This window comes from Roseomonas sp. KE2513 (genome assembly GCF_016107305.1).
Taxonomy (GTDB): domain Bacteria; phylum Pseudomonadota; class Alphaproteobacteria; order Acetobacterales; family Acetobacteraceae; genus Roseomonas.
Genome location: NZ_RCVR01000026.1, coordinates 1 through 57,671 on the forward strand (window position 1 = coordinate 1; position 57,671 = coordinate 57,671).

The window sequence follows — 57,671 nt, forward strand, 5'->3', positions numbered from 1 at the left end:
CTCTCGCCGCGCCAGGCTGGTCATTGCTAAGGACGGTCTGCGCCTTCTTGGGCACTGGTCTGGTGCAGAACCTTGCAGTGTCCACCATGGCGGCCTTGGTCGGCACTACCATGATGGCTGCCGATGCGGAGGCCAGCGGCGCCATGCCGAAGGGCGGCCATTGAGCCGTGAAGATCTCCGCCATGTCATTATGGAGGCCGCCGTCGAGCGGGTGAGGTCCAAAATGATGACGGTGACCGCCATCATGGCGGGTTTGATGCCAATCCTACGGAGCACCGGGACAGGGTCGGAACTCATGGAGCGATTGCCGTCCCCATGGTGGGGCGGCATGGTGTCATCGACGATGCTGACCCTTCTGGTGATCCCGGCGATCTATGCCTTGCTCAACGGTTGGAATCTACTCGCAGCATGGAACAGGCCACCGCACGCGATGGGTTGGTGGTCTGCTCCCAGACGACGGACCAGTCAGGCCTCGCTCAGCTCGTGAACGGTTGTTGTCGCAGGACGTCCCTGCACGCGCCGAACAGTAGTCTCGACGTCCCGGCCGAGAGCGTCGAGAAAGCTGATAGGGCGATGCTTGGAAAATCCGATAGGATTGAGGTTGGCTAGGCGCGAGAGGCGGACAGGGAATGATCGCGCATCGTGGAACCACCTGTTGTTTGACAACGTTCTCGACATGATCGGCCGCTTCCGTAGTATCGCACCGATCACTGGGCACCCCGCCCTTCACGGCTCACGCCGAGGTCACCCTGCCACGTCACCGTTCCGGCAAGCCACAGGATGTCCTCCTGCTCCCTCAACCGCACCAGGAGACGGAGGCCTTCCTCCACGGCCGCCTCCTTGGTCGCGAGCCCGAACGCCTTTTGAGCTCGCTCCAGCAAATCATCGTCGATCTCGATGTTCATGCGCAGGGCCCGCCTCGCGGCATTTGCATCGACGCATCATACAGAATTGGCGTGCAGTTTAACGCATCGAAGGAGGCGGTACCGGGGTACCCCTCAGATGAGCTGCCGGACGACGGCCGAGCGAGCGTCCCTGCTGGAGTGGTCTTCGCCCTGGAAGGACAAGACCGAGCCAGCGTTCGGACAAATCGGCCACGCTGAGCCCAGGTTTGCGTCAGCGCATCCTGAAGGATTGATGCCTCGGCCCGAAGGAAGAAAGCTGATGGGCCTCCCCCGGGTTTGCCGGGAGAGGCCCATCCACGAGACCGCTTGATGTGGGCCAGGCTCAGCCGCCAGAACCGCCCAGCTGAGACGGATCCTGAGTGCCAGGCGTCCCAGCCTGGGGGTCGACCGGGCCATGCGGATGCGGCGTGCTCGGGTGCGGAGCGAGCGGAGACGCCGCCGCACCAGGAACTCCGGCGCCCTGGTCGATCGTCACGCCGGTCGGAGCGCGCGACGTCGGTGCAGTGCTGATACCTCCGGACTGCGGCCCGGAGGTGCCCCCAGCCTGCTGCGCAAATGCGGCACCGGACGCCAGAACCATCGAGAGAGCCAGAGTGGCGAGTATCTTCATGTGCTGTGCTCCTGGTCTTGTTTGAGTGGGGAGTTTGCACGCGTCTCTTCGGCGCGAGCTGGCGTCCCTTGGCTCTAGATTTCGGATCCGAGCAGCCCGAGAGCAGTGGTGCAGGGGAGCATCGGATCACTATCCACTTGCCGTCAGCCTTGCTTGCCGACCTGACCAAGATAGAGTTCGCACGTTGCGTAGGCTTTGCGATCGAGCGACAAGATATTTCAGGTGCTTTGGCCCCCTTGTGGAGGCTTTCTCCTGCGAGTCCCCAGTTTGCCGCCGCGAACCTGCAGAGCCGGAACCGGAGGCCTCTTAGGCGACCTTTTCGATCAGCTTGTGGGACTATGAGTAGGCGATGACGAAAACCGGCTGCGTCTCCAGCCAGGCTGGCGCGAGATGGGAAACGTCGACGGCGGTCTTGGCATCCGCTTTCTCGAAACCGCGTCGGACTGCATAGAGAACCTCGCGCTCCTGGCCTGCGCTGCCTCCCCTTCCCTGCCTCGAGCGACCAACTCGCAGACGACTAAGTTGGCGTCCGCCAGCGATCCATTCAGCTCCAAGCGTGGGACATCGTGCTCCCTTAACATCTCTCAGATACACGGCGCGTTTACGCTATCTCCGCATGGTCGCTTCTGAGCGACGGAAGAAAGTATCGTTGTCGGCCGCGCGGCCGCTGAAACATCCTGATTGGCGCGTCCAGCCGCTCGAAGTCCGACTCTGCTGAAAGTGCCGCCACAAAGCTGCGCCAACCTGCTGGCCTCAATCCTTCGTGCGTTTCGGTCGGCGGCTCGCGCCTGTTCTCAGACACGCCGTCCCGCATCCGCAGCTTCGAGCGTGCCAGCCCTCGATGCTGTGAACCGATACGCTGGCGCTGCTGCGGGCCGGCTTCCGGCGACCCTGCCACACTTGTTGTCGGTGGGGGATCTGACTCATTACGGCGTAGGCGCCGATCATCGTCGTTGGTCATTCTCCAAGCTCCTTCCATGGCGTCCGTGGGCTCAACGGCGGAAGTCCTCGCCGGCGGTGTTCGAGGTAGTCTGCGCCGTACGTCGAAAACCATTCATCTACCCGAGCAGAAATCCTCGGCGGAGGCAGAGTACCGAGCCATCGGGCAGCTTTCTGGGTTTGAAGCCAGCGCACGTCCGATGCTCGATCAGTGGAGCGCCAGGGCAACTCATTGAGATCGGCAAGGTCACCCGAAAGGAGAACCGCGGCTGCAAGCCAGGCCTCATCCCCGAACTGCGGCAGTATACGGAGCTCGGTACGACGTCCTAGATGGTAAAGCGTGCCCGTCCTGGAAATCGCCTGCTTGTGGCGCACGTCAAGCAGCGCAATAGAGCCCGACCTCGTCCACGAGAGGCCACCGTGCCGATGGTGGTCCAGTGCGTAGCCGAATACCAGTTGGTCGCCGTCATGCAGGCAAATGGGGCACCACGGGTCCAGCACTGCCTCCGCCAGGGCGATCATGGTTATGATCCAAGGCTTTGAAGAACGCGCTCGAAAGGGGCGTCGACGACGGCAAGCCGCCCCCCGGGCAACAGCACGCACGTCGATGACTGAGAGTCGTCTCCGTCCATCACCGCAAGGACAGCGCCTGGTCGAACACCATAACGGCGGCCCTCATTATCCCGGAAGACGAAGAACCCAGCGACGCGGTCAATTTCGCCATGTAAAATCTCCATCGCCGCTGCCTCCGCCGGGTGCCGTCGACGTCAAGGATGGCCTTCCTGTAACCGAATGAGGTCCGCCAAGCCGTCACGGACTACGTCAATGGCAACGGGATCCACCCACAACCGCCTGCAGGTGCGAAATTAGCGCAGGAGCGAGGGTGTTAGTTCGTGCAATGTTCGAGTTCACCCATCACACGTGAGGGAGTCCGAATGCAAGATATCTCCTAAAGATCAATGGGCTATTGCTTTCTCAGACATTTCCGATGGTTGTGCGATATCGCCAGACCGGCGTTCTTTGCAGCTGACGGAGCCCGTCGCCTCACCAAGCAGTCCCGTGAACCCTGTCGTTCGTTGAGCAAGTCGGGCGACAGCCTCGGCTGCGAGTTCGCGGGGTCCGACCAACACGGCTTGGTGCCGCGCCCGCGTGACCGCGGTGTAGAGCCATTGCCGGGTCAACATGGCCTTCGAGTCCAGACCGATGACTACTCTCGCCGCCTCTGATCCTTGGCTCTTGTGGCCGGTGATGCTCCAGGCAGACGCAATATCGACGGCATACTCCCCCAACACCTCCTGATCCCAATCCTCACCCTCCCAGGCGATCTTCAGCGGTTCCAGGGAGGTGACCCGCCCCAGCTGCCCATTTGCCAGGCCGAACCTATAATGGTTCGTGGTCATGATTACTGGATCGCCTACCGCAGCCCATGCACAGAGCGGGCCGATCCGCACACCCGCAGCCCCCTCCTCTTGGCGCCGACTCATTTCGCCGAAGCAAACCGCGCGCACCGTGTTCTGGAGTGCCGCAAGGGTTAGGACTTCGCTTCCGTCCGCGGAAAGCTCTCTTCGGACCGCTCCGAGCCGTGCCGGAACCTCCTCGACGCGGCACTCCGCGATTTGGACGCCGGCCTCGGCGCCTTTGTAGCACGGGAGGTCTGGCGAACGCCCTGCCCGGATCTCCGCCGCGACTTCGAGCAAGGGGTTGCCGCCAGCTTGCCGGAGAACGCGTGTGAGTTCGACGAGGCCAACACCTGAATGGACGAGGTCATGGAAGACTTGCCCAAGGCCTACCGGCGGAAGCTGAGCAACATCTCCGACCAGAAGCAGACTGGCTCCGGTAGGCATCTTCAGGAGGAGCCGCCGCAAGTTAGGGAGGTCCACCATGGAGGCCTCGTCCAGCAGCAGGAGTGTGTCCCCTGTGAACTCTGGCAGGCGGCTGTTTTGGTTGTCATCACCGCGCGTCACGCCACCGCCGTGAGGGCGATGGACTCCGAAATCTTCGCTCGTCTCCAGCCGCTTCAGAAGCCGGGCGATCGTCATGACATTCAGGCCGGTCGACAGACGCAATTTCAGGGCCGCTTTTCCGGCCAAGGCAGCGGCCTCCACACGACCGCCCAGGCGCTCCCAGGCGGCAACGAGCACCCTCATGGAGGTTGTCTTTCCCGTCCCCGCCCCGCCTTGCAGCAGCGCTACCGGCTGCTGCAGCAGGACGCAGATCGCGAGCCTTTGTTCATCGGTGAGATCTAGTCCGGTTTCGCACTCGGCATTGTTAACGGCCGCGCGGAGCCGGTCCTCGCGCGCCATGCTCCAGCCAGGCGATGCCGACCGCAGGCGTTGAAGGTGAGCGTGTAGATCCCGTTCCAGATATGCGGCGCCAGGTGCGTGGAGGATACCCCGTCCCTGGACAACCCGACGCCGCTCCAGCCCGATCTGCAAGGCCTCTCCGGCAGGAACGCGCTTTCGCCCCAAGCGCGCCAGTAAATCATCACGTGTGGCTGCCGTGCTGCCTGTTCGCAGAATATCTCGGACGACGCTGTCGACCGCGCCAGCAAGCCGGTCAGGATGGCGCAGCACATCCTTCCTTCCCTCAGCTGCAGAAAGGAGCCGCTGGCCGAGATGATCGGCATGCGCCCACGGCAGCACCGAGGCGGCACAGTAGGGCCGTTGGCTCAGGCGCTCCCACGCGCGGTTTCCGAGCAACCGCCAGAGCGACCGCGCCGCGCTGCGTTCCTCGACGCCTAGTCCTTCGAGTTGTTGGTAAAAGGCTGCCTCCGAGATCCCATCCCGCTCGCGTGCGGCGTACTCGCGGAACGCTGCCTGGACGGATGCACTAAGGCGGGTGGCCAGTGCGGACCTTTCCGGCTCGAGAGCCCTGGCGACATCCGGTAGCCGAGCTGGGTCGTCGAGTACGTCAAGGAGGTCCTGGCCAAAGGCGCGCATGAGGCGATGTGCCCTGGTCTCTCCGACGCCCGGCAGTTGACGTAGCCACGGACCTAGCAAGCGCCCAGACGTCCGTACCCGGACCAGGCGTGCCTGGTCGATCTGCAGATGGTTCTTGCCCCAGCGGTCGCGATAGGTCGTGGACGTGCCCTCGACGTCGTAGACTTCGCCCGGGCTGGGCCAAACCGGCTCGTAGCTCCGTACCCGTACCCGATCCCCTGTCTCGCCCACTCCAGCGAAGATGGAGCCGAAGTCACGCGACGCGATGACGGAAGTCACTGCCAAGCGCCTCATGCGGAGCCGCCCGCGTCCCAGAGAATGCCCTGCTCCTCAATCAACTGAAGGCGCTCCAACAGGGCGCGGTTTTCGACCCGCAGAACCGTGATTTCCGCCTGAGCGGAACGCAGTTCATCCACCAGCACCTGCATGGCAGCTGAGGCCTCGCTTGCTGCCATCGCGTCATCGCGTGCTTGCCCTCGCGCCAGTTTGAGGCGCTGCTCCAGAACCGCCTCTTGCGGGTCTAGTCCCGTCCGGGAGCCAATCGCAGCCAAGCCTTGCTCTGCGCCAATGACGGAGACGGCGGTCTTGATGCTCTCCTTCCGGTGGAAATGCTGTGCATCCGCGGCGGGAAGGCCCAGAGCTCGGCAGAGGGCCAGAACGTTCACCTTCCCATCCGGGGTTCCCGGAATGGCGCAGCCCTCTTCGATAAACCGGTTGAAGCGGCTGAGAATGTCGGCTTCCACGTCCCGCTTGCCCATCATTCTCCTCCGGACTTCTGGCCTTTCTGGCGACGGAGCAGGCCTAGGTCGGTCACTTTCGCTCCGCCGCGCGCTTCGACGAGAGCAAGTGTTAGTGCCTGAACCCGCTGAACGAGCACCGCCTGGATTTGAACGAGCCTCTGTCGCTCCTCAGAACGTTCCTCACCGACCTTGCGGAGCTGCGCTTTAAGCGAGCGGATCTGCTCCCGCAGTGCCGCCGGACTATCTGGCGCGACGGCATTTTGCGCCGCTTTCCAATCATCCATGACCGACCGGATCCGGTACATTGTGGCCCGGGCGACTCTCGCCTCCGCGTAAAGGTTCTCCCCCGTCAGGGCCCCGTCCGTGTGAAGAGGAACGCCATTGACCAGCCGGATCAACGCCCTCCGCAACGCCAGCTCATGACGCTCTTCCGAGCGCAGCTGGGGCTTCGCCTCAAGCTCGCTGATCCGGGCGCATACCCGATCGAGCAGTGCCTGCCTTTCGGCGCTCGCCATGGTTAGGACGCGGCCGTGCCGACGATGGCTTCATATTCCGCGATCTGCACGTCCAGACTGGCGCGCTGAAGCGGCGTCCTCGCCCCTCTCCTCAACTCGACAGCGTCGTCCCGTAGCTGCTTCCACCGGTCTAAATGGCACTGCCCGATGATCGAGTTAGGGCACTTACCCGGAGAGCAGAGATTCATCTGCGGTCCCCTGGCGTTCTCACGCTCCTTCTCGCTCAAGCAGAGCGCTTTTCCTGGGTTTGACGGATCAAACGCGCACAAATTAAGAACCCCCACGTGGAGGTTCACCGCGACGGAGCGGAGCGCCTGCATCTCAGCAACCTGCCTATCGCTGCGGTCAACCAGCGCCTTGCTTCGAGCCACTTCTTTGGTCGCGGCGACCTTCTCCAAAAGGTTCTTGGCGCCTCGCCCGAAGATCATGCCCGCCGCGGCGTCCTCCTCGAGCTCCTCCAACATGTCAATGCCCGCCATGACCGCTTCCTCCGCAACAACGGTGCGGAAGCCCGCATCTTCAGAGCCGGCATAGCCCTCGAACACGATCGTGCTGACATGCTTGTACTGCAGTTTGCCCGCGATAATGCCGAAGGGCTGACGCGCAATGTGGCGCGCCAGTGTCCGACGGAACTGCATCGGGTAGACGCGCCCTTCTGCAGGGAGGTCGCCCCACGGGGCTCCCTTGAAGCGGTCCCGAACCATCTCCTGGAACGTGTCCAGTAGCGTCCGGATCGTGCGCTCAGAGGCGGCGAACCCGTTCTGATCAGTTCGGCCAGGTTGTAGAGCATCCAGGTTCATCAGCAGACGCGGTGAGCCATGGTGCTCGCGAAATGGCTCCAGAAGCCGCCGCAGCAGCTGCACGGCGCGTGCGACAATTTCCGGCACAACCCACTCGACCGCGCGTGGCTTAACTTGCTTAACGCGCCCCTTGCTGCGCTTCTTTTCCGGAGTGCCGATAATCGTCCATCGAATCGCCTGCCCTTCGGTATCCCGCTCTTCCTGCAGGCAATCCCGGCTCAGCATCGACAGCTCACCAGGACGCATCCCGCTCAGATAGAGGATAATGGTTGTACAGGCGGCCATGACATGGCCCGTTTCAGTCCGGTACTCGTCCCCGGCATCCACAAGTGTCCCGAAAGGAGGGCGCCAAGCACGGCCGAGGAATGGGCAAACAGTCACAGGGGCCTGCCATTTGAAGCCGGAGAGGGAGGCGGCCTGCGCCGGCTGGCCGGCTTCCGGCCAGCATAGGATCTCGCGATCGCCCGACTGCCACGCCCTCAGCAGACGCCTACCCGTCGCCTTGTAGGCCTGTGCGGTCGAGGCGGAGAGGTCCATCCCATCCACATAGCTGAGGTAGGCGGCAAGGACGGCCTCATCAAACGGGCGCGTACCACCCACCGTTGACTCAGGATCAGCTACCGCTAGCCACCTCAAGAACGGCCCAGCATTCCGGTCGACCTTCCTACTCTTCCTGTCCGAATCAAGAGGTCGGAAGGTGAGAAATTCCCCGAGCATTTGCTCGACGTCCGCGGCGTAGCTTTCCACGTAGCGAACGGCAGCGGTAAGAACTGGCGTCAGCACCTCATCTTCGATGACCGGAGTCGAGTTCTCCCCGCGTGTAGGGTTCCAACCGACCAGCCGCGCCTCTAGCGCGCCTCCGTAGGGCTTGAAGTCCATGGGGACGCTGAGGAACGAGCTGTAAAGCTCTAAGAATTTGATCGGCTCGAGGTACTTCCAAACGTTTGGCGGCTCGCTCTCCGCTTCAAGATGGACTCGATAAGCGTGGATCATGGCCTGGGAGAGATCGGCCAGAGAATCCACGGCAGGGTAGTGTTCCGCGAGCCAACGGCAAAAGCGTGCCGCTCTGACCTGTTCACGAGCGCAGGTATAAACCCCGACCTCGCGCACCAGGGAGGACAGCCTTGTGTTTAGCCGATGAAAGGCAAGCTCCTTCAGCGCCGTCTTCAGGCCTGCCTGGACGATGCCATTAAAGCTGATGGACGTATACTGGCCCTGCCGTGCGCCGTGATAGTCAGCCGCGCTAAGATCCCATCCGTCATCCCCGAAGAACGCCGAAGTGCCAGGCAGAACCTCCGATCTGTGGTCGATTGGATGAGGCTTGCGCCTGGGAATCTTGACGACTAGGCGACTTGCGCCTTGAGCCGAAAGCACAGTGGCGCTCATGCCGAGAGCAACTCCGGCGGAAGGTGAAGCGCCCCATCCATTCCCTCGGCGATGTGCTTGGCCTCCTCCACCGCGTTACGAGGGAATTTCGGCAGGACGTCCCTGATGATCTGAACGTATGCCACTCCGAACTTAGCCTGCCAGTCAGCGCTCCCGAGCAATCGTCTCTGCTCGGTGATGTGTGAAAGGAACTGCAGAACGCGTGGGAGAGTGCGTCGTGTAACAAGCCCGTTGACACACCCGAGGCATCCCCAGAATGCCTTGGAGCACGGCTGCCCTGCCGGCGAGAACGGGCTGCTGTAGAAGCCGCGGCAGCTCGCAAGCCAAACATCTGTCTCGCCAGAGAGCGCTTGCCTTACTTCTTGTGGAGGAAGCCCCGTCTCCGCTGCGGCGGCCGCCACCTCCGCCTCAGACGCCTCAACTGAAAGCGCGATGACTGCAGGCTTGGGGCGGTTCAGCGCATATTCCAGAGCCTCGGTCTGTGCCGTGATGATCGCATGCTCGTAAAACGGCTGCAGATGCGGAGAGCCCTCCAGGTAGTGACTGGACGCGACGTCCTTCGTGTGGTCGTCCGCTACCAGCGAGAGATTGCCGCCCGACTTGATCATCCGGCTCTGCTTGTACGTGACGCGAAAACGAGTGCGGAGAATTTGAAGCAGATCACCTTTGTCGTCGCGCAGCCCACGTTCGTACAACAGGTCCGAAAAGGCATCGAAGTCGTTCGCAACGAACCTGCGAGACCAAATAGAGCCATCCAGACTAGCGCCACGTTCCTTCGCTCGCTTCTGTGCGTAAAGCAGCAACCCTCCACCTGTCGTAAAGGGGCCCACATCCTCAATCTGGTCCACCGTCTCCGAGTCGTCGACGCCCTCAGCCAGGCCGGCATCCGCGAGCTTCCGCCGATTGGGAACTGACGATGTCCGGCGCTTGATGTAGGTGACCTTTACCTTCCTCCTGTCCCCCAGGAGCTGGACGTCGCCCACACGAAGTCGGTCGATGCACTCCGTTTCGATGCCCAGCCTCAGTCCGATCCCAGTGTAGGCGGCCAACTCTGAGATCTTGCTCCAAGGCGCGCTGACCCGCTCCAGGAGCAGATCAGAGCACGCCCGAACAACGCGGTTAGCCTCGTCCATGCTGTACGGGGGGCGCTGCTTGTTGTCGTCCTCAAACCCATCGGCGACGAAGTGACGCTCTTCCCAGTCTGACCCAAGCACATGGCCAGCCATCTCACTGTACCAGGCTTGTTTCAGGAGGCGGCAAATAGCTCCCTTGTACTGGTAAGCTGTCTTCGACCTAACCTGCTCCGTCGCAACCCGGTCGTCTTGATATTCCTTGAATGCCTGGAATACTTCTGGCGAGAGTTCCCTGGTATTTCCGATCTCACCAGCAGGGTCGAACGCTCGTAGCCAGACAAAGAATGGCTTGGCGTGCTGCTGCAGGCCCAGAGCGCTTTTGTAGAAGCGGAGCTCGCGCTTTGACGTACAGAGCTGATGCAGGGCGGTTAGGACAACCCTACCCAACTTCGGCCAGTTCCTGGCCCAGGTCCAGTTAATCGGCTCGTCGCCAGTCTCCTGTCCGTGTTCGTCCACGTAGTAGTGTAGGAAATCCGCGAGGATCTTCTCCAACACCGCGTCGTCCTGCACCTCGGCGCCTTCAGATGCTGTCGTGCCGACTCGAAGCGGTCTGTTCTGCGGCCTACGGGCACCAGCGAGCAGTCCGCGCACTTCTCCGTCATCACTCATCGTCATCGTCATCGTCATCCGTCAGGGTGACTTCACCGGGCGTGGAGTAGTCAGCTTCCGTGTCGAGAATCTGGGAGAACACCCCCCAGGTGTCGTCCTCCTCGAGCGTATCGCCGGCTAGAAGGTCGAGGTAGATGAAGGTTGTCCGATAACTCGCATGCCCCAGGTATTTCTGAACCTTGCGGAGCGGGTCGCCGAAGAGGCTGTCGTAAATCTGCTCGGGGCGTGTGTTGAAGACGCGCTTGAGGCGTGTCGCTTCCGATCGTCGCTCCTTGGCGGACGTGATGGTCTTCGAAATCAGTCGACTTAGCAGAAATACGGCGAAGGTGTGTCTGAGAGCATGAGGGGTTACCTCGACACCGCTGAGGACGCTGGCCCTTTCAAAGACGTATTGCCAACTGCTGGAAGTCATGGGCGATCCCGTCTGGCTCAGCCAGAACTCAGGCACATCATCCGACTCGGAATCCGGGCTGCTCCGCCGAGCCAGTAAGTCCGACCGCTCATACAGCTTGTATTGCCACATCGTCTCGAGAGCTTGCTTCGAGATCCGCGTCCAACGGGCCTTCCGCCCCTTGGCGGTATCCTTCCGGACAAAATGGCGAATCGATCCCCCGTCTGTCGCGGCAATCGCCTCCTGGCTCGGGAGCGATTTCTGCCGGTAGCCCCCACCTTCCGAGCGGCGCATCCCGGACGACACGAGCAGTCCCGCGAAAGCGGTGTTCCGCAAGGGGTAAGCCATGGCCTGAAGGCCGTTGTCTCGGAACGTGCGGAACTGCTTCCCGGTGATGAACTTGGGGACCTCGCCACCGGAGATGCCCGCGCCTTTCTCCGTCCACTGCAGCAGTGGGTGTGCTGCCGGATTCGCGCCGTTCAGATTCCCGGAGTTGATCTGGGCAGCATCAAGGAGCCTGCGAATCGCCGCAGCCTCAACGTTCCAAGAGGCTCCCGTGATCTTGGAAGCCGATCGGCGCTGGCGCTTATAGTCAGCCAACGCCTTGGCTGGGATGTTCTCTAACGAAAGCGCTTGCGACGCCGCCCAGTCGGCGAAGCGGCCCGCATGCCGCGCGTAGCTCTCTCGGCTGGTCTTGGCGGTAATGAGGCCGCTCATCGTACGTAGCGCGTTCGACACCGATTCGGCGTAGGCGGCGGATCCGTCGATCATGAACGCCACGTCATCAGTGACGCCGTTCCGCGCGAGAACCTGCTTGGCTACCCCCCGGAGACTGCCGCGCCATAGCTGCTCATAGGCGCTGCTGAGAACCTCCTCAGGCAGATCCACATCAAGCAGGGCGGTGCGTGTGAAGACTAACTCCATGCCCGGTCCCCCGAATCAGGCAGCCCGAGTGGCCGTCGCCCGACTGGGACAAGACGTAGAGCCAGCAGAGGGGGTTCAGCAAGAACATCGCAGGAACATTCTTGCGAACCAAGGGTGTCCTCCGTGAGACACCTCACTCTGTTCAGTAAGGGCAGAGCCAGCGGCCGGAAAATTATCCGGCAGAGTGACGGTGTCTCACCGCCGGCCCAGAAGCTGAGGCCTGAGGTGAGACACCAGAGACTCCGTCAAGAACAGGCGAGGCATTCCTCGTAGTTCGTGCTCTCGGCCGGCGCGGCGGCGACGGGCAGCGGGGCAACGTCGTTGGCGATCGCACCGAGCGAGGGCTGCACCGCGACCTTGTCGCTCACCACGTCCGCGCGCTGGATCGACAGGCTGCGGCAATAGTAGAGCGTCTTCACGCCCTTCTTCCAGGCCTGGTAATGGATCTGGTGAAGGTCGCGCTTGTGGATGTTCGCGGGCAGGAAGACGTTCAGCGACTGCGCCTGGCAGATGTAAGGCGTCCGATCGGCGGCGTGCTCGATTACCCAACGCTGATCCAGCTCGAAGGCGGTCTTGAAGACGTCCTTCTCCTGCTGCGTCAGGAAGTCGAGGTTTTGGACCGAACCCTTGTTCGTGGTGATTGAGGTCCAAGTATCTTCGTCGTCGCGGCCATACTTCGCCAGTACCTTCCGCAGATAAGGGTTGCGGACGATGTAGGAGCCGGACAGCGTCTTGTGGTTGTAGACATTGGCCGCGATCGGCTCGATGCCCGGGCTGGCGCCGCCGCAGATGATGCTGATGCTGGCGGTCGGCGCGATCGCCATCTTGTTCGAGAAGCGCTCCATGATGCCGTACTCGGCGGCATCGGGGCACGGGCCGCGCTCGGCGGCCAGCTCACGGCTCGCGGCATCGGCCTGGGCGCGGATGTGCTTGAACATCTTCATGTTCCACACCTTCGCGACCACGCTCTCGAAAGGCACATTCTGCGCCTGGAGGAAGGAGTGGAAGCCCATTACGCCGAGCCCGACCGAGCGCTCGCGCATGGCGGAGTACTTCGCACGCGCCATGGTGTCGGGCGCGGTGTCGATGAAGGACTGCAGCACGTTATCGAGGAAGCGCATCACGTCCGGGATGAAGCGCGGTTCGTCCTTCCACTCGAACCAGGTCTCGCAGTTGAGCGAGGAGAGACAGCAGACGGCGGTGCGCTGCTTGCCGTGGTGATCACGCCCGGTGGGCAGCGTGATCTCGGAGCAGAGGTTGGAGGTCTTCACCTCCAGCCCCGCCAGCTTGTGGTGCTCGGGGCGCGCGCGGTTCACATGGTCGGAGAAGATGAGGTAGGGCTCGCCGGTCTCGATCCGCGCAGTGAGGATGCGGATCCAGAGGGCGCGGGCAGAGACCTTGCGGACGAGCGCGCCATCCTTGGGGCTGGTGAAGGCCCATTCCTCGTCGGCCTCGACCGCGCGCATGAAGGCGTCGGAGACGAGGATGCCGTGGTGGAGGTTCAGCGCCTTGCGGTTGGGGTCACCGCCGGTGGGGCGCCGGATCTCGATGAACTCCTCAACCTCGGGGTGGGAGATCGGCAGGTAGACGGCGGCGGAACCACGGCGCAGGGAGCCCTGGGAGATCGCGAGAGTGAGGCTGTCCATGACGCGGATGAAGGGCACGACGCCGGAGGTCTTGCCGTTCATCCCCACCTTCTCGCCGATCGAGCGGAGATTGCCCCAGTAGGAGCCGATGCCGCCGCCCTTGGAGGCGAGGGCCACGTTCTCGTTCCACAAGCCCACGATCGCGTCAAGGCTGTCATCGGCCTCGTTGAGAAAGCATGAGATGGGCAGGCCACGCTTGGTGCCGCCGTTCGACAGCACGGGGGTAGCCGGCATGAACCAAAGCTTCGAGATGTAGTCGTAGATGCGCTGCGCATGCGCGGCGTCGTCGCCGTACGCGCTGGCCACCCGCGCGAAGAGGTCCTGGTAGGACTCGCCGGGCAGCAGGTAACGGTCGCTCAGCGTGGCCTTGCCGAACGCAGTCAGCAGGTCGTCACGAGAGCGGTCGACCTGTACCTGGCCGTGGCCTTCGAGCTGGATGGCGTCAAACATCGTTAAAGAAACCCCTGTATTCCCCCGCGACGGAGGATGCCTTCTGAAGGGTGGCTCGCACAAGATATCGGGCGTCGCGGAGAAAACGAACCCTACATATGGGGGTTTCCCGTTGCGCGCGGAACACGGTTGCGGCGCACCGGGTGGACGACTCGCGCGATTTCAGCGAGTCGCCGGACGACCTTCATTGTTCTGCTTGACGGAAACATTCTTGTGAAAGCGAGGCGTCCCCGTGTTCCCCGTAATCCACAGGGGAAGGCGAGAAGGAAGGGGCCGCTCGCCCCCTCCTTTCATGCTTCAGCGCATGGGTGGTGCGTAGTGCAGACCACCCTGCGACCAGAGATTGTTGATGCCGCGCTGAATGCCAAGCGGCCGGATGTTGCGCTCCCAAACCTCGGCGTAATTGCCGACCTGGCGGACCACCTGCACCGCGAAGTCGTTGTTCACGCCGAGTTGCCGGCCTAGATCGCCGCTCCGCCCCATGAAACGCTGCACGTCCGGGTTCGCGCTGTCGTTGAAAGTCGCCAGGTTGGTGCTGTTGATACCCATCTCCTCCGCGGTCAGCATCGCGAAGTGGCTCCAGCGGACCACGTCGAAGAACCTCCAGTCACCCTTGCGCACGGCGGGGCCGAGCGGCTCCTTCGAGATGATCTCGGGCAGGAGGAGATAGGCCTCCGCGTTCGCGCCCTGGCTCGCGCGGAAGGAGGCGAGTGAGGAGGCGTCCGTTGTGTAGGCGTCGCAGCGGCCCGCTATGAAGGCGGCGCGCAGCTCTTCGACGTTATCAATGAGGACGGGTGTGAAGCGGATATTGTTAGCGCGGAAGTAGTCCGACATGTTCAGTTCGGTGGTGGTGCCTGGCAGCACGCAGATGGTCGCGCCGTCAAGCGCGCGGGCGGTGGTCACGCCGGAAGCGCGCTTCACCATGAATCCTTGCCCGTCGTAGAAGTTCACCCCGGTGAATGCGATGCCGAGCGAGGCCTCGCGGCTGAGCGACCAAGTGGTCGAGCGAACGAGGAGATCGATCTCGCCGGACTGCAGCATGGTGAAGCGTTGCTGCGTGCTCGCGGGTATGAAGCGCACCTTGGTTGCATCACCCAAGATGGCGGCCGCTACGGCGCGGCAGGAATCTACATCGATTCCCCGCCACTCCCCGCGGCTGTCCGGCATGGAGAAACCAGCGGTAGCGGGGGAAACGCCGCAGACGAGCGTGCCGCGGGCGCGGACCGCGCCAAGGGTGTCCGCGGCCGGCTGCTGGGCGAGGGCTGGCTGGACGGCCGCGGCAGCCACCGCGAGCAGGGTGGCAGCCAGGGTGGCGAGGCGCATCGTGGAGCTCTCCCGAGGAGCCGCCCGGGCTTGCTTGCCGGGTGCGGGCTAGAGCTGAAGTTTCAGCCGCGCAGCGCGGGACCCGCAAGGGCCGGGTGAACAGGTTCTTGCAGCCTCACTCCGCGCTTACGTCCGCCGCCTGGGCAAGGTGGCACGGCCCCGAGCGCCTATTCCCACTCGATCGTGCCGGGCGGCTTGCTCGTCACGTCGTAGGTCACGCGGTTGATGCCGCGCACCTCGTTGACGATGCGGTTCGCGACCCGGCCGAGAAAGGCGATGTCGAAGGGATAGACATCGGCCGTCATGCCGTCCGTGCCGGTCACGGCGCGCAGCGCGCAGGCCTGCTCGTAGGTGCGGCCGTCGCCCATGACGCCGACGGTGCGGACGGGCAGCAGCACGGCGAAGGCCTGCCAGATGGCGTCGTAGAGGCCAGCGGCGCGGATCTCCTCGAGGAAGATGGCGTCGGCCTTCTGCAGCAGCGCCACGCGCTCGCGCGTCACCTCGCCGGGGATGCGGATGGCCAGGCCCGGCCCGGGGAAGGGGTGGCGGCCGACGATCGATTCCGGCACGCCCAACTCCCGGCCTAGCGCCCGCACCTCGTCCTTGAACAGTTCGCGCAGCGGCTCGACCAAGCGCATCCGCATGCCTTCGGGCAGGCCGCCGACATTGTGGTGGGACTTGATGGTCACGGAGGGGCCGCCAGTGGCCGAGACGCTCTCGATCACGTCAGGGTAGAGGGTGCCCTGGGCGAGGAAGTCAGCGCCGCCGATCTTCGCCTGCTCCTCCTCGAAGACCTCGATGAAGAGGCGGCCGATGGTCTTGCGCTTCACCTCGGGGTCGGTGACGCCGGCGAGCGCGCCGAGGAAGAGGTCTGAGGCATCGCGGTGGACGAGCTTGATGTTGAAGCGGTCGCGGAAGGTGGAGACGACCTGCTCGGCCTCACCGCCGCGGAGCAGGCCGTGGTCCACGAAGATGCAGGTGAGCTGGTCGCCGATGGCCTCGTGCAGCAGCACGGCCGCAACCGAGGAATCGACACCGCCGGAGAGGCCGCAGACCACCCTGCCCGTCCCGACCTTGGCGCGGATCCGCTCGATCTCCTCCGCCCGGAAGGCGCCCATGGTCCAGTCGCCGGCGGCGCCGCAGACGAGGCGGGAGAAGTTGCGGAGGAGCTGCGCGCCGTGAGGGGTGTGGACGACCTCCGGGTGGAACATCGTGCCGTAGAAGCGACGGGCGTCGTCCGCGATCACGGCGAAGGGTGCGCCCTCGCTGCTCGCGACCACGCGGAAGCCGGGGGGCAGTTCGGTGATGCGGTCGCCGTGGCTCATCCAGACCTGCTCGCGCGCGCCGGGCGCCCAGATCCCCTGGGTAATCGCGCACTCGCCGGTCACGTCCACGAAGGCGCGGCCGAATTCCCGATGGTCGCTCGTCTCGACCTTGCCGCCGAGCTGGGCGGCGAGGGTTTGCTGGCCGTAGCAGATGCCCATGATCGGCAGGCCCATCTCGAAAACGGCCGGGCTCGGGCGGGGGCTCTCACCATGGGTGACGCTGGCCGGGCCGCCCGAGAGAATGATCCCCTGAGGATTGAAGGCGCGGATCCGCGCCTCGTCGGCCGTGTAGGGCCACACCTCGCAGTAGACCCCGTCCTCGCGCAGGCGGCGCGCGATGAGCTGCGTCACCTGGCTGCCGAAGTCGAGGATGAGCAGGCGCTGGTGGCGCTCGCTTCCAGGAAGGATGGCGGAGGGCTCTGATGTCGCGTCGGGCATGGCGGCCATCACCACAGAATGGCGGCGGCTTCAACCCTCTCGATCAGCCGCCCCCTTGCCCTCCTTCCGGAAAGGGTCCGCCGCGGTCGGCCGCGGTGGCCTCCATGAGGAGGGTGATGGGGTTCCAGAGGACCGCCGTCTGCTCCACCTGCCGACCGCCGACGGCGATGCTTTCCCGCCCTACGGGGCGGCCGCCGAGGCGGCGGTAGAACCAGCCGGCGCCATTGGCCGAGAGCACCCAGAGCATGGCCGAGTTGCAGCCGATGACCGAGAGGTGGGCGGCCGCGGCCCGCATCAGGCGGCGGCCGATTCCCTGGTCCTGCCAGTCGGGGAGGATGTAGAGGGTATCGATTTCGCCATCCGCGATGCCCACCCGCCTGGCGCGGCCGGCGGAGGCGAATCCGACGGCCGTTCCGTCTGGCGTGCAGGCGACGAAGATCGCATCCCCGCCGCCGCGGCGGAGCATCGAGCGGAGATAGCCCGCGCCGATCCGGCGCTGGTCGAGCCCGGCGAGATAGGCATCCGGCAGGATGCCGGGGTAGCTGTCCTGCCAGCTGATCCGGTGGATGGCGCCGATCGAGGCGGCATCGTCCGGGCGGGCGCGCCTGATCTGGATCATCCTGCCCATCGCGCCATGCCGGAAGCCGCGCGCCTAGGGGCGGCGCTGCAGCACGGCGGCGAAGAAGCCGTCCGTGCCGTGGCTGTGCGGGGCAAGGGCCATGAAGGGACCATCGCCGGGTGGGGCGCCGGTCACGCCGGAAGCCGCGCCGGCCTGGGCCCAGGCATCGGCCAGGCTGATCGCCTGGAAATCGGCGTGGCGGTCCAGAAAGCCCCTCACCTGCTCGTCGTCCTCCCCGGGAAGCACCGAGCAAGTAGCGTAGATCAGCTTTCCGCCAGGGCGCACCAAGGAGGCAGCCCTATCGAGGATCGCGCGCTGCTTCGTGATGAGCTCCGCCATGTCGGACTCGGTCGTGCGGAGGCGCGCGTCGGGGTTGCGGCGCCAGGTGCCGGTGCCGGTGCAGGGGGCATCGACCAGGACGCGGTCGAAGGTGCCGGCGCGGCGCTTCACCCAGCGGTCACCGGACTCGAGTAGGTGCGTCTCGGCATTGTCCACCCCGGCGCGGCGGAGGCGCTTGGTGGCGCCCGAGAGGCGGGGGACCGAGACGTCGAGCGCCGCGATCCGGCCGCGGTTGCCCATAGTGGCGGCCATGGCGAGGGTCTTGCCCGCGGCCCCCGCGCAGTAGTCGGCCACCTTCATGCCCGGGCGCGCGTCGGCGAGCAGGGCGATGAGCTGGCTGCCCTCGTCCTGGATCTCGATCATCCCCTCGGCGAAGGCCCGTGTCGCCAGCACGGGCCGGCGGTCGGCAACGCGAAGGCCCCATGGGGAGAAGGGGGTGGGGGTGGTGGCGATCCCCTCGGCCGCCAGGGCGGCGGCGGCTGCCTCTCGCGTGGTGCGGAGGAGATTCACCCGGAGATCGAGCGGGGCCACACCCTCCAGCCCGGCGGCTGCCTCGGGCAGGGCCTCGCCGAAGCGGGCGCGGAGCCCAGGCAACGCCCATTCCGGAACGTTCAGGCGCGTGGCCTCGTCCATTCGCGGGTGCAGGAAGGGACGGCCTTCCAGCTTTCCGAGGAAGCGCCGCTCCTCGGGGGTCAGCGGGCGCTCGGCATACTGGCCACCGTTGAAGGCGGCTTCCACCCCCGAGAGGCTGCCGCCCTCTGCGAGGATCATGTGCGCGGCCATGAGAAGGCGCCCGGTGGGCGCGGCGCCCACATGGTCGAGATGCCAATCCAGCCGGGCACGCTCCCTCACCACGGACCAGGCACGATCGGCCACGGCGCGGCGGTCGCCGCCGCCGATGAAGCGGCGGGCACGGAAGAAGTCGTTGGCGACGGCGTCCGCCGGGCGGCGGGGAGCGGATTCCAGCGCGTCGAGAAGGGCGATGGCGGCGGAGATGCGCGCGAGCGGGGTCAAGGGAGACGGTAATCCGAAAGGAGGCGAGGTTGGGAGAAGATGGTGGCGGTCACGCCCCCGGTCAGGCCCCCTCCCCCGCATCGGGGCCGGAGGCCGGGGACTTACCCCTCCTGCCGGTAGTTCGGTGCCTCCCGCGTAATGGCGACGTCGTGGACGTGGCTCTCGCGCAGACCGGCGCCGGTGATGCGGCGAAAGCGGCAGTTGGACTGCATCTCGGTGATCGTCGCGTTGCCCGTGTAGCCCATGGCCGAGCGCAGGCCGCCGACGAGCTGGTGAATGACGTTGCCGACCGGCCCCTTGTAGCCGATGCGGCCCTCGATACCCTCGGGCACGAGCTTCAGCTGGTCCTGCACATCTGCCTGGAAGTAGCGGTCGGCCGAGCCGCGGGCCATGGCGCCGAGGCTGCCCATGCCGCGGTACGACTTGTAGGAGCGGCCCTGGTAGAGGAACACCTCCCCCGGCGCCTCATCCGTTCCGGCGAAGAGGCTGCCCATCATCACGCAGTCGGCGCCCGCAGCGATCGCCTTCGCGACATCACCGGAGGTGCGGATGCCACCATCGGCGATGGCGGGCACGTCCTTCTCCCGCGCGGCGGCCGCGCACTCCATGACGGCGGTAAGCTGCGGCACGCCGACGCCAGCGACGATGCGCGTGGTGCAGATGGAGCCGGGGCCGATGCCGATCTTCACCGCATCCGCCCCGGCCTCGATCAGCGCCTCCACGGCCTCGGGAGTCGCGACGTTGCCGGCAATGATCTGGACGGAGTTCGACATCCGCTTGATCGCCTCGACCGACTTCAGCACGCCCGCCGAGTGGCCATGGGCGGTATCGACCACCACCACGTCCACCTCGGCCTGCACCAGCGCCTCGGCGCGAAGGATGCCGTCCTCCCCGGTGCCGGTGGCGGCGGCGACGCGCAGGCGGCCGAGCCCGTCCTTCACGGCGTTGGGGTTGGCCTGGGCCTTGTCCATGTCCTTGACGGTGATGAGGCCGACGCAGCGGCCCCGCTCATCGACCACCAGCAGCTTCTCGATGCGGTGCTTGTGCAGGAGGGCGCGGGCGCGTTCAGGCGTCACGTCCGCCGGAACGGTGACAAGGTTCTCCCGCGTCATCAACTCGTAGACGCGCTGGTTGGGGTCGGTCGCGAAGCGTACGTCGCGGGAGGTGACGATGCCGACGAGGCGCCCCGTCTCGGGCTCCACCACGGGGATGCCGCTGATGCGATGCTGCTCCTGTAGGCCGCGGACATCAGCCAGCGTTTGGTCGGGCTGGATGGTGACGGGGTTCACCACCATGCCGCTCTCGAACTTCTTCACGCGGCGGACCTGGGCGGCCTGCTCGGCAATGGGGAGATTCTTGTGAATCACCCCAATGCCGCCGTGCTGGGCCATGGCGATGGCCATCGGCCCCTCGGTCACGGTATCCATCGCCGCGGCGATGAGAGGAATGTTCAACGCAATTTCCCGCGTGATCCGGGTGCGGGTATCGGTGCCCCCCGGCAACACCTTCGAGTAGGCGGGCACGAGCAGCACGTCGTCGAAGGCGTAGGCCTCCTCGAGACGGGCAAGGAAACGGGGCGAGGTGCTATCGGGTGCCATTGGCGGGGGCCTCTCGGGACGGGGCGGCGCTGCCTTGGCGATCCCTCCTACGCGCTCCGGGGGTCGCGCCGCAAGGCCGGGCGCATGACCGGTGCGAGACGCTGATCCCCGGTGCGGGCAGGGGTTCGCGAAGGCAGGGCCCCTGCCCTACCCGGCTCCGCCGCGGAAGCCCTGGGCGACGACATACATCTCGGCGCTGTCCTTGCGGCTGGCCGGGGGCTTGGCGTGGCGGACGCTGGCATAGTCACGCTTGAGCCCGGTGAGCAGGTCGCGCTCCGTGCCTCCCTGGAAGACCTTGGCCACGAAGGCGCCGCCGGGGGCGAGGACCTGACGCGCGAAGTCCGCCGCCAGTTCCACCAGAGCGAGGATGCGCAGGTGGTCGGTCGCGTTGTGGCCGGTGGTGTTGGGGGCGATGTCGGACATGACGAGGTCCGCCTGACCATCCAAGGCCTCGAGCACGGCGCGCTCCGTCGCCTCCTCCTGAAAGTCGCCCTGAAGGGTGATGGCGCCGCTGATCGGCTCCATCGGCAGGATGTCGAGGGCGACCACCTTGCCGCGGTCGCCGATTCGGCGGAGCGCCACCTGGGTCCAGCCGCCGGGGGCCGCGCCGAGGTCCACCACGCGCTGGGCGGGGTGGAAAAGCTTGAAGCGCTCGTCCAACTCGATGATCTTGAAGGCGGCGCGGGAGCGCCAGCCCGCAGCCTTGGCTGCCTTTACATAGGGGTCGTTGAGCTGCCGCTCGAGCCATCGCTGGCTGGCGGTGGTGCGGCCCTTGGCGGTGCGCAGCCGGGTGGTCGTGCTGCGCTGGCCGCCCGGCCCTCGGGAGTCGGTCACGGGTGGTTCCTCGGGGTTTGTTGGCCGGCGGTCAGCCGCCGCGTCGGTTCTTGCGGCGGGCGCGCATGGCGCGGAGGAGAAGGCCCTCCCGCAGGCCACGGTCGCAGACGGTGATGCTGGCCGCCGGCCATACCTGGCGGATGGCGGCGTAGATAGCACAGCCAGGCAGGACGAAATCGACCCGCTCCGGCCCGATGCAGGGATGGGCGGCGAGGCCGCCGCGCCCCATGGCCCGCAGCGCCTCCAGCGCCCTGTCGGCGCGGTCCATCTCCAGTTCGTGCCCGTCCACGGCCGCCCGGTTATAGCGGGGCAGTTCGAGAGCGATGCCGGCGAGCGTGGTGACGGTGCCCGAGGTTCCCATCAGGCGCACGCCGCCTGCGCGCATCTCTTGGCGAATGCGGTGGACGCCGTCGAAAGCCTCGAACTTGGCCGCGACTTCCTGCACCACCCGGTCGAACCCTTCCGCGGAGAAGCACGCGGCACCGTCCCGCTCCACAAGCGTCACCACGCCGAGCGGGACCGAGATGGTGCCGATGAGGCAGGGAAGGTCTGGGCCGTCGGTGCGGACCCAAGCAACCTCGGTGGAACCGCCCCCGATGTCGAAGAGGAGGGCGCGGCGGTCCCTCTCCCTCAGGAGGGGGGTGCAGGACTCCATGGCCAGTTCCGCCTCCTCCCGCGCGGGGATGACGCGGATGGGGGCCCCGAGGGCGCGCTCGGCACGGCGGATGAAGTTGGGGCCGTTGGTGGCGCGCCGGCAGGCCTCGGTCGCGACCGCGTTGACGACCTGGATCGGGCGTCGGGCGAGTTTCTGGCCGCAGGCTTCCAGCGCCGCCTCAGCCCGGTTCATCGCGGCGTCCGAAAGGGCGCCGGTGGAACTGAGACCCTCACCGAGGCGGATGATGCGGCTGAAGCTGTCGAGCACGCGGAAGCCGCTCGCGCCGGATGGGCTGGCGACAAGAAGGCGGCAATTATTCGTGCCGAGATCCAGGGCAGCGAAGAGCGGCGCGCCCGGCGGGGCGTGGGGTCCGGCGCGGTGGGTGGCTGCCGGGGGGGCCTCCCGACGAAAGCCGCCCGGGAGTTGAGTAGCGTTCCGGGTCTGCATGATACTGGATTCACAATCTTCTACGGTTAGATAGGGGCGGGCAAGGGCGGATTCCACGGCCTGCAACCATGAGCCCGGTCGGTCCCGCTCCCAGGAGGGCTGGGCGCTTAGTGGAGCCTTAATGGAATCGGCCGATAAGGGGCGGTGAGGCGCTTCAAGAGGCAGCACCGGTATGTTTACCCGAACGACAGCTCCCCTCCGGCAAGACGCGGATAGGGCGCTCCCAGCGGCGGTCTTCTGCATGGTGGGCTTCGAAGAGTGGAGCGTGCCCGTCGCGCCCGGGGCCGACCGCTGGGGAGCGGTTGCGCAGCTCGTCGGTCAGGCGATGGGATGCGGTGCCCGGGTTGACGAAGCGCCGGTCTACGACAGTGGGACACGCAGCTGGACACTGGCGGTCACCTTGGTCGGCCGCCGGCGTGGGCGCGTGCTTTCAGTCCCGGTCCGCTGGTAGGCTAAGCCGGAACAACGCGCGGATGGGGTTGCGGGACGGATCGGGCGGCGGTATAGGGCGCGGCGCCTGCCGTTGGGGAATAGTTTAACGGTAGAACTCCCGACTCTGACTCGGGCAGTCTTGGTTCGAATCCAGGTTCCCCAGCCATTTGGCCGTAAGTGTCTGACCTGTTGGTGTAAGTTGGCGATCGCGACCGTCCGCTGCCGCGAGGTCGCGAACTGTGACACAAGTCTGGGTCACAAGCGCCCCGTGCGTACCGGCTCGAAGCACATCTCGGCGCACCGCCCCGGCTTGGGGACCACCTAGCCCTGGATAAGGTGCCCGACCTGCCCGACCATTCGGGGGCGCCGCTCGCCGCCGCGATACACCCAACCCTCATGTCCCAGGATCGGACCGCGCTCCGCCTGTTCATCGAGATCATGGGTGACCGGCCGGCACGAGACGATGGGCACCGCGAAATCGACACCTTTCTGCAGACCCTCCGCCAACTGCCCTCGGTCTCCGCCAGGTCACCGAGGGAGCGGAGAATTCGCGTCGCTGATTTCATCAGCGCGCAGGCTAGGCTCGGGACGTATCAATCAGGACTGTCGCCAGCTTTGGATGGCTAACTCCATGGTGGCCGGAGGTGCTGCCATGGCTGACCTGCTTCTGGCCGACGAGGGCGCAGACCGGGCAAATCGCGTCTTCTGACCGCTCTCGGACGGGCTGCCCCGAACCGACGATCACCGGGTGACCAGCGGCAACATCCACGTGATCTACAATGGCCTGCGCTGGCGTGACGCGCCCGCCGAGTAAGGGCCCCTGTACAATCGCTTTGTGCGATGGAGCAGCTTGGGCGTCTTCAACCGCATCTTGGCCCGGCTCGCGCGCCAAGCGGGCGAGCCGGAGCGCCTAATGGTCGATGCCACCCACCTCAAGGCGAACCGCTTCGCGGCCAGCCCTCTCCAGAAGGTGCCCCTTCCCGCCACACGGGACGAACTAAGGGTGGCCTAAAACTCCAAGCTGCACGCCGTCTGCCACGGAGCGGGGCGCTCCGTGGTCGTGCTTCTCTCTGAAAATCAGATGAGCAACCACGGGGCGCAGCCCTGATGCTACCGAGCCTACCTCGTCCGGAAGAGCTACTGGGCGACAAAGGGTATAACAGCAACTGCTTCCGCCGAGCGTGGCATCGACGCCCTGCATACCCTCAAGCCGAAGCCGCGAGGTATCGCTCCGCAACGACAAACCGGTCCACCGGCAACGGCACCGCATCGAAAACACCTCCAGACACCTAAACGACTGGCGATGCATCGCCATGCGCTACGACCGATGCGCCCACACCTTTATATCCGCCATCTTCCTCGCCGCACGCGTGCTCTTCCGGATGAATGAGCCCTGACCCTGCGGCTTTTTCTTGGAGCAAGAGGGAATAAGCGGCCGCGGCCGGTGTCTTCCTCATCAGAGTAGGCAGCAAAGGGTTAGTGCCGCGATGGAGAACTGGGCATTCAGGCGCCGCTTCGGTGCCGGGTTGGTGGTGCTGACCGGGCTCGCCGGCGCGCCCGTCATGGCGCATGAGGGGCATCATCACCCTGGGTTGGTATCAACCGTGCCGACCCCTGCGGGCGAGCCAGCCTTACTTGGCGAGAACGAGGCGGCCATGACGAGGATGATGGAGGCGATGGCCGTCCCTCCCTCTGGCGACATCGACCGTGACTTCGTCGCGATGATGACCCCGCACCACCAGGGAGCCATGGACATGGCCGTCATCTATCTCCGCCACGGCAGGAATGAGCAATTGCGGCGCTTGGCGCAGGAGATCGTCGTCACCCAGCAGCAGGAGATCGCGGCCATGCAACTCGCCCTTGGCGAGGCACCGCCGCCTTCAGCCCCCGCGCCCACCCAGGGCACAATCCTCTCGACCCGGTAGGATGCTCTTCATGAAGTATCGTCTTCTGGCCACGGCCTGCCTCGGTGGCAGTCTTTTCTCGGCTGCTGCCTGGGCCGGCCAGGCCCCCGATGCCGCATCGGCGCCCGATCGCCCGGTTTCCCACCAGGACCGCGTCTACGCCGCCGAGCAGTTCTCCAACACCGTCTCCGTCACCGATCCCGAAAGCAACACGCTGCTTGGCGTGATCCGGCTCGGCGACCCGCAGCCGGGCAATTTCAGCCCGCTATACCGCGGCCAGGTGCTCGTGCATGGCATGGGCTTCTCGCCCGACCATCGCACCCTGGCCGTGGTCTCCATCGGCAGCAACTCCGTCAGCTTCATTGACACCGCCACCAACGCGGTGAAGCACACGACCTATGTCGGGCGTTCCCCGCACGAAGCCTTCTTCACACCTGACGGATCCGAGGTCTGGGTCACCGTGCGCGGGGAGGACTACGTCTCCGTGCTCGACGCGACGACCTATGAGGAGAAGATGCGGATCCGCGTGCCGGCCGGGCCAGGCATGACGATCTTCTCACCCGATGGGGTCTACGGCTATGTCTGCTCCTCGTTCAATCCAGAGACGGTAGTGATCGCGACCGCCAGCCACGAGATCGTCGGTCATGTGAAGCAGGAGAGCCCCTTCTGCCCGAACATCGCGGCCACGCCGGACGGCACCCAGGTCTGGATGACGCTCAAGGATGTCGGCCGGACCATGGTGTTCAACGCCCGCCCGCCGTTCAATGTCATCCACACGATGGACACCGGCCCGATCACCAATCACGTCAACTTTGCCCGAACGCCACGGGGCACCTTCGCCTATGTAACGGTGGGTGGGTTGAACGAGGTAAAGGTTGTGCGGACGGACGATTTCTCCGTGGTCGCCACCATTCCGGTCGGCAAGCTGCCGCACGGGCTCTGGCCGTCCGGCGATGGAAGCCGGATCTACGTCGGCCTGGAGAACGCGGACGCGCTCGCGGTGATCGACACAGCAACGAACACGGTTCTCGGCAACGTGCCGGTCGGTCAGGCGCCGCAGGCGCTGGCCTATGTGCCGGTTGCGGTGCCCGAAGGCGACGGAAGGGCGAACCTTCAGCCGCTGGGCCTGGCCGGCCAGACCACCCACATCACCCTTGGTGAGCCACACAAGACCGGCATGCCGACGAGTGTCTCCCTCTTCGACCAGGGGCTGACGCAGGTGCTGCAGGCTGCCGTGACGGGACTCGAGCCTCGCAAGTCCTATACGCTGGCCCTGGCGGACCATCCGGACGGGCGCGGCACGCTGCAACCGTTGGCGAACTTCATGACCAACCCAGCGGGCTCGGCCATCGTGAACACGGTGGGCCCGATACGGCAGGTGCTTGGGAGCAGGGAGGCGCAAGGCGCACAACCAGCGCGCCGCTACCTCGTCATCGCCCTGGGCAGCGCGGATGGGATGGGCGCTCCCGTGCAGGTGCAGCAGCACTGATGCGGCGGGCCCGTCCGAGCACCACCGGGCGGGCCCTCGCCCCGGTCGGAGTCACTTCGTCATGAACGACATGGCGCAGCTGATCGAGCCGCTGATCCCCGCCCTGCGTCGCTACGCTCGTGCCCTGCTGCGCGACCGCGTTGCCGCCGACGACCTCGTGCAGGACGGGCTGGAGCGCGCCATCGGCCGCTGGCAACAGCGCCGGAACGACGGCAACGCGCGCAGCTGGCTCTTTGCCATCGTGCACAACCTCGCCCTCAACCAGATGCGCCAATCCAGCCGACGCGGCCCACACCTGCCGCTGGAGGCTGCCGACGGCGTCAGCTCCGGCACTCTCGGTCAGGAGCAGGGATTGCAACATCAGGATCTGGTGCGCGCGCTACAGACGCTGCCAGAGGAGCAGCGCAGCGTCGTTCTCCTTGTCTCGGTCGAGGATCTTTCCTACGCCGAGGTGGCCGAGGTGTTGAAGATCCCGATTGGCACGGTGATGTCACGGCTGTCCCGGGGGCGGGAGAAGCTGCGACTAGCCATGGAGGGCGTAACCGCGGCCGAAGCACTCGGCGCCCCGCATCTCCGGAGGGTCAAATGAGCACGCGCCCGGTCACCGAAGACGATCTGCACGGGCTGGTGGACCTGCGGCTCGACGCATTGCGGCAGGCCGAGGTCGAGGTCTATCTCGCCGCGCATCCAGACGTGGCGGCGCGCGTCGCCAGCTACCGCAGACAGCGCGAGGCCCTGCGCGAAGCCCTGGCGCCCGTCGCCGAGGAGCCGCTGCCGCCTGGAATGCAGATCGGGCATATGGTCGCGGTACGCCGCCGCCCTGTCTTGGTCGGCTGGCGCGCGGCCGCGGCAGCCCTGCTGATGCTCGGCCTCGGGGGAGCCGGTGGCTGGGGCCTGCACGATTTGATGGCGCCGACAGTCCAGGAGCGGGCCCAGGGCATCGCGGCGCTGTCTCAGCAGGCGGCGGACAGCTACGCCACCTACGCTGCCGATCGCGAGCGCCCCGTTGAGCTGCGCGCGAGCAGCCGCGCAGAGCTTGTCACCTGGGCCTCGGACCGGCTCGGCCGGCCGGTCACCCCGCCCGACCTCTCCGCCTCTGGCTATCGGCTGATGGGCGGGCGGGTGATTCCGACGCCGCAGGGCCCAGCCGCAATGTTCATGTTCGACGACGATCGTGGCACGCGGCTGGTGCTGCTCACGCGCGGCATGGCAGTGGATCGGGACACCTCCATGACCCACCACGCCCGCGGCGCGGTCGATGCCTTCACCTGGTCATCCGAGGGGAACGGTTACAGTCTGGTGGGCGCGCTGCCAGCGACGGCACTGCACCCGCTGGCCGACGAGGTCCGTCGGCAGATGAGGCGTGCCTGAGCGGCTTCCACCTGCCCGCGCCGCCGGATGACAGCTTACGACACAGCCGCCCGCGAACCCACGTTCCCGAGCGGCTGTCGTCCAATCCTTCCTGTTCGAGTATGGAGTCTTGCTTCCCTGGAGTAAGGCAGCAGGGATGATGGTCCACCGGCTCCGATCGGGCTCAGGTGGCCAATGTCGTGGCTAACTGGTGAAGTAGTACTTCTCGGCCCAGGTCCATGGTGGATCCATCCGGGCGATCGTAGCGTCCCGCCCTTGAGGTGCGAGAGGGTCCATGTGCTCGGCCATTGAAGGATGGGAAATGGCGCAGGCCGACATGATGAGTGGCAGTGCGATTAAGACCAACCTGCCCATCGCTGGGCGCCGGCCTTTGCTGCGGCTGCGCAGATTATCGCTGAACGATTCTTTCGTCATCGCCGAACTCCCCTGCGTCGCTGTCATCAGGGGTTAGACACTTGGGCGAAGCGCCTATTCCATCTCCCATTGAAAATACATGCGCGACGTACTGGCGGCATTGTCAGAGTTCTCGCCAAGGTATGCCAGTTAGACTCAGGACTCATTCATCCAGAAGAGTACGGTGGCAGCCGTGCGGTTCGCCTTGAGGTAGGTGGCATCGACCATCAGGCGCTCCGGCTCGCCCGCTTGGCGCGCGAGCCGGGCGAGGCAGCACCTCCGGCCGCCATAGAGTTAGCCATTCAAAGCTGGCGGTAGTCCTCAACAACGAGTCCTGGATCTAGCACTCAGCGAGCATCCGCACATACGACCGCGCGAGATTTGAAGGAGCTCTGCGGCGCGACTGCAGCAGCCGAGCCTGCATTGTCACGGCGGGATGGAAGGGGCGGGTTTGCATCCCTTGCTCCCGCGCGCTCATCAGCGCAAAGCCGTCAAGTACGGCAATGCCCACCCCCACCTGTGCCATGGCGCAGGCGATGGAGGATTGCGACGCCTCGACGGCCACCGTCAGCGGCACGCCCGCTTCTTCGAAAGCCCTTTGCAGAAGCACTCGCACAGGCTGGTGCGCTGCCACAGAGATGAGCGCTTCCCCGGTGAGGTCTGCCGCCGTCAGCACCTCCATCGCAGCCAGCGGATGCCCGGGCGGCAACACGCATCCTAGCTCCGCCCGGTGCAAATCCTGCACTAGCACCCGGGAATCCCCCACTGGCCCCATGATGAACCCGAGGTCTACCCGATGGTCCACCACGAGGCGGATCACCTCGGCCGCCGTGCCGGCGCGGAGGGAGACCGAGACCTGCTGATGCGCCTTCCGAAACCGTTGGATCGTCGCGGGCACCATGCCATGCGCGAGGGTCGGCGTGGTCGCCAGCGTCAGCAAGCCAGAGCGGCCTTCCCGCAGATCCCGCCCCAGCCTCTGCACCAAGTCGATCGCGGCCAGCGCGCCAACCACCTCCGGATAGAGCGCCTGTGCTTCAGTCGTCGGCACCAGGCGCTTCCGCTGCCGCACGAAGAGCCGAAAGCCGAGCCGCGCTTCCGCTTGCTGCAACGTCTTGCTTACGCCGGGCTGGCTGACATGCGCCGCCTCTGCGGCCGCAGTAACCGTCCCCAGTTCCATGACGTGGCGGAACAGGTCCATTTCGCGCGGGGTAAGGATCATAACCAGAAACCATGATCTCAGTCGAAGAGAGTATTTGAGGATATGGATGGATGTCGGTGAAGATGGTGGCAGCGATATTCCGGGAGGAAGACATGGCTCCGCTGTCCCGCCGACGCACGCTTTTCCTGCCCGCCGCGGCACTTGCGGCCGGCCGCTCAGGGGCGGCCCTCGCCCAAGGCGCCTACCCCGCCAAACCTGTGACCGTGATCGTGCCCTTCGCGCCCAGCGGCGGCGCGGACGTCGTCAGCCGCCTCGTCTTCGCTCAGGCCGGCCCTGCGGACGGCCCGGGCTTCGTCATCGAGAACCGCCCTGGTGCCGGCGGCAACATCGGCGTTGAGGCGCTCAGCCGCGCAACGCCGGATGGTTACACCATCGGCACGGTCGCGATCAGCACCCACGGGGTAAACCCTACGCTCTACCGTCACCTGCCGTTCGACCCGCTCGCGGACTTCACTCCAATTGCCCTCCTCTCGCTGCAGCCCGTGGTAGTGGCGGTGAAAGCGGACAGCCCCATCCGCAGCATGGCCGACCTCATGGCCCGCAAGGGCGAAGACCTTACCTACGCCTCCGCCGGCAACGGCACTTCGGGCCACATGGCCGGCGAGTTGCTGCGCATGAAGACCGGCATGAAGATGCTGCACGTCCCCTATCGCGGCAGCGGCCCGGCCTGGACGGACCTGCTCGGTGGACGGGTGGACGTGGTGATCGACAACGTCCAGGCTGGATTGCCGCATCACGAGGGCAAGCGCGTCCGGATCCTTGGCGTCTCATCCGAGCAGCCAGTGGAGGTACTGCCGGACGTCGCGCCCATCGCGGGCACGGTGCCCGGCTACGTCGTGAACTCCTGGAACGGCCTGGCGGGCCCCGCGAAGCTGCCGCAGCCCGTCACGGACCGGCTCTCCTCCATGGCGCGCGCTTGGCTGGCCAAGCCGGAGTTGAAGGCGCGCTACCGCGAGCTGGGCATCCTTGTGCCGCCGGATACGAGCCCGGCCTATCTCACTTCCTTCATCCGCCAGGAGATCGCCATGTGGGCGCCGGTCGTGAAGGAATCAGGCATGCAGGTGGACTGATGGACGGCGTGCTCCAGGCGCAAGCGGGCGCTTTCGGTGAACTCATGGCCTTGCGCGGCACGGCGCCGCCCGCCGCGGGCGAGGTGACCATCACGGGCGCGGACCCCTTCTTTCGCACCCCCTTCCGCATCGGCGAGGTCGTCTCCAGCGCGCTCGCCGCGACGGGAGTGGCCGCAAACGACATCTGGCAGCTTCGCGGCCATCTCCGGCAGAGGGTGGCAATAGACCTGCCCGAGGCCGCGGCCACCCTCCGCACCGTGGATTACACCCGCGCCCGTGGGGAGGATGGGGTGTACCGCCACATTCCCATCCCGCAGACCATGGCGCACATGCTGAAGGTAACGCAGCCCTGGCGCGCCCGAAACGGCCGCTGGTTCCTGCCCCACCTCAACCTGCCTGCCCTTAGCGCCCGCGTGCTGGGCGTGCTGGGCTGTGAGAGCACGCCGGAGGCGGTCAGCGCCGCCGTGGCGCGATGGGATCCTGTCGAACTGGAGGAAGCGATCGCGGCCGCGGGCGCCTGTGGTGGAGCTGTCCGAACGCGGGAGGAATGGCTAGCTCATCCCCAGGGCACCTACCTCGCAGGCCGACCCGTCGTGGAATTGGAGCGCGCCGGTCCTGCCGCGCCGGAAGCCTTCCACCCCGGCGATTGCCCCCTTTCCGGCATCCGCGTCCTCGACCTCACCCGCATCCTTGCCGGTCCGGTCGGCAGCCGCGGACTGGCCGAGCACGGCGCCGACGTGCTGATGGTCACGACCCGCGACCTGCCGCAGACGCCCGAGCACGTGCGCGATACAAGCCACGGCAAGCGCAGCTGCTTCCTCGACCTCAAGACCACCGAAGGGTCGGCGCGCTTCGCTGAGTTGGTACGGGAGGCGGACGTGGTCGTGAACGGGTATCGCCCGGGGGCCCTCGCCAGGCTCGGTTTTGGAATGGATACACTGCAGCAACTGCGTCCCGGCATCATCCAGGTCTCTGTGAGCTGTTACGGCTCGGCTGGCCCCTTCGCTGACCGTGCTGGTTGGGAGCAGGTCGCCCAGGCTGTAACCGGCATCTGCGAGACCCAGGGCGCTGCGGTCGGCGCTGGCCAGCCCAAGCTCGTCTTCGCACCGGCCTGCGACTACACGACCGGGTATCTCGCCACTTACGGCGCCTTACTCGCCCTCGCTCGCCGCGCGCGGGATGGTGGGAGTTGGCAGGTCCATGTCTCGCTCTGCCAATCCGCCATGCTCCTCCAGCGCCAGGGGCTGCTGAAGGATTTCATCGCCGCGCCCGAGGTTCTCACCGAGGAGCAGCTCGTGCGGCTACATGTGCGAGAGGATGGAGTTTACGGTGACCTCAGGACACTTGGCCCGGTACTCCGCATGTCGGAGACGCCGCCCCGCTGGGACAAGCCAACACCGAGTCTTGGAGGCGGCATGCCAGTCTGGCTTCCGCGGCACTCACAGCCCGCGCTGGCCTGAGGCCCCGCCTCTCAAGTATAAGATCCTTGATCCTCGAACTCGGGTGTCGTGTTGCGATATCTCTTTGGCGGCTTCAACGATGAGGCATGCCGAGGCGACGTCGTCCGGTCCGGCGCGTCCTTCACGTAGATCAGAACTGGCGCGAGCGGGTCTGCGTCCGACCGCGAACCCCTAACGGGTGATCTTGAGACGCTCGCCATGTACCCCGACCGCGGCCATGCCATCGTCACCCTCCGCCTCCAGCTTGCGGTTATCCAAGCGGCCACTACCTTGCCGGCGTGGCCCTCGACCTCCGCCAATCGCTCCCCGATCTGACCACCGCTGGCGCGATTTCTGATAGAACCTGCGACAGAACTGGGCTGGCTCGCTGGGCTGTCCCCATGGGCAGCGTTAGGCAGCTTCGCCGATCAGATGCAGCACGACTTCCCGCCGATGTGGTGAGGTACGGTGCTCGTACAGATAAATGCCCTGCCAGGTGCCTAGCACTGGACGTGCATTCTCGATCGGGATGGACAGCTGGGTTTGAGTTAGCGCTGCACGGATATGGGCCGGCATGTCATCTGGCCCCTCCTCTTCGTGGCGGTACCTCCCCGCACCCCCATCTGGCACCAGCCGATGAAAGAAGTCATCCAGATCGGTTCGGACATCCCGGGAGGCGTTCTCCTGTACTAGGAGCGAGGCCGAGGTGTGCCGACACCAGATGGTCAGAAGCCCCGTAGCGATCCCCTGGGTGGATACCCAGTCGAGGACGTGCTGCGTGATCTCGTGGAGGCCACGCGAAGGGGTTTTGATGACGAGATGGTGGATAGACTGCCTCATAGAGGAATAGTCGGTAGATTAGATCAGGTGTCGAGCCTCATCATGCGTCGTGTGCCCCACTGACCCTACGAGGGCAGCGGGAATTCAGTACTTGCCTGCGAACCCGCTACGCTCCCCACTGACAGTTCCACTCCCCTGCCCCGCTGCGGTCGGCTTGGCGGCCACTGCCGGGTGGCATTTCGGCGCGCGCGTCGCGCTAAAATGCGTCCTCTCGTGTCAGCCCCCCTACCCTACCCTCACGCACAATAGTGAGGGGTCATCCAGCCGGAGGGTGAGATGCACCATAGTCTGGTCGAGGACGCTGCTCGACTGCACAATCCCTCGTCACAACTGCCGTACGCCACCCGGCGGCGATGCTATTTATCCTAGCGCGGTCTGGCTCAAGAAGACTACCCCACCGGTGCGCAGGCGGAGCGCCGGGCATCAGCCAACCTTACTTTCTGCGACCTTGCGCTTGGCCCTTTGTGGCACCCGCGAAGGCCGCTCCCCTGAGCGATGGGCTAGGGCCAGGACCTGTAATCGGGTAGCGCTTGATCTGGATAGCTGATCCCATACCGGCTGGAGGTGCTGCCATGGCCTCCCGTGCTGCTCGATCAGCCACTCGCCAGGGCCACGTAACGGCAACCCTGTGTTGTCCACCCGCAGGTGCACGGGGCGGCTGCCCGGCTGAGGCCATGGCATCTCCAGTGTTTCGAACCGGCGAATGAGGATGCTGCCAGTGCGGAATAGCGCGGCTGCGCGCCGCGTGTGGCCCAAGCCTCGGCCATCCATGCGGGAATGGCCGCGTTCGTGAACCAATTTGTCAGACTGCCACGCCCACGCTGGGCGGCGTCGTACTCACCCCAGTTGGTCGCCCTTAAATGCTGCTTCGGAAAGCCATGACAGCGGTTGGCATTGGCTTTGATTGGCAAGCTCTGCTCCCCTCAAGGACGGCAGGGCATCGTCCCCTCACCATCCTGCTCCGAGCGGACCGCGAAGCCAACCGATGCAACACATTGCCCTGTGGAGGAAACCGTCAACCTGCCCTTTTTGTTTAAGCGCCTAAGCATCCGCACTCTGCGAGCCCCGACAGCTTCCTTTTTCCTCTGAACAGGTCCAGCCGCCCCCCATGCCCGACAGCACGCCGACCATCGGCCGCGCCAACATCGTCACTGCCCAGAACGGGCGTCAGCAGCGCATCAGCGAGGGGCGGCCTTTCCCCCTCGGCGCCACCTGGGACGGGCTAGGCGTGAACTTTGCCCTCTTCTCCGCCAACGCGACGAAGGTGGAGCTGTGCATCTTTAACGCGACCGGCGAGAACGAGCTCGAGCGCATCACCATGCCCGAGTACACTGACGAGGTCTTCCATGTTTACCTGCCGGATGCGCGCCCCGGCACAGTCTACGGTTACCGCGTGCACGGTCCCTACGACCCCGCGAACGGCCACCGCTTCAACCCTAACAAGCTGCTGCTCGACCCCTATGCGAAGGGCACCGTTGGCGAGCTCAAATGGGATCCCTCCCATTTCGGCTACGTGATGGAGAGCGGCGACGACCTCACCTTCGATGAGCGCGACAGCGCGCCCTTCACGCCGAAGTGCCGGGTGGTGGACCCTGCCTTCACTTGGGGCAACGATCGCCCGCCCAACATCCCTTGGGGGGAGACTATCTTCTACGAAACTCATGTGAAGGGCTTCACCCGGTTGCACCCGGCCGTGCCGGAGCCGCTGCGCGGCACCTATGCCGGGCTGGGGCAGAAGGAGGTGGTGGATTACATCAAGGCGCTCGGCGTCACCTCGGTCGAGTTGCTGCCGGTGCACGGCTTCGTGCAGGACCAGCACCTCACCGACAAGGGCCTCACCAACTACTGGGGCTACAACACCATCTCCTTCTTCGCGCCCGAACTACGCTACTCCGCGACGGGCTCCCTAAGCGAGTTCAAGGAGATGGTGGCCCGTCTGCACGCCAATGACCTCGAAGTCATTCTCGATGTTGTCTACAACCACACCGCCGAGGGCAATGAGCGCGGCCCGACCCTTTCCTTCAAGGGCATCGACAACGCGAGCTATTACCGCCTTATCCCCGACCAGAAGCGCTATTACATCAACGAGACCGGCACCGGTAACACGGTGAACCTGTCACACCCGCGCGTGCTGCAGATGGTTACGGACAGCCTGCGCTACTGGGTGCAGGAAATGCACGTGGACGGCTTCCGCTTCGACCTCGCCACTATCCTCGGACGCGAGCCGTACGGCTTCGACGAAGGCGGCGGCTTCCTCGATTCCTGCCGGCAGGATCCCATCCTCTCCTCGGTCAAGCTCATCGCCGAGCCTTGGGACATCGGGCCGGGCGGCTACCAGGTGGGCGGCTTCCCGCCGGGGTGGGCGGAGTGGAACGACAAGTTCCGCGACACCGTGCGCGAGTACTGGAAGGGCAACGAGGGCAAGCTGCCCGACCTCGCCACCCGGCTCACCGCCTCCGGCGACGCCTTCAACAAGCGCGGCCGCCGCCCGTGGTCGTCGGTGAACTTCGTTACCGCCCATGACGGTTTCTGCCTGCACGACCTCGTCAGCTACAACGAGAAGCACAACGAGGCGAACGGCGAGGACAACCGCGACGGCCATTCCGACAATCAGTCATGGAACTGCGGCGCCGAGGGCCCGACCGAGGACCCCGAGATCAACGCCCTACGCGAGCGCCAGAAACGTAACTTTATCGCGACCCTGATGCTCTCCCAGGGCACGCCGCTGCTGCTTGCGGGAGATGAGCTCTCCCGCTCCCAGTCAGGCAACAACAACACCTATTGTCAGGACAACGAGCTGAACTGGATCGACTGGGCGAACATCCCCGAGGACGGCCAGTCGCTGATCGAGTTCACGCGCAAGGTCATCGCTCTACGCAAGGCTCTTCCCATCCTGCGCCGCGGCCGCTTCCTAACGGGGCGACACAACGAGGAGCTTGATGTGCTCGACGTGGACTGGATTTCGCCTAACGGTCAGCCGATGCACCCGGAGCAGTGGAACGACCCTAGCGCAAAATGCCTCGGCATGCTGCTCGACGGCCGCGCGCGGGCGACCGGCATCCATCGCCCTGCGATGGACACGAGCGCCCTGCTGGTGCTGAACGCGCACCACGACGTCGTCTCCTTTACTCTGCCGGAGGTTGCGGGCGGTGCGGCGTGGCACTGCCTGCTAGATACGAATCACCCGACGGGGGTGGAAGTCGAGACTTTCCGGATGGGAGACACTTACCTCGTGACCGGCCGCTCTACTCTGCTCTTTACCCTGGAGCTCGACCAGGGTGAGTCCATTGCTCTCAGGCAAGCGACCCAGGCCCTGCAGGAACTGCAGGAGACCCCCTTCGAGCCGCCATCGCAGGAGTAGTGCAGGCAAAGAGCAGAAGGACATCGGCGCACGGCTACGGGGAATAATGTACCCGGCCGATGGCTTTCTCGCATCAGGCAAATGGCAGGGAGCGGGGGGGGAGGGCACCGCGCTGATCACCATGGCATCAGCCTTCCTCCTCCTCAAAGAGCTAGAGCTGTACACCCGGCCTACCCGCGCGCCGCGGCCGAGATGAAGAAGGCTGGCGAGTTCTGGTACTTCTCACGGCTCCGGCAGCGTCAGCGGCAGCGGCAGCGGCAGCGCAAGTACCTGAACCATATCGTGCAGCAGGAGCATCGGCGCGTGAAGCGGCTGGTCAGGCCAGGGCTAGGCTTCGGCAGCTTCCGCACGGCACGACGATCGCTGGCAGGCGACGAGGCAATGGCGACGATTAGGAAAGGACAGATACAGCAAATTGGCGGGCACGATATGCGAGCCCAGGCCGCCTTCGTCGCAGACCTATTCCAAATCGCTGCCTGATCTGCCCCGTTGGCGCCTTTTCAGGGCGGCGTGCCTCGCCCTCCATCTTTGCAACACAACGGATCAGGGGACGGCCAGCCGGCGACCGAAGGCGCGCCAATGATCAGCGCCGAAGCGTCCTTCACCTTTAGCATCGATCAGGGGCCACGTCGCACTGCCGCCCGGAAGGAAGGCTCGCCAGCCAGCCGCCTTCACCGCCGCCCGAATTTGCCGAAAGGTCAGTCTATTGACTTATCTGTCAACGGTGGACAGCCTGTCCCAAGCGGGCCGACCAGTAGCCGGCCGACTGCTGAGGGGAAATGCCGGAGGCACATGACCATGTCGACCAACATCGCGCCCGATGCCCGGCACGCCCTTCCCCAACTACACCTGCCCTCCGTCGTGGCGCACTGAACATGGGCGCCGACCTGTCGCTGGATGAGCTCTCCGCGCTCGGCGAAGAGGCGTTCCGGCTGCATGTGCGGGAATGGATCGAGGGGAACTATCCCTTGCCCGTCCGCCACCCCACGCGCCGGCTGCACTGGCACGAGAACAAGCCCTGGTACATGGCGCTCTCCCGCAAGGGCTGGCTGGCCCCCGGCTGGCCACGGGAACATGGCGGTATGGGGTTGGACGCCACGCGCCAGCTCATCATGCTCGAGGAGATGGAGCGCTTCGGCGCCGCACGCGTGAACGACATGGGGCTGGTCATGCTCGGCCCCATGCTGATCCGCTTCGCGAGCGAGGAACAGAAGCGCCGCTTCCTGCCGCGGATCCTCTCGGGCGAGGACATCTGGTGCCAGGGCTACTCCGAGCCGAACGCCGGTTCGGATCTCGCGGCCCTGCGCCTAGACGCGGCGGATCATGGTGACCACTGGATCCTCAACGGGCAGAAGACCTGGATCACCCTCGCCAACGATGCGAACTGGATCTTCGTGCTCGCCCGCACGAACAAGATCGGTAAGAAGCAGGAGGGTATCTCCTTCCTGCTGCTGCCGATGGACAGCCCAGGCGTATCTGTGCGGCCCATCGTGAACCTGGATCTGCACGATGAGTTCTGTGAGGTCTTCTTCGACAATGTCCGCGTGCCCAAGGAGATGGTGGTGGGCGATGTGGACAAGGGCTGGAGCTACGCCAAGGCGCTTCTCGGCTTCGAGCGCATCGCGATCGGCTCGCCGAAGCTCTCCTCCAACGGACTCGCCCGGCTGAAGCAACTGGCGGTGTCCGTCGGCAAGGACCAGGACCCCGCCTTCCTCGACAGCTATGCCCGTTTCAGTATGGAGCTCGCGGACCTCAAGGCGCTCTATGAGTCTTATGTCGAACGCCTGAAGCGCGGCGAAGCAATTGGCCCGGACGTCTCCATCCTCAAGATCGTGCAGACAGAGCTCTTCCAGCGCATCACGGACGCCATGCTGGAGATTGCGGGCGGCCATGGCGGGCTGCTCGAGCCGATGGAGGACGGGCTGCACCCCGCCGGCTCCTTCCTGCTGGCGCGCCCCTCCACGATCTTCGGCGGCTCTTCGGAGATCCTCCGCAACATCCTCGCGCGCAGCGTGCTGGATCTGCCTGCGTGAGCGGCGCCCTGCCCCGCATCCGCGTGCTCGACATGACGCGCGTCTTCGCGGGCCCCTGGGCCGCGCAGATCCTTGCGGATTTCGGGGCGGAGGTGGTGAAGGTCGAGCATCCCCGCGGCGGGGACGACGTCCGCCGCATGGGCTTCCCGCAGAAAGATGTGGAGGGGAAGGAGACGGGCGAAACATCCTCCTTCCTGGCCATGAACCGCGGCAAGCGCTCGATCGCGCTCGATATCGCCACGCCCGAGGGGCAGGAGACCCTCCGCGCCCTCGCCACCAAGGCCGATGTCTTCATCGAGAACTTCAAGGCCGGCGGTCTCGCGCGCTACGGGCTGGACCATGCCTCGCTCGCCGCGGTGAACCCACGCCTCGTCTACTGCTCCATCACCGGCTACGGCCAGGACGGGCCCTACGCGGCTCTTCCCGGCTACGATCCCATCTTCCAAGCGATGAGCGGGCTGATGAGCGTCACGGGCGTGCCCGACGGGCAGCCCGGCGCCGGGCCCAATCTCGTCGGCTACAGCGTCTCCGACATCAACGCGGGCTTCTATGCCTGCATCGCTATCCTTGCGGCCCTGCACCACCGCGACACGGTATCTGGGCGCGGGCAGCACATCGATCTGGCGCTGCTCGACTCGCAGCTCGCCGCGCATTCCCACATCGCGATGAACTACCTTGTTTCGGGGAAGATGCCGGTGCGCGCGGGCACGGCCTCGCAGATCAACACGCCCTGGCAGAGCTTCGATACGGCCGACCGGCCGCTCATGGTCGCCGTCGGTAACGACCGCCAGTTCGCGCAGTTCTGCGAGGCGCTCGGCCTGCCCGAGCTGCCAGCCGATCCGCGCTTCACCACCAACCGCCAACGCATGGCGCACAAGCCAGAGCTGCTGCCGCTGCTGGGGGCGGCACTGATGAAACGGCGCGCAGAGGAATGGGTGGAAATCTTGAATGCCGCCGGCATCTCCTCCGGCCCGCTGAATGATTTTGGTGCGGCGAAGGATGATCCACAGCTGAACCACCGCGGCATGTGGCAGGAGATGGCGCATCCCCGTGCCGGCACCATGCCCTTCGTCGCCAATCCTGTGCGCTTTTCGGAGACGCCTGTCGCCTACTCCCGCGTGCCACCGCAGCTGGGCGAGCACACGCGCGAGGTGTTGGCGGAATGGCTGGGCGCGGCAGCCCCCGCGACCCCATGACGCGGCCTCTGCTGCCCTATCCAGCCCTGCGGCGCTTCTTTCATCCGATGAGCGTCGCGGTGGTGGGTGCCAGCGAGAGGCCTGGGGCTTTCGGCGCGCGCGTGCTGGAGAACCTCGCGGATCATGCGGGCACGGTCTGGCCGGTGAACCCACGGTACGCGAGCCTTGCCGGGCGCCCCTGCTTCGCCTCGCTCGACGCGCTGCCGAAGGTGCCGGACTGCGTCGCCATCGCTACCCCGCGCGAGGCAGCCGCGGCGGTGCTGCAGCAGGCCGCCAATCTTGGTGCGGGCGGTGCGGTGGTCTTCGCGGCGGGCTTCGCCGAAACGGGCCTGCACGAGCGTGCGGCAGAGCAAGCTGCGCTGGTTCGGACGGCAGGCACCATGCCGCTGCTCGGCCCCAACTGCCTTGGCTTCACGAACTTCGCTCTGCGCGCGGGCGTTACGTTCTCCGCGGGACCGGAAGCGCTTTCCCCGGAAGGGCCCGCCCTCGGCATCGTCAGCCAGTCCGGCGCCCTCGGCTATGCCCTGGCGCAGGCGGTGGAGCGGGGCGTCGCGGTCAGCCACGTGCTCACCGCCGGCAATGCGGCAGGGTTGGACGTGGCGGACCTTGTGGCGTTCCTCTCGGAGGAGAGGGGCTGCGCGGCCATTGCCTGCGTCGTGGAGGGTCTGGCCGAGCCGCGACGCCTCCTCGCCGCCGCCGCCCTCGCGGAGAGGGCGGGCAAGCCGCTGCTGCTGCACAAGATGGCCACAGGGGCGCAGGGCACCGCCGCCGCCCTCTCGCACACAGGCGCCGTGGCGGGCGGGCATGCGGTCTGGCAAGCCGCGCTGCGGGAAGCGGGTGCGATACTCGTGGAGGATTTCGCCGCCCTCATCGAGATGGCTGGCTTCTTCGCAAAGGCCCCGCCGGCGCCGCGCGCGCCGGGGGTGGCGGTGGTCTCCACCTCTGGCGGTGCAGGGATCCTGGCAGCGGATGCTGCCGAGCGGCACGGCGTCGCCCTGCCTCAACCCGGCGAAAGCGCCGCCGCGGTGCTTGCCGCGCGGATCCCGGAGTTTGGTTCGGCGAGCAACCCCTGCGACCTGACGGCCCAGGTGCTGAACGACGCCGAGGCGCTGGTGGCCTGCACCGGCGCGCTGGCCGCCGATCCCGCGTTTGGGGCGCTGCTCTATCCCAACACGCACTCCTACGCCTTCTCGGCCGACCGCATACCCGTGATGGCAGGGATCGCGGCGCGCCATGGCGGCTTTCTCTGCGTGCCCTGGCTGGCCGAGTGGCGAGAGAATGCGGTGGCCCGAAAGGCGCAGTCCGTGCCGGGTGCCGCCCTCTTCTCCTCGATGGACCGCTGCTTCGCAGCGCTCGCGGCTTGGTGGGAGCGCGCCGCACGCGCCGCCTTGCCGTCCGATCCGCCGGCCGTTTTGGACGATGCCGCCCGCCCGGGCGTTGCCTCCCTGCTGAACGCGGCAACAGGTCCGGTGCTGAGCGAATCGCGCGCGAAGGCGCTGCTCGCCGCCATCGGCGTACCGGTGGTGCCGGAACATCTCGTGCCCGACCGCGAGGGCGCGCTCCGGGCGGCTGCGGATCTGGGCTATCCCGTGGTGCTGAAGGCCGAGAGCGCGGACCTGCCGCACAAGACCGAAGCCGGCGCCGTCCGCCTGGACCTGCGCGACGCCGAGGCGCTTGGCGCCGCCTGCGACGCGATGGTCGCCCATCTTGCACGCCGCTCTCCCCCGCCGCGCCTGGACGGGCTTCTCGTCCAGCCCATGCTGCCGCGCGGGGTGGAGGTGATCATCGGCGGCCAACGGGATCCTCTTTTCGGCCCGGTAATCGCTGTTGGGATGGGCGGCGCCATGGTGGAGCTACTGGGCAACATGGTGGTGGCCCCCGCGCCGATCGGGCCGGCCCAGGCCCTGCGCATGCTGCGCAGGCTGCGCGGCTTCCCCCTGCTGGACGGGTTCCGTGGCGGGCTGCGGGTCGATTTGTCGGCGCTTGCAGCCATCCTCTGCCGGGTCTCGGCCCTAGTGGCCGCGGAGCCGAGGATCGCGGAGCTCGACATCAACCCGCTCATCTGCGGTGCGGAGGGGATTGTCGCGGTGGATGGGCTGATCACCATGGCCATGGACGGCCCAGGCACCCGCGCCTAAAAGGTCATTCAACTGGCTTATTGGCTGTAATGCCCGCGCTGTTCGACGGGCCAAAGGAGGGAACCCGGTGCTCACCCGTCGCCAAGGCCTTGCCCTGCTCGCCGCCGCGCCCGCTGTTGCGGCGGGCCCTGCCCTCGCCCAACCGGGCTTCCCCGACCAGCCTGTGCGAATGATCGTGCCCTTCGCGGCAGGTGGTCCCGCCGACATCATCGCGCGCATCATGGGTCAGGTGATGGGACGCGAGCTGCGCCAGCCCATCGTCGTGGACAGCCGCTCTGGTGCGGGTGGCATGGTCGGGGTGGAAGCCGCGGCGCGCAGCCGTCCAGACGGACTCACCACTGTGCTCGCTTCCACCGGCGCCCTGGTTGTGCTGCCGCAGCTCATGCCGCGCATGGCTTATGACGTAGGCAAGGATCTCGCACCGATCACCCACGTCCTCTCCGTGCCGCAGATCCTCGTCGTCAGCCCGAAGCTCGGCGTGAGGTCGGTGGCGGAACTCGTGGCGCTGGCCAAGCGCCAGCCGGGCAAGCTCACCTATGGCTCGGCCGGCAATGGCAGCTCCCTTCACTTGGCGGGGGAGCTCTTCCGGCTGCGCACGGGCATCGACATCATCCATGTGCCCTATCGCGGCGCCGCGCCGGCCGTGACGGACCTGCTAGGTGGCACAATCGACATGATCCTTGCCGATGTGCCCGTGATAATCTCCCATATCCGCGGCGGCGCGCTGCCAGCGCTGGCCGTCACAGCCGACCAGCGCCTCTCCTCCCTGCCCGACATACCCACCATGGCGGAGGCGGGTGCGCGGGATGTGATCTCCGAGACTTGGTACGCCCTTTTCGCCCCCGCCGGCACGCCGCCCGAGCGCATCGCGGTGCTGCACCGCGCCGCCGTCACCGCGCTGGCGGATCCCGACACGCGCCGCAGCCTGGCGGACCAGGGCGGCATCATCGCCGGCGGAACGCCCGAGCAGCTCGCCGCCTTCGTGCGCTCCGAAACCTCGAAGTGGGGCGAGATCATCCGCCTCGCCGACATCAAGATCGACTGAGCCCGGCATGTCAGAAACCGCCTTCGAGGACCGCGTCGAGTCCCTTCGCATGATCCGTGACAGCGCGGCCGCGGTGGTGCCCGCGGATGGCGGGCTGGGGCGGGTCCGCGCACTGCGCTTTACCCTGCCGGGCATTGATCCGGCCGTCTGGGGGTCCATGGGTTCCATGGGCTGGATCGGGCTGCGCCTCCCGGAGGAGGCGGGCGGCATTGGGCTGGGCATGGCCGAGGCCTGCGCACTCCAGGAGGAGCTCGGCCGTGCCTTGGTTCCGGAGCCCCTGGTGGCCGGTGCACTCTCCGCCCGGCTTCTTGCCGCCGCCGGGGACACGGCGCTGCTGCCCGCCCTGCTCGTCGGGGAAAGCCTTGTGTTGACCGCCTGGCAGCAATCGGCGGACAGCCTGGAGGCACCGGGCGATCGCGGGGCCGCGCGGCTGTTCATTCCTATGGCGGACGCTGCGAGAGCCTTCCTCCTCCCCGTGCGGGAAGGTGGCGGTCTCGCCCTCTATGCCCTGGAAGGCACGCGGACGACGATCCTGAGGACGCAGGATGGCGGCCATGTCGGCAGCCTTGCCCCGAGCCTCGCCGGTGCGCGTCGCGTCGCGGCTGACGTGACGGAGGTGATGGACCTTGCGCTGGACGAGGCGGCGCTCGGCACGGCCGCCTACCTGCTGGGCCTGATGGAGCGCTGCTTCGAGATGACGCTCGACTACCTCCGGGCGCGCCAGCAGTTCGGCAAGGCGCTCGGCAGCTTCCAGGCCTTGCAGCACCGCGCGGCCGACCTGAAGATCCAGATCGTGCTCACCCGCGCGAGCGTGGAGCGCGCGGCGGTCGACCTGGATGCGGGCGCGGCAGGCGACGCGCGCCGGGCCCTCGTCTCACGCGCCAAGGCCCGTGCGGCCGAGGCGGCGCTGCGCGTCACGCGCGAGGCCGTGCAGTTGCACGGCGCCATCGGCTATACGGACGAGTACGACATCGGCCTCTTCCTGCGAAAGGCGATGGTGACGGCCAATGCTTTCGGCTCCGCCGCGCTGCACCGCGCGCGTTACATGCGCTACGCGCCGGGCGGGTAGTCCGCATAGGCAGCCTCCTTTGCGCGAGGGAGGGTAGCGACGACACCTTCTGCGTGGCCTTCTCAGTTCATGCATCGGCGCAGTGAGGATCTCGGCCGCATGGGCAGGACTGAAACAGGGCACGGAACGACGACGGAGGAGGATGGCTCCGCCCATTGGCAGCGCAACCTCCTCGTCTGCGTTTTCGGGTCCTTCACGACCATCGTGGCCATGACCCTGCTGCTCCCCTTCCTGCCGCTCTATGTCGAGCAACTCGGGGTCGCCGGGTCGGCGGCCATCGCCACCTGGTCGGGCGCGGCCTTCGGCGCCACCTTCCTCTCCGCCGCGCTCGTTGCGCCGCTCTGGGGGCAGCTAGCCGACCGGTACGGGCGCAAGCTGATGCTCATCCGGGCGAGCCTCGGGATGGCCGTCGCGATGTCGCTGACCGGCATGGCGCAGGATGTCTACCAGCTGGTGGGTTTGCGCCTGCTCGCCGGCTTTCTCGGCGGCTACGCCTCGGGATCCTTCGTGCTCGTTGCGACGCAGTCGCCGAAGGCGCGCTCGGCCTGGGCGCTGGGCATGCTCAGCTCGGGCATCATGGCAGGCAACCTGGCAGGCCCCCTGCTCGGCGGCGTCCTGCCCCAGCACATCGGCATCCGCGCCACCTTCCTGGCGGCCGGGGCGGTGATCTTCATCGCCTTCCTCGCGACCACGCTACTGATCCACGAGGAGAAGCGGCCGCGCGGCACCACAGTGGCAAGGGAACGGGGCGGCTTTGCGGCGGTGCCGGACAAGGGGCCCCTGCTGGCCATGCTGGCCACGGGCATGCTGCTGATGTTCGCGAACATGTCGGTCGAGCCGATCATCACCCTTTACGTCGCGGAGCTGGTGGCGGATCAGGCGCAAGTGACGATGGTAGCGGGCCTCGCGATGTCGGCAGCGGCGCTCGGCAGCATCCTGTCGGCCGCGCGGCTGGGCAAGCTGGCGGACCGGATCGGGCACTGGAACGTCATTGTCGGTTGCCTGCTCGTATCCGCGCTGCTGCTGGTGCCGCAGGCCTTCGTCTCCGCCAGCTGGCAGCTCGTGGCCCTGCGCTTTCTGATGGGGCTATCGCTGGGCGGACTGCTGCCCTGCGTCGCCAGCGTCATCCGGCACAACGTGCCGGACCGCGTCGCCGGCACGATGCTGGGATACTCGACCTCCTCGCAATATGCCGGGCAGGTGGCGGGGCCGTTGCTCGGTGGCTTCGTCGGTGGGCATCTCGGGATGGGCGCGGTGTTCCTCGGGACGGCGGTGCTGATGGCGGCCGGTGCGGCGTTCAACTGGATGGTCAAGCCGCGCGGCTAGCCTCGGCGGACAGGCGTCGGCGAGCAGGGTGGCAGGCGCCGTTGACCCCTCCCGCAGGGCATGGCAGGCCGGGCCCATGCCCCAGCTCCAGGCCGCCCAGATCCCGGTCACGCCCTTCCAGCAGAACTGCGCCCTCATTTGGGACGCGGAGAGCGGACATGGCACGGTGATCGACCCCGGCGGGGACGTGCCGCGGATCCTGGCCGCCCTGGACAAGGCTGGGTTCAAGGTGGATCGCATCCTCCTGACGCACGGCCACCTGGATCATGCCGGCGGGGCCGCCGCGTTGAAGCGGGAGTTGGAGGCGCGGCAGGGCGGGACGGTGCCGATCGAGGGACCGGACCGCCGCGACGGCTTCCTCCTTGAAGGTCTTGCGGACCAGGGCGCGCGCTTCGGCATCGAAGGGCTAGAGAACGTGACCCCCGACCGCTGGCTGGAGGAGGGCGAGACGGTCAGCATTGCCGGGCAGGACTTTGCCGTGCTGCACTGTCCCGGCCATACGCCGGGCCACGTCGTCTTCATCTCCACGGCGTTGGAGGTGGCGGTCGCGGGCGACGTGATCTTCCGCGGTTCGGTCGGGCGGACCGACTTCCCCTATGGCGACCACGCCGCGCTGATCGCCTCGATCAAGGGCAAGCTGCTGCCGCTGGGCGACGGCATCCGCTTTCTCTGCGGCCACGGCCCGGGCTCGACCTTCGGGGAGGAACGCCGGTCCAACCCCTTCATCAACGGCCAGGACTGAGGCGCGGCGTCCAGGGACCGTGGGCCGGGCATGGGCCTCCTCACCATGAGGCCTCGACCGCACCGAGTTCCGAGGCGGGCCGGTCCCAATGTGGAATCAGGCTGCCAATCAGCACGGGAGACCTCAGCCGCCGCGCGGGGCCCCAAGGCGTGCGCTCGATGCCCGGCGCGTAGTCCGCGTCGCGCGGTCCACCAGGCGCGATGGCTGGCGCAGCATCGCTGCTGCCCCCCAGAAGCGCCGCGGTCCGTGCGAGCGAGAGCCTTGCGCTGACGGCGCCTCCTTTGTCCATCCTTTGGGCCAGGCCGCGGATGGCAGCGGCGGCCATGAGGTAGCCCGTGGCGTGGTCGAGCGCCTGCACGGGCAGCGGCACCGGGCGGTCGGCCGCTTTCCACTGCATCCCTGCCTCCGCGATGCCGGATGACATCTGCACGAGGCTGTCGAAGCCGCGCCGTCCGGCCCAGGGTCCGCTCCAGCCATAGGCGCAGAGCGACACGTCGATCAGGCTGGCGTTGAGAGCCCGCCGCCGCGCCGTGTCGTAGCCGAGCCGTTCCAGCGCACCTGGCCGGTAGCCATGCACCATCATGTCGGCCTCGGCGAGCAGCGCCTCGAAGGTGCGGCGGTCGCCGGGCTCGCGGAGGTCCAGTCGCGCGCAGCGCTTTCCGAGGGTTACGTCCGGCACCACCGCCGGCTCGTTCCAGTCGGGCGGATCGATGCGCAGCACGTCCGCACCCAAGCCGGCTAGAAAGCGCGTCGCGACGGGGCCGGCCAGGACGCGCGTCAGGTCGAGCACCTTGATGCCCGCGAGCGGCCGCGACGGCTCAGGCCGCCATCGCCGCCCTGGTCCCTGCCCGCCCCTCTGCCAGGTGATAAGGGGCTCGGCGATGACTGCGCGGCCCTGCGCGTGGTGCTGCCAGTCCGCGATCGACCGCATGGCGGCCGCGCAGCCGCCGGCTTGCAGGATCGCCGCCTCCAGCTCGTCCTTGGCCCGGCGCGTGACGGCACCCGCGACTGCGTCCCGATCGCCCCCGCACCCGAGGACGGAGAGCGCCGCGGCGCGGTGGTGCGGCGCGTTGGTATGGAGGCGGATCCAGCCATTGGCCGCTCGGTAGTCACCGGCGATCGGATCCCAGGGCTCGGGCAACGTCCAGCCCTGGGGCGCCAGCGAGCGGAGGAACCAAGCGGAGGCGAGGCGCCGGTCCACCGCCACGGGCGGCGGCGAGTTGCCGCTGAGGCGGAGCAGTTCCGCCGTCGCCAGACCCGCTGCCCCGATCGCCGCCACGGCCAGGTCGGTCACCGCAAAGCAGGATGGCAGGATCTCCTCCCCGTTGACCCGCAACCGCCCCGCGGTAGCCGGCGCGAGTTCCAAGGATTGGAGGATCTCCTCGAGCATCCTGCCGAGCGCTGAGGCGGCTTCGAGCGCTGTCGTCATGTTCTTCGCTCCCACGATGCCGGGGAGGCTGCTTCCGCTCGACCGCTGCATCAATCTTGATAAGGTTGATCAACATGAAGGATTGGATCGACCGTGCGGAGGCGCTCGGCCTGCTGGGGGTGAAGCCGCAGACGCTCTACGCTTATGTCAGTCGCGGGCTGATCGAGGTCCGCCGCGAGGCGAACTCCCGAAGCAGCCAGTACCGAACGGCCGACGTGACCGCCCTGGCGGGCCGGCGCGGACGCAGCCGCAGCCGCTCGGCCGTCGCGGCGGGCTCCATGGCCTGGGGCGAGCCCTCGGTGGTCACGGCCATCTCGACTGTCCATCGCGGCCGCCTCATCTATCGCGGGCTCGATGCGGTGGACTTCTCGCAGCACGCGACGCTCGAGGTGGCGGCTCGCCTACTGTGGAACAGCGCCGGCGAGGCCGGCTTCGCCATTCCCGTGACCGACACAGGCAACCCCTTCCAGGCACTGGCCGCGCTGGTCCCGGAGAGCCATGCCTCGATCGGACGCAGCAGCGAGCGGCTGGCTCGCGATGCGCAGGCGGCGATCGCCCGGATCGCTGCTTCCTGTGGCCTCGGTCCGGGCCAGGGGCCGCTCCATGCGACGCTCGGCACGCTGTGGTCGCTCACGGCAGAGGAGACCGATCTGGTTCGCCAGGCGCTGGTCCTGCTCGCCGACCACGAACTGAATGCCTCCGCCTTCGCGGCGCGCGTTGCAGCCTCCACCGGTGCGCCGCTCACGGCCTGCCTCCTCGCGGGCCTGAGCACGCTGTCCGGACCGAAGCACGGCGGTGCCAGCGCCGCGCTGCTCCGTCTTCTCGACGAAGCGGCGGCGGTCGGGCCGCAGCCGGCGGTGCAGGGCTGGCTGGACCGCCACGGCTTCCTTCCGGGCTTCGGACATCCCCTCTACCCGCAGGGTGATGTTCGCGCGGCCGTGCTGGCAACGCGGATCGCCATCGAGCCCATGATGCAGGAGCTGCAGGATCTCGTTCTGGATCTGACGGGCACCCTGCCGAATATCGACTTCGCGCTGACGGCGCTTGCCCGGGCGATGCGCCTGCCGTCAAGCGCGCCCTTCACGATCTTCCTGCTGGGGCGAAGCGTGGGCTGGGCAGCCCACGCCATGGAGCAGGCGCGCGACGCGGCCCTGATCCGCCCGCGCGCCCGGTACCAGGGACCGGTTCCGGCCCCCAGCTCCGGAACCTAGAGCCCCGGCGTACCTCTCACCAAACAGGCATACCCTTCGCTCATCCCGGCAAGCCTGCACGTCCTTTGGCAGAACGGGTGTGATCGACCGTCCTGCGTCGCCGGACGGAGCCAGAGGAGGTCGAGCGATGCGCCTTCCTTGCCGTGACCGAAAAGGTCATCGCTATTCGGCAGCGGGAAGCAGTTTGAAAAGGCCCCTTTCCTCTTCGGAACGTTGGCTTGCATCCCGTCGCTCAAACCTCTCAGCGCGCCGAGTTCCGGGCCTCGAGCACACGGTCCACCATCTCTGGCGCGAGCCCGAGATAATTGGCGGGGTCGCACCGCTGCTGGACCGCCTCCGCACCGCCGAGTGCTTCCACCACCTCCGGCACGTCCATCAGCGCCGCGGCCAGCGTGCGGCCCGACGTGATGGCGGCGCGGCAGGCGTCGTAGACCACGTCATGGGCGTGCTGCCGCCCTAGTTTGGGGGCGGCGGCCATCATCACGGCTTCCGCCACGATCAGGCCGCCTGACAGGTCGAGGTTCGCCCGCATCCGACCGGCATCCACCGTCAGGCCTGATAGGGCGAAACAGGCCTGGTGCAGGCAGGATGCGGCAAGCAGGAAGCTTTCCGGCAGCGCCATCCACTCGAGGTGCCAGGGCCCCGTGGCGCGCTCGAAGTCCTGCACCATCGCGTCCAGCACCAGCGCAACCTGCTGCCGCACAGCCTTGGCCGTGGCCAGCATGATCTCCGAGGAGATGGGGTTGCGCTTCTGCGGCATGGTGGAGGAAGCGCCGCGCCCCTTCACGAAAGGCTCCATCACCTCGCCGCCGAATTCGGTTGACATCATCAGCATGATGTCCGTGGCAATCTTCGCCAAGCTACCGGTGACGAGACCGAGGAAGGCCACGGCCTCCGCCAACCCGTCCCGCGCCACGTGCCAGGTGATGACCGGCTGGCCCAGTCCGAGTTCGCGGCAGAACTCCTCCTGCACGCGGAAGCCGTCCGCCCCGAGGGAAGCGAGCGTACCGGTGGCGCCCGCGAACTGGCCGAGGAGCACGCGTGGCCTCAGCTGCGCCAGCCGCTCCGCATGCCGGTCCATGGCCGCGAGCCAGATCGCCACCTTGTAGCCGAAGGTGACCGGCAGGGCTTGCTGGAGGTGGGTGCGGCCTGCCATCGGCGTATCGCGGTGGCGCGCCGCGAGCTCGGCGAGGATGCCGCGCAAGGCGTCGATATCCGCGCCAACAAGCTCCAGTGCGGCGCGGACCTGCAGCACACTGGCCGTGTCCATGATGTCCTGGGTGGTGGCGCCCCAGTGGACGTAGCGCCCCGCCTCTCCAGCCGCCTCGGCAAGCTGGTGAACGAGGGGCAGGATCGGGTAGCCGACATTCTCGGTCTCCCGCTTCAGCCGCTCCCAATCGGGGCGGAAATCGGCGCCCGCGGCCGCGATGCGCTCCGCGGCTTCGCCGGGGATGACCCCGCAACGCGCCTCCGCACGGGCGAGGGCGACCTCGACCTCTAGGTAGCGGCCGACGAGCGCCTCGTCGGAGAAGACCGCGCGCATGTCGTGCGTGCCGAACATGTCGCGGAAGAGGACGGAGTCGAGGGGTGTGCTGGGCATAAGGGGGATCCGGCTATTCGGGGCGAACGCCCGCCTGGTTCATCACGTCGCGCCAGCGCTCCATCTCGGAGACGAGGAAGGCGCGGGTTCCCGCAAGGTCCGCTTCCGGCATCGGTACGTTGCCGAGTTCCGCCAGCTTGGCGACGAAGGCGTCGTCGCGCATCGTGGCCCGCACCTCGCGGTGCAGGCGATCCACGATCGGCTGCGGCGTTCCCGCCGGAGCGAGAAGCATGTTCCAGGTGGACATTTGGAAGTCCGCCAGTTCCGGGACACCGCTTTCGCGCACCGTGGGAAGGTCCGGCAGGAAGGGCACGCGCGCGGGCGAGGTGACGGCGAGCGGGCGCACCATGCCGCCGCGGATGCTGCCGAGCGCCGTGGTCGAGGTGTCGTTCACCGAGACGATGGCACCCGAGAGAAGGTCCGTCATCGCGTTGGCCACGCCACGGTAGACAATGTGGTTCATCCGGGCACCGGTCTTGGCCACGATCTGCACCATGGAGACGTGCGCGGCCGAGCCGTTGCCGGCGGAGCCGTAGTCGTAGCCATCGGGCTTCGCGCGGGCGGCGTCGATCAGCTCCTTCAGCGTGCGGAAGGGAGAGTTGGCGCCAACCAGCACGACGACGGGCCCCTCCATCAGCACGCTGACCGGCACGAAATCGGCCACCGTGTCATAGGGCATCCGCCGGTAGAGGCTCGGGTTGATCGAGTGGGAAAGGTTGTTGAAGAGCAGCGTGTAGCCGTCCGGCGCGGCCTTCGCGACGACGTCGGCGCCGATGGTGGAACCCGCGCCGGTGCGGTTCTCCACCAGCACGCGCGCGTTCATCCCCTTCGACAGCTGTTCAGCGAAGACGCGCCCAAGCGTGTCCGTGGGCCCGCCCGCGGAGAAGGGGAGGATCAGGCGGATCGGCCGGTCGGGATAGCTGCCGGGCGCCTGCGCCTCGGCCACCGCCGGGGCGAACGGGCCTGCCGCCGCGGCAAGCGGGGCCGTCAGGATTGTGCGACGCCTCATTGGACTATCCTCCCGATTAAGTACGAACTATTTCATTGGTACGGTCCTATTTGGCGGGAGGTGGCTTGTCAACGACGTTTCATGTTCTAGGAGTGGGCCATGCCGTCCCTCTCAGCCGAACCGCGCTACGCCGCCCTCGCGCGCGAGCTCGCCAAGGAGATTGCGGGCGGGCTTCACCCGCTCGGTTCGCAGATGCCGCCCGAAGTCGAGATGGCGGCCGAACGCGGTGTCAGCCGGGCCACGATGCGGGCGGCGCTGGACCGGCTTGAGGAACTCGGGCTCGTCTCGCGTCGGCGACGCGCGGGCACGAGGGTCACGGCCCTCGGCCCGAGCGGCCGCGGCACCTACCTCCAATCACTCGCCGGGATGGGGGACCTGTTGCAATACGCGGCCGAGACGCGGCGCGAGATCCTCGGCGTGCATCCCGTGGTGGCGGACCATGCCATGGAGCGGGAGCAGGGGCTCCAGGCGGGCCGCCGCTGGCTGCGGGTCCTGAGCCGGCGCGTGCCGTCGGACGGCGGTCCCGCGCTCTGCTGGACTGAGACCCATGCGGATGCTGAAGCGGCCCCTCCTGACTTCGAGGATCGCCTGCGCGGCCGGGATGCCGCGGAGCTGATCGCCGCGGTGCTGGCCGCCTGGTCGGGACGGCCGATTTCGGAAGTGGTGCAGGAGATCACCGCCTCGGGCATTCCGCCGGGCGAGGCAGCGCGCGCGCTGGAGACGCCGCCGGGCGGCCATGGGCTGCGCATCACCCGCCGCTATCTCGACCCCGCGGGCAAGCCGCTGGCCGTCAGCGTCAGCCTGCACCCGGGGGAACGCTTTTCCTACGTCACGCGCCTCCGGCGCCAGGCGGGGTAGGCCGGGCAAACCCTGCCCTACCCCACCGCGGCCGCGAGCTTAGCGGCTCTCAGCAGTAACACGCTCTTCGAGAGGCGAACGCAGCGGCAAATTCACAAGATCAAGGAGGCTCGCTCCGTTTCTAATCCGCACGGATGTTGTGCTCGCGGATGATCCCGCCCCAGCGCTGCCGATCCGCCGCGATTTGCCGTATGAAGTCCTCGCGCGTGCCGCCCAGGCGCTGCAGCCCGTTCTCGGTAAAGCGGCGCTGAACGTCGGGCGCCTCCATGGCGCGGTTCAGCTCGGCATTCCAGCGGGCCACCATGGCCTCCGGCGTGCGACCGGGCGCCACCACCCCGAACCAGCTTGGGATTTTAAAGGCGGGAAGGCCGTCGCGTGAGATGACCGGAAGCTCAGGAATCAGCGGCGAGGCCTCGCTCGCACCATAGGCCACGGCGCGCAGCCCACCGTCGCGGATCTGGCCGAGGAACTCCGGCATATTGCCGAACATAACGTCCACGCGGCCGGTCGAAATGTCGAGGATGGCCGGCGCCCCGCCTCGGTAAGGAACCTGCGTGATCTGCCCACCCGTCATGGAAGCGAAGAGGATGCAGGAGAGTTGCTGGCTGGACCCGGCACCGACCGTGGCGCAGGTGACCGTGCGCGAACGGTCCTTCGCCATCTCTGCCAGGTCCTGCCAGCGGCGGATGGGCGAGCGCGGTCCCGTGACCAGGATGTTGTAGACCGAGGCGATGTTCGCGACGGGCAGCAGGTCCTTCTCCACATCGTAGGGCACGGATTGCATCTGCGGGGTGATGGTCAGCACGCCCATTGACGCAAGAAGGATCGTGTGCCCGTCGGGGTTGGAGCGCGCCAGCTCCTGCGCCGCCACCACGCCACCGCCGCCTGTCCTGTTCTCGACGACGACGTTCTGGCCGATCTGCTTGCTCAGCTGGTCGGCAAGAATCCGTCCGATCAGGTCGGAGGTGCCACCCGGGGCGAACGGGTTTAGGAACCGCACTTCCCGCGTGAAGGGAGGATCGGCAGCAGGTGCTGCGGCAGGTGCCAGCCCGATGCCCACCGAAAGCAGGGCGGCTGCAATGCGGCCGGACAGGCCGCGCCTCGTGTGAACCATGGAACGTCTCCTCCTCCGGTTCGCGCCGCCTCTCTGCCGGGGCGGTCGCGGGGATCATGCGCTACACGTAGCCGGGGCCCTCAATGGCAGGGTGGGCCCGCAGCCATTCCTCGTCCACCTCCACGCCGATGCCGGGCGCCTCGTTGGGGCGCACGCAGCCATCGTCGCCAATCCGCCAGGGCTCGCTGACGAGAGCATCGCGAAACAGGTTCCCGCGCGACACGTCGGCCTCGAAGTAGCCGGCATTGTCGATGGCGCAGAGGAAGTGGATCGAGGCCGCCTGGTTCAGCCCGGTCATGGAACTGTGCGGATGCACCGCGATCTTGTGCGCGGAGGCCATGGCGGCGATGCGCAAAGCCTCGGTGATACCCCCGCACTTGGACAGATCCGGCTGCCAGATGCCGATGCTGTCGGCTTCCAGCAGCGGCGAGAACTCGTAGCGCGTGAAATGGTTCTCCCCGACCGCCAACGGAGTGCGCCCGTAGCTGCGCGCCTCACGGTAGGCGCGGTGGTCATGGGGCGGAAAAGGCTCTTCCAGCCAGCCCATCCCCAGTTCGTCCATAACTGGCATCACCCGGCGCACATCCGCGAGCGAATAGGCGGTGTTGGCGTCGGCGAGGATGTCCACCTCGTCGCCGAAGGCACGGCGCACCGCCTCCATGCGCGCGGCATCGTTGGCCACCGTGTCGCCGATCCGGAGCTTCAGGGCGCGGTAGCCCGCCTCCAGGTGCGGCCGGGCCTCCTCCACCAGCTCCTCGGGCGGCTGGTAGCCGAGGGCGACGCCGCCCGCATAGGCCGGCACCGCACGCGCCGCGCCGCCGAGCAGCCGGTAGAGCGGCCAGCCCACCGCCTTTCCGCGGATGTCCCAGAGTGCCATGTCGAGCCCGGACATGGCGAGCGCGCAGCCCGCGCCCATGCCGTGGCTCGCTAGCTGCCCGCGATAGATCCGGTTCCACACACCGACGACGTCCGTCGCGTCCATGCCCTTCACCAGCCGCGTCAGCGTGGTTTGCAGCAGGGCGGCGACGGCGGTATGGGCGCGGCCGTGATGGCTCTCGCCCCAGCCGACGATGCCGTCCTCCGTCGTCACCTTTACGACCACGGCGTCCCGCTTCACCGCACGCCCAACGCCGAGCGACACGCCCGCTCCCTCCGGAACCGGAAAGGAGGTGGGGAAAGCCTCGATGGCGGCAATCTTCATGCGCGGCCCTCCTGACCGTACTTCTGCAGGAAGGCCTCGCGCACGGTGATACCAAGCCCCGGCCTGTCCGGGATGGCGACGTGGCCGTCCTCCACAGGGAAGCTCTCCTCGATGAGGTCGTGCAGCATCGGGTTATGGCCGAGCGAGTACTCGAGGATGAAGCCGGCGCTCTGCGTTGCGGCGAGGTGCATCCCGGCCGCGAAAGCCGGCGCACCGGACCAGAGATGCGGCGCGAGGCGCAGGTTGTAGGCCGAAGCGAGGGCCGAGATACGAAGCCCCTCCGTCAACCCGCCGGCAATGGCGAGGTCCGGCTGCAGAACGTCCGCCGCGCGCAGCTCGCAGATCTCGCGGAAGTCGTGCCGAGTGAACTCGCTCTCCCCCGCGCTGATCGGCACGGAGGAGGAGCGGCGTACCTCGGCCATGCCGGCCTTGTCGTCCGCACTCACGGGCTCCTCGAACCAGAAAAGGCTGCAATCCTCGACCATGCGGGCAAAGGCGCGGGCCTCGGCCACTGTCCAGGTGCCGTGGGCGTCGGCCATGAGCCGGATGTCGGGGCCGAGCCTTTCCCGCGCCGCCCGCACCCGCGCCGCCGAGCGTGCGGGCGAGCCGTCCATGACGCCGACGCGCATCTTCACGGCCCGGAAGCCCGCCTGGTCGCAGTACCCCTGCAACTGCTCGCCGATCTTCGTGGCATCGGCCCAGCCACCGGAGGCATAGGCGGGCATCCGGTCCACGCGCTTTCCGCCCAGCAGGCGCCAGACCGGCACGTCGAGCGACTTGCCGAGAATATCCCAGAGCGCGACGTCCACGCCCGCGATGGCGGAGATGGAGAGGCCGCGCCGCCCCACCTGCGGCAGCGCGTAGCCGCCAGCGATCGCGTAGCCCTCGCGCGGCGTGTTGTACATCACGTCCCAAAGGCGGGAGATGTCGCGCGGGTCCTGCCCGAGCAGGAGTGGCGCGTAGTCATCGTTGATAATGGCTGCGAGTCCGGCGCAGGCAGCGGCGCTGCCCACGCCCGCCTTGGCCTCGCCCCAGCCGGTCAGGCCGCACGCCGTCTCCACCCGCACGATAACTGAGTCGAAGGTGGGGACGCGGCCAAAGTCACTCGTGTGCTGGCGCTCATAGGGGATGGGCACGCGGCACCAAGTGGCATGCACGCGGGAGATCCTCATGCCGCAGCCTCCTCGACCGAGTAGCCCAGAACGGCACGTCGTCTGCGGGACGCCTCCCAAGCTTCAGGGTTAATGAAGGAGCGTGGGCGGCCGCCCGCAAGGATGCGAACCACCTCCTCGGCCGCGCCGGTGCTCATCCGCTCCACCGCCTCGGTGCTCAGCCCGGCCACATGAGGCGTGAGGATGACGTTCGGCAGAGCGCGCAGCGGGTGGTCCGGCGCGAGCGGCTGTTCGTCATACACGTCGAGCGCAGCGCCGCCGATCCTTCCGGCACGCAGCGCCTCCAGCAGCGCAGCACCTTCCACCACCGGCCCCCGGGCGAGGTTCAGCAACCAAGCCGTCCCCTTCATGCGCCCGATCCGCGCGGCGGAGGCGAGGCCGCGCGTCTCCGGCGTCAGCGGGCAGGCGAGGACGACAAAGTCGCTCTCGGCGAAGAGCCGGTCGGGTTCAGCACGCTCCACGCCCTCGGGCATGGGCGCGTCGCCGCGGCGATGGGCGAGCACGCGCATGCGGAAGCCATCCCGCGCGATCTCCGCGAGCCTGGTGCCGATTGCCCCCATGCCGATGATACCGAGCACGCGGCCGCGGAGCTCGAAAGCCTGTGCGGAGCGCGCGCGGGCGGTGTTCCAGTCCTTCGCAATCAGTTCGGCATGCATTGTTTCGGCCCGCCGCGCGACGGCGAGCATCTGCGCAATGGCGAACTCGGCAACGGAGTCCGCGTTAGCCCCCGGCACATTGGCCACGAGCACCCCGTGGGCGGTGCAGTCCTCCACCGGAATCATGTCCACCCCCACGCCCTGCCGCACGGCGGCGAGGAGGCGCGGCGCGCGGGCGGAGAGGTCGTCCGGCAGCTTGCGGCGGACGACCACCGCCTCCGCCCGGGCCAGCAGGGCGTCCAGCCCCCCCTCGCCCGGCAGCGCCACCTCGTGGCCAGCCCTGCGCAGGATCGCGTCGCCGGAGGGGTCAATGGGATCGGTGAGCGCGACGAGCACGGTCACGCCACCCTGTACTGGTCGAGGACGGTGGGATCTACCTCGATCCCCAGCCCAGGCCCATCCGGCACGCGGACGATGCCGCCGCGCTGCACGATCGGGTCCTTCGCCAGCCGGTCCCGCAACGGGTTCGGCGTCTGCTCGAATTCCAGCATGGGCGGCATGGGCCGGAAGGCCGGCGGTGTGTCGGGCAGCGCCGCGAGGAACTGAACCGTCGCCGCCAGGCCGATGGCCGATCCCCAGGCATGCGGCACGCATTCCACCCCATGCGCCGAGGCCATGGCGGCAATCTTGCGGCACTCGCTGATGCCGCCGGCCGCGCAGACATCGGGCTGGACGATGTCCATTGCCTTGCGCACGATCACGTCGCGAAAGCCCCAGCGCGTGAAGTCGTTCTCCCCGCCCGCCACCGCCATGTCGAGCGCCCGCGTGACCTCCACGTAACCGTCGTGGTCCTCGGGGCTGATCGGCTCCTCGAACCAGAGGATGTCGTGCTCCTCCATTGCGCGACCGAGGCGGATGGCCTGGGGGACGGTGAAGCAGTGGTTGGCGTCAACGGCGAGGCGGATGTCCGGGCCGATCGCCTGCCGCACGGCCGCGACGCGCTTCAGGTCCAGCTTCGGGTCGCCGAGGCCGATCTTCATCTTGATCGCGCGAAAGCCCTGCTTCGCGTAATCCTCGGCCTCTTCCACCGCCTCCTCGACCAACCTGTCCATGTCGATGAAGTAGAGGCCAGTGGCATAGGCCTGCACCTCCGTGCGGTGGGCCCCGCCGATCAGCTTGTGGATGGGCTTGCCGAGCGCGCGGCCGATCACGTCCCAGAGCGCGATATCAATGCCGGACAGCGCGGCTATGGTCATGCCGGTAAGGCCGTAATCCTTGATGCGGTTGTAGAGGTCCTCCCACACGACCTCCACGTCGAAGGGATCGCGGCCGATGACGCGTGCGCGGTACTGCGTCTCAATGATCGTGCGGTTCACCGCCGCGGGGCCGTAGCACTCGCCCCAACCGGTGATCCCCTCGTCCGTCCGGATCTCGACGATGCATGAGGCGCGCGTGGTGTAGAGCCAGCCCCGCGCCGAGGTGAAGGGCTGCTCCACCTTGGACTGCAGCACGTGGCAGATGACATCTGTAACCTTCATGTTCTTGTTGTTTCCTCCGGGTGGGCCGCCGATTCAGTCGCCGCGTGCCCGTCGTTCGAGCAGTTCCATCCAGTAGCTCTCGACGCCTCGCAGATGACCGGCCATGGCCCGTTCTGCCGCGTCCGCGTCGCCGGCGGCCACGGCGTCCCGCAGCGCACGGTGCTGCCTCTGGGAGAGCGGCGCCCGGCTACCGTCGGCGAAGTAGGCTTGCCGCCGGCTGCGGGACATGAGGTAGAAGGCGTTCACCACCCGCAGGAACACATGGTTCCCCGTCGCTTCCACTATTGCCAAGTGGAA

At 66.9% G+C, this 57,671-nt stretch carries 45 protein-coding genes, 1 tRNA gene and 1 pseudogene (1 of these 47 running past the window's edge); 21 read left to right on the top strand and 26 right to left on the bottom strand.

The window, feature by feature from the left end; genetic code table 11:
* Window positions 1-160: 160 nt before the first annotated feature.
* On the top strand, window positions 161-487 hold the full coding sequence (locus tag D9599_RS31500) for an efflux RND transporter permease subunit (protein ID WP_255531631.1): 327 nt from the start codon (window positions 161-163) through the stop codon (window positions 485-487).
* Window positions 488-707: 220 nt separating this feature from the next.
* Here the strand turns inward: D9599_RS31500 and D9599_RS21480 are convergent, their stop codons facing one another.
* From D9599_RS21480 to D9599_RS21550, 15 genes are all read right to left on the bottom strand, one after another.
* The gene (locus D9599_RS21480; RefSeq protein WP_232480762.1) at window positions 708-905 is read right to left on the bottom strand and encodes a type II toxin-antitoxin system VapB family antitoxin; all 198 of its coding nucleotides are present in this window, start codon (window positions 903-905) and stop codon (window positions 708-710) included.
* Between the two features lie 2,505 nt (window positions 906-3,410).
* On the bottom strand, window positions 3,411-5,672 hold the full coding sequence (locus D9599_RS32315) for an ATP-dependent RecD-like DNA helicase (protein ID WP_198383348.1): 2,262 nt from the start codon (window positions 5,670-5,672) through the stop codon (window positions 3,411-3,413).
* 11 nt (window positions 5,673-5,683) lie between these two features.
* A complete protein-coding gene (locus D9599_RS21490; RefSeq protein WP_198383349.1) occupies window positions 5,684-6,154 on the bottom strand; it encodes a hypothetical protein in 471 nt (156 codons plus the stop codon).
* A complete protein-coding gene (locus D9599_RS21495) occupies window positions 6,151-6,648 on the bottom strand; it encodes a hypothetical protein (RefSeq protein ID WP_198383350.1) in 498 nt (165 codons plus the stop codon). The genes D9599_RS21490 and D9599_RS21495 overlap by 4 nt, the downstream gene beginning before the upstream one ends.
* Window positions 6,649-6,650: 2 nt before the next feature.
* Complete coding sequence (locus D9599_RS21500) at window positions 6,651-8,834, bottom strand: site-specific integrase (RefSeq protein WP_198383351.1); 2,184 nt, start codon at window positions 8,832-8,834, stop codon at window positions 6,651-6,653.
* Window positions 8,831-10,588, bottom strand: a complete 1,758-nt coding sequence (locus tag D9599_RS21505; protein WP_198383352.1) for a hypothetical protein — start codon at window positions 10,586-10,588, stop codon at window positions 8,831-8,833. Before D9599_RS21505 ends, D9599_RS21500 begins: the two co-directional genes overlap by 4 nt.
* Window positions 10,569-11,891, bottom strand: coding sequence for a site-specific integrase (locus tag D9599_RS21510; RefSeq protein ID WP_198383353.1), 1,323 nt, complete (start codon window positions 11,889-11,891; stop codon window positions 10,569-10,571). The genes D9599_RS21505 and D9599_RS21510 overlap by 20 nt, the downstream gene beginning before the upstream one ends.
* Before the next feature lie 245 nt (window positions 11,892-12,136).
* Window positions 12,137-13,987, bottom strand: coding sequence for a ribonucleoside-diphosphate reductase subunit alpha (locus D9599_RS21515; RefSeq protein WP_198383354.1), 1,851 nt, complete (start codon window positions 13,985-13,987; stop codon window positions 12,137-12,139).
* Between the two features lie 297 nt (window positions 13,988-14,284).
* Window positions 14,285-15,310 (bottom strand): amino acid ABC transporter substrate-binding protein, encoded by a 1,026-nt coding sequence (locus D9599_RS21520; RefSeq protein WP_198383355.1) that lies wholly within the window; start codon window positions 15,308-15,310, stop codon window positions 14,285-14,287.
* Window positions 15,311-15,477: 167 nt separating this feature from the next.
* Entirely contained in the window at window positions 15,478-17,073 is a 1,596-nt protein-coding gene (gene guaA / locus D9599_RS21525; RefSeq protein ID WP_198383356.1) for a glutamine-hydrolyzing GMP synthase, read from the bottom strand.
* Between the two features lie 43 nt (window positions 17,074-17,116).
* Window positions 17,117-17,692, bottom strand: coding sequence for a GNAT family N-acetyltransferase (locus D9599_RS21530; RefSeq protein ID WP_198383357.1), 576 nt, complete (start codon window positions 17,690-17,692; stop codon window positions 17,117-17,119).
* 33 nt (window positions 17,693-17,725) lie between these two features.
* Complete coding sequence (locus tag D9599_RS21535; protein WP_198383358.1) at window positions 17,726-19,045, bottom strand: RsmB/NOP family class I SAM-dependent RNA methyltransferase; 1,320 nt, start codon at window positions 19,043-19,045, stop codon at window positions 17,726-17,728.
* Window positions 19,046-19,146: 101 nt separating this feature from the next.
* On the bottom strand, window positions 19,147-20,643 hold the full coding sequence (gene guaB / locus D9599_RS21540) for an IMP dehydrogenase (protein WP_198383359.1): 1,497 nt from the start codon (window positions 20,641-20,643) through the stop codon (window positions 19,147-19,149).
* 147 nt (window positions 20,644-20,790) lie between these two features.
* Window positions 20,791-21,477, bottom strand: a complete 687-nt coding sequence (locus D9599_RS21545; protein ID WP_198383360.1) for an RlmE family RNA methyltransferase — start codon at window positions 21,475-21,477, stop codon at window positions 20,791-20,793.
* A gap of 31 nt (window positions 21,478-21,508) precedes the next feature.
* Complete coding sequence (locus D9599_RS21550; protein ID WP_198383361.1) at window positions 21,509-22,579, bottom strand: Ppx/GppA phosphatase family protein; 1,071 nt, start codon at window positions 22,577-22,579, stop codon at window positions 21,509-21,511.
* A gap of 524 nt (window positions 22,580-23,103) precedes the next feature.
* Here D9599_RS21550 and D9599_RS21555 point away from each other — a divergent pair.
* The 7 genes and pseudogenes from D9599_RS21555 to D9599_RS21585 all read left to right on the top strand — a co-directional run bounded on the left by D9599_RS21555 (window position 23,104) and on the right by D9599_RS21585 (window position 28,226).
* Window positions 23,104-23,177 (top strand) — tRNA-Gln (locus tag D9599_RS21555).
* A gap of 543 nt (window positions 23,178-23,720) precedes the next feature.
* Window positions 23,721-24,408, top strand: a pseudogene (locus tag D9599_RS32470) (IS5 family transposase); the annotation flags it as partial.
* Window positions 24,409-24,498: 90 nt separating this feature from the next.
* Complete coding sequence (locus D9599_RS21565) at window positions 24,499-24,936, top strand: DUF305 domain-containing protein (protein WP_232480763.1); 438 nt, start codon at window positions 24,499-24,501, stop codon at window positions 24,934-24,936.
* Between the two features lie 10 nt (window positions 24,937-24,946).
* Window positions 24,947-26,404, top strand: coding sequence for a YncE family protein (locus D9599_RS21570; RefSeq protein ID WP_198383363.1), 1,458 nt, complete (start codon window positions 24,947-24,949; stop codon window positions 26,402-26,404).
* Between the two features lie 61 nt (window positions 26,405-26,465).
* Complete coding sequence (locus D9599_RS21575; protein ID WP_198383364.1) at window positions 26,466-26,993, top strand: RNA polymerase sigma factor; 528 nt, start codon at window positions 26,466-26,468, stop codon at window positions 26,991-26,993.
* A complete protein-coding gene (locus D9599_RS21580; protein ID WP_198383365.1) occupies window positions 26,990-27,775 on the top strand; it encodes an anti-sigma factor in 786 nt (261 codons plus the stop codon). Before D9599_RS21575 ends, D9599_RS21580 begins: the two co-directional genes overlap by 4 nt.
* 301 nt (window positions 27,776-28,076) lie before the next feature.
* Window positions 28,077-28,226, top strand: a complete 150-nt coding sequence (locus D9599_RS21585) for a hypothetical protein (protein ID WP_198383366.1) — start codon at window positions 28,077-28,079, stop codon at window positions 28,224-28,226.
* A gap of 282 nt (window positions 28,227-28,508) precedes the next feature.
* Here D9599_RS21585 and D9599_RS21590 read toward each other — a convergent pair whose 3' ends face one another.
* Window positions 28,509-29,387: a LysR substrate-binding domain-containing protein gene (locus D9599_RS21590; protein ID WP_198383367.1), complete on the bottom strand. Its 879-nt coding sequence runs from the start codon at window positions 29,385-29,387 to the stop codon at window positions 28,509-28,511.
* A gap of 50 nt (window positions 29,388-29,437) precedes the next feature.
* On the opposite strand from D9599_RS21590, the gene D9599_RS21595 reads away from it, so the two are divergent.
* Together D9599_RS21595 and D9599_RS21600 are read left to right on the top strand one after the other, a co-directional pair.
* Window positions 29,438-30,457 (top strand): tripartite tricarboxylate transporter substrate binding protein, encoded by a 1,020-nt coding sequence (locus tag D9599_RS21595; protein ID WP_198383368.1) that lies wholly within the window; start codon window positions 29,438-29,440, stop codon window positions 30,455-30,457.
* Entirely contained in the window at window positions 30,457-31,917 is a 1,461-nt protein-coding gene (locus tag D9599_RS21600; protein WP_232480764.1) for a CoA transferase, read from the top strand. The genes D9599_RS21595 and D9599_RS21600 overlap by 1 nt, the downstream gene beginning before the upstream one ends.
* A gap of 390 nt (window positions 31,918-32,307) precedes the next feature.
* Here the strand turns inward: D9599_RS21600 and D9599_RS21605 are convergent, their stop codons facing one another.
* Entirely contained in the window at window positions 32,308-32,736 is a 429-nt protein-coding gene (locus D9599_RS21605; RefSeq protein WP_198383369.1) for a secondary thiamine-phosphate synthase enzyme YjbQ, read from the bottom strand.
* Window positions 32,737-33,844: 1,108 nt separating this feature from the next.
* Between D9599_RS21605 and glgX the strand changes: the two genes are divergently transcribed.
* The 9 genes from glgX (at window position 33,845) to D9599_RS21650 (ending at window position 45,646) form a co-directional block, all read left to right on the top strand.
* Window positions 33,845-36,097, top strand: coding sequence for a glycogen debranching protein GlgX (gene glgX / locus D9599_RS21610; RefSeq protein WP_198383370.1), 2,253 nt, complete (start codon window positions 33,845-33,847; stop codon window positions 36,095-36,097).
* Between the two features lie 192 nt (window positions 36,098-36,289).
* Entirely contained in the window at window positions 36,290-36,577 is a 288-nt protein-coding gene (locus D9599_RS21615) for a DDE-type integrase/transposase/recombinase (RefSeq protein ID WP_198383371.1), read from the top strand.
* Window positions 36,578-36,972: 395 nt separating this feature from the next.
* A complete protein-coding gene (locus D9599_RS21620; protein WP_198383372.1) occupies window positions 36,973-38,130 on the top strand; it encodes an acyl-CoA dehydrogenase family protein in 1,158 nt (385 codons plus the stop codon).
* Window positions 38,127-39,326: a CoA transferase gene (locus tag D9599_RS21625; protein WP_309228678.1), complete on the top strand. Its 1,200-nt coding sequence runs from the start codon at window positions 38,127-38,129 to the stop codon at window positions 39,324-39,326. The genes D9599_RS21620 and D9599_RS21625 overlap by 4 nt, the downstream gene beginning before the upstream one ends.
* Window positions 39,323-41,464 carry an acetate--CoA ligase family protein gene (locus D9599_RS21630; protein ID WP_198383373.1) on the top strand — a complete coding sequence of 714 codons (2,142 nt, stop codon included), beginning with the start codon at window positions 39,323-39,325 and terminating at the stop codon, window positions 41,462-41,464. Before D9599_RS21625 ends, D9599_RS21630 begins: the two co-directional genes overlap by 4 nt.
* A gap of 67 nt (window positions 41,465-41,531) precedes the next feature.
* Complete coding sequence (locus tag D9599_RS21635) at window positions 41,532-42,509, top strand: tripartite tricarboxylate transporter substrate binding protein (RefSeq protein ID WP_198383374.1); 978 nt, start codon at window positions 41,532-41,534, stop codon at window positions 42,507-42,509.
* Window positions 42,510-42,516: 7 nt separating this feature from the next.
* Window positions 42,517-43,578: an acyl-CoA dehydrogenase family protein gene (locus D9599_RS21640; protein ID WP_198383375.1), complete on the top strand. Its 1,062-nt coding sequence runs from the start codon at window positions 42,517-42,519 to the stop codon at window positions 43,576-43,578.
* Window positions 43,579-43,677: 99 nt separating this feature from the next.
* Window positions 43,678-44,904 (top strand): MFS transporter, encoded by a 1,227-nt coding sequence (locus tag D9599_RS21645; RefSeq protein WP_198383376.1) that lies wholly within the window; start codon window positions 43,678-43,680, stop codon window positions 44,902-44,904.
* 76 nt (window positions 44,905-44,980) lie between these two features.
* Window positions 44,981-45,646: an MBL fold metallo-hydrolase gene (locus D9599_RS21650; RefSeq protein ID WP_198383377.1), complete on the top strand. Its 666-nt coding sequence runs from the start codon at window positions 44,981-44,983 to the stop codon at window positions 45,644-45,646.
* Window positions 45,647-45,686: 40 nt separating this feature from the next.
* Here D9599_RS21650 and D9599_RS21655 read toward each other — a convergent pair whose 3' ends face one another.
* The gene (locus D9599_RS21655) at window positions 45,687-47,075 is read right to left on the bottom strand and encodes a CoA transferase (protein ID WP_198383378.1); all 1,389 of its coding nucleotides are present in this window, start codon (window positions 47,073-47,075) and stop codon (window positions 45,687-45,689) included.
* A gap of 74 nt (window positions 47,076-47,149) precedes the next feature.
* On the opposite strand from D9599_RS21655, the gene D9599_RS21660 reads away from it, so the two are divergent.
* Complete coding sequence (locus D9599_RS21660) at window positions 47,150-48,286, top strand: citrate synthase (protein ID WP_198383379.1); 1,137 nt, start codon at window positions 47,150-47,152, stop codon at window positions 48,284-48,286.
* 241 nt (window positions 48,287-48,527) lie between these two features.
* Here D9599_RS21660 and pcaB read toward each other — a convergent pair whose 3' ends face one another.
* Window positions 48,528-49,886, bottom strand: a complete 1,359-nt coding sequence (gene pcaB / locus D9599_RS21665; protein ID WP_198383380.1) for a 3-carboxy-cis,cis-muconate cycloisomerase — start codon at window positions 49,884-49,886, stop codon at window positions 48,528-48,530.
* A 13-nt stretch (window positions 49,887-49,899) separates the two neighbouring features.
* A complete protein-coding gene (locus tag D9599_RS21670; protein WP_198383381.1) occupies window positions 49,900-50,895 on the bottom strand; it encodes a tripartite tricarboxylate transporter substrate binding protein in 996 nt (331 codons plus the stop codon).
* Window positions 50,896-50,994: 99 nt separating this feature from the next.
* Between D9599_RS21670 and D9599_RS21675 the strand changes: the two genes are divergently transcribed.
* Window positions 50,995-51,753, top strand: coding sequence for a GntR family transcriptional regulator (locus D9599_RS21675; protein ID WP_198383382.1), 759 nt, complete (start codon window positions 50,995-50,997; stop codon window positions 51,751-51,753).
* 121 nt (window positions 51,754-51,874) lie between these two features.
* On the opposite strand, the gene D9599_RS21680 is transcribed toward D9599_RS21675, so the two are convergent.
* The 6 genes from D9599_RS21680 to D9599_RS21705 all read right to left on the bottom strand — a co-directional run.
* Entirely contained in the window at window positions 51,875-52,867 is a 993-nt protein-coding gene (locus tag D9599_RS21680; RefSeq protein ID WP_198383383.1) for a tripartite tricarboxylate transporter substrate binding protein, read from the bottom strand.
* Between the two features lie 61 nt (window positions 52,868-52,928).
* A complete protein-coding gene (locus D9599_RS21685) occupies window positions 52,929-54,068 on the bottom strand; it encodes a mandelate racemase/muconate lactonizing enzyme family protein (RefSeq protein ID WP_198383384.1) in 1,140 nt (379 codons plus the stop codon).
* Window positions 54,065-55,240, bottom strand: coding sequence for a mandelate racemase/muconate lactonizing enzyme family protein (locus D9599_RS21690; RefSeq protein WP_198383385.1), 1,176 nt, complete (start codon window positions 55,238-55,240; stop codon window positions 54,065-54,067). Before D9599_RS21690 ends, D9599_RS21685 begins: the two co-directional genes overlap by 4 nt.
* A complete protein-coding gene (locus tag D9599_RS21695) occupies window positions 55,237-56,238 on the bottom strand; it encodes a hydroxyacid dehydrogenase (RefSeq protein WP_309228679.1) in 1,002 nt (333 codons plus the stop codon). Before D9599_RS21695 ends, D9599_RS21690 begins: the two co-directional genes overlap by 4 nt.
* The gene (locus D9599_RS21700) at window positions 56,235-57,374 is read right to left on the bottom strand and encodes a mandelate racemase/muconate lactonizing enzyme family protein (protein ID WP_198383386.1); all 1,140 of its coding nucleotides are present in this window, start codon (window positions 57,372-57,374) and stop codon (window positions 56,235-56,237) included. The genes D9599_RS21695 and D9599_RS21700 overlap by 4 nt, the downstream gene beginning before the upstream one ends.
* Window positions 57,375-57,407: 33 nt before the next feature.
* Window positions 57,408-57,671, bottom strand: partial view of a FadR/GntR family transcriptional regulator gene (locus tag D9599_RS21705; RefSeq protein ID WP_198383387.1) — the final stretch only. 459 nt of this gene lie beyond the right edge of the window; the window shows 264 of its 723 coding nt (coding positions 460-723); the start codon falls outside the window, past its right edge; the stop codon is at window positions 57,408-57,410.

What these genes read in the sequence shown, in the direction of transcription:
- D9599_RS21480 (WP_232480762.1), bottom strand. Translation starts at nt 905, where the DNA reads ATGAACATCGAGATCGACGATGATTTGCTGGAGCGAGCTCAAAAGGCG.
- D9599_RS21490 (WP_198383349.1), bottom strand. Translation starts at nt 6,154, where the DNA reads ATGATGGGCAAGCGGGACGTGGAAGCCGACATTCTCAGCCGCTTCAAC.
- D9599_RS21495 (WP_198383350.1), bottom strand. Translation starts at nt 6,648, where the DNA reads ATGGCGAGCGCCGAAAGGCAGGCACTGCTCGATCGGGTATGCGCCCGG.
- D9599_RS21500 (WP_198383351.1), bottom strand. Translation starts at nt 8,834, where the DNA reads ATGAGCGCCACTGTGCTTTCGGCTCAAGGCGCAAGTCGCCTAGTCGTC.
- D9599_RS21505 (WP_198383352.1), bottom strand. Translation starts at nt 10,588, where the DNA reads ATGACGATGACGATGAGTGATGACGGAGAAGTGCGCGGACTGCTCGCT.
- D9599_RS21510 (WP_198383353.1), bottom strand. Translation starts at nt 11,891, where the DNA reads ATGGAGTTAGTCTTCACACGCACCGCCCTGCTTGATGTGGATCTGCCT.
- D9599_RS21515 (WP_198383354.1), bottom strand. Translation starts at nt 13,987, where the DNA reads ATGTTTGACGCCATCCAGCTCGAAGGCCACGGCCAGGTACAGGTCGAC.
- D9599_RS21520 (WP_198383355.1), bottom strand. Translation starts at nt 15,310, where the DNA reads ATGCGCCTCGCCACCCTGGCTGCCACCCTGCTCGCGGTGGCTGCCGCG.
- guaA (WP_198383356.1), bottom strand. Translation starts at nt 17,073, where the DNA reads ATGCCCGACGCGACATCAGAGCCCTCCGCCATCCTTCCTGGAAGCGAG.
- D9599_RS21530 (WP_198383357.1), bottom strand. Translation starts at nt 17,692, where the DNA reads ATGATCCAGATCAGGCGCGCCCGCCCGGACGATGCCGCCTCGATCGGC.
- guaB (WP_198383359.1), bottom strand. Translation starts at nt 20,643, where the DNA reads ATGGCACCCGATAGCACCTCGCCCCGTTTCCTTGCCCGTCTCGAGGAG.
- D9599_RS21550 (WP_198383361.1), bottom strand. Translation starts at nt 22,579, where the DNA reads ATGCAGACCCGGAACGCTACTCAACTCCCGGGCGGCTTTCGTCGGGAG.
- D9599_RS21565 (WP_232480763.1), top strand. Translation starts at nt 24,499, where the DNA reads ATGGAGAACTGGGCATTCAGGCGCCGCTTCGGTGCCGGGTTGGTGGTG.
- D9599_RS21570 (WP_198383363.1), top strand. Translation starts at nt 24,947, where the DNA reads ATGAAGTATCGTCTTCTGGCCACGGCCTGCCTCGGTGGCAGTCTTTTC.
- D9599_RS21575 (WP_198383364.1), top strand. Translation starts at nt 26,466, where the DNA reads ATGAACGACATGGCGCAGCTGATCGAGCCGCTGATCCCCGCCCTGCGT.
- D9599_RS21580 (WP_198383365.1), top strand. Translation starts at nt 26,990, where the DNA reads ATGAGCACGCGCCCGGTCACCGAAGACGATCTGCACGGGCTGGTGGAC.
- D9599_RS21585 (WP_198383366.1), top strand. Translation starts at nt 28,077, where the DNA reads ATGGCGCAGGCCGACATGATGAGTGGCAGTGCGATTAAGACCAACCTG.
- D9599_RS21590 (WP_198383367.1), bottom strand. Translation starts at nt 29,387, where the DNA reads ATGATCCTTACCCCGCGCGAAATGGACCTGTTCCGCCACGTCATGGAA.
- D9599_RS21595 (WP_198383368.1), top strand. Translation starts at nt 29,438, where the DNA reads ATGTCGGTGAAGATGGTGGCAGCGATATTCCGGGAGGAAGACATGGCT.
- D9599_RS21600 (WP_232480764.1), top strand. Translation starts at nt 30,457, where the DNA reads ATGGACGGCGTGCTCCAGGCGCAAGCGGGCGCTTTCGGTGAACTCATG.
- D9599_RS21605 (WP_198383369.1), bottom strand. Translation starts at nt 32,736, where the DNA reads ATGAGGCAGTCTATCCACCATCTCGTCATCAAAACCCCTTCGCGTGGC.
- glgX (WP_198383370.1), top strand. Translation starts at nt 33,845, where the DNA reads ATGCCCGACAGCACGCCGACCATCGGCCGCGCCAACATCGTCACTGCC.
- D9599_RS21615 (WP_198383371.1), top strand. Translation starts at nt 36,290, where the DNA reads ATGAAGAAGGCTGGCGAGTTCTGGTACTTCTCACGGCTCCGGCAGCGT.
- D9599_RS21620 (WP_198383372.1), top strand. Translation starts at nt 36,973, where the DNA reads ATGGGCGCCGACCTGTCGCTGGATGAGCTCTCCGCGCTCGGCGAAGAG.
- D9599_RS21630 (WP_198383373.1), top strand. Translation starts at nt 39,323, where the DNA reads ATGACGCGGCCTCTGCTGCCCTATCCAGCCCTGCGGCGCTTCTTTCAT.
- D9599_RS21640 (WP_198383375.1), top strand. Translation starts at nt 42,517, where the DNA reads ATGTCAGAAACCGCCTTCGAGGACCGCGTCGAGTCCCTTCGCATGATC.
- D9599_RS21645 (WP_198383376.1), top strand. Translation starts at nt 43,678, where the DNA reads ATGGGCAGGACTGAAACAGGGCACGGAACGACGACGGAGGAGGATGGC.
- D9599_RS21650 (WP_198383377.1), top strand. Translation starts at nt 44,981, where the DNA reads ATGCCCCAGCTCCAGGCCGCCCAGATCCCGGTCACGCCCTTCCAGCAG.
- D9599_RS21655 (WP_198383378.1), bottom strand. Translation starts at nt 47,075, where the DNA reads ATGACGACAGCGCTCGAAGCCGCCTCAGCGCTCGGCAGGATGCTCGAG.
- D9599_RS21660 (WP_198383379.1), top strand. Translation starts at nt 47,150, where the DNA reads ATGAAGGATTGGATCGACCGTGCGGAGGCGCTCGGCCTGCTGGGGGTG.
- pcaB (WP_198383380.1), bottom strand. Translation starts at nt 49,886, where the DNA reads ATGCCCAGCACACCCCTCGACTCCGTCCTCTTCCGCGACATGTTCGGC.
- D9599_RS21670 (WP_198383381.1), bottom strand. Translation starts at nt 50,895, where the DNA reads ATGAGGCGTCGCACAATCCTGACGGCCCCGCTTGCCGCGGCGGCAGGC.
- D9599_RS21675 (WP_198383382.1), top strand. Translation starts at nt 50,995, where the DNA reads ATGCCGTCCCTCTCAGCCGAACCGCGCTACGCCGCCCTCGCGCGCGAG.
- D9599_RS21680 (WP_198383383.1), bottom strand. Translation starts at nt 52,867, where the DNA reads ATGGTTCACACGAGGCGCGGCCTGTCCGGCCGCATTGCAGCCGCCCTG.
- D9599_RS21685 (WP_198383384.1), bottom strand. Translation starts at nt 54,068, where the DNA reads ATGAAGATTGCCGCCATCGAGGCTTTCCCCACCTCCTTTCCGGTTCCG.
- D9599_RS21690 (WP_198383385.1), bottom strand. Translation starts at nt 55,240, where the DNA reads ATGAGGATCTCCCGCGTGCATGCCACTTGGTGCCGCGTGCCCATCCCC.
- D9599_RS21700 (WP_198383386.1), bottom strand. Translation starts at nt 57,374, where the DNA reads ATGAAGGTTACAGATGTCATCTGCCACGTGCTGCAGTCCAAGGTGGAG.